51 protein-coding genes (1 of these 51 running past the window's edge) are annotated in these 57,671 nt (G+C 51.8%); 22 read left to right on the forward strand and 29 right to left on the reverse strand.

Annotated elements, in window-relative coordinates; all coding sequences use genetic code 11:
• The 4 genes from arsJ to ACFODX_RS04075 form a co-directional block, all read right to left on the reverse strand.
• Positions 1-1,034 carry the 5' portion of an organoarsenical effux MFS transporter ArsJ gene (gene arsJ, locus ACFODX_RS04060; RefSeq protein ID WP_378116958.1) on the reverse strand. It extends 169 nt beyond the left edge of the window, so the window shows 1,034 of its 1,203 coding nt (coding positions 1-1,034); it begins with the start codon at positions 1,032-1,034; the stop codon falls past the left edge of the window.
• A gap of 2 nt (positions 1,035-1,036) precedes the next feature.
• Positions 1,037-2,176 carry an acyltransferase family protein gene (locus tag ACFODX_RS04065; RefSeq protein ID WP_378116315.1) on the reverse strand — a complete coding sequence of 380 codons (1,140 nt, stop codon included), beginning with the start codon at positions 2,174-2,176 and terminating at the stop codon, positions 1,037-1,039.
• A 120-nt stretch (positions 2,177-2,296) separates the two neighbouring features.
• Entirely contained in the window at positions 2,297-3,304 is a 1,008-nt protein-coding gene (locus ACFODX_RS04070) for an ArsJ-associated glyceraldehyde-3-phosphate dehydrogenase (protein WP_378116317.1), read from the reverse strand.
• A gap of 39 nt (positions 3,305-3,343) precedes the next feature.
• Positions 3,344-3,688, reverse strand: a complete 345-nt coding sequence (locus ACFODX_RS04075) for a metalloregulator ArsR/SmtB family transcription factor (protein ID WP_378116319.1) — start codon at positions 3,686-3,688, stop codon at positions 3,344-3,346.
• Between the two features lie 98 nt (positions 3,689-3,786).
• Between ACFODX_RS04075 and ACFODX_RS04080 the strand changes: the two genes are divergently transcribed.
• The 3 genes from ACFODX_RS04080 to ACFODX_RS04090 all read left to right on the forward strand — a co-directional run bounded on the left by ACFODX_RS04080 (position 3,787) and on the right by ACFODX_RS04090 (position 6,759).
• Positions 3,787-4,872, forward strand: a complete 1,086-nt coding sequence (locus ACFODX_RS04080; protein ID WP_378116321.1) for an ArsO family NAD(P)H-dependent flavin-containing monooxygenase — start codon at positions 3,787-3,789, stop codon at positions 4,870-4,872.
• Between the two features lie 146 nt (positions 4,873-5,018).
• Positions 5,019-6,383, forward strand: coding sequence for a type II toxin-antitoxin system HipA family toxin (locus tag ACFODX_RS04085; protein WP_378116323.1), 1,365 nt, complete (start codon positions 5,019-5,021; stop codon positions 6,381-6,383).
• A gap of 31 nt (positions 6,384-6,414) precedes the next feature.
• Entirely contained in the window at positions 6,415-6,759 is a 345-nt protein-coding gene (locus ACFODX_RS04090; RefSeq protein ID WP_378116325.1) for a helix-turn-helix domain-containing protein, read from the forward strand.
• 7 nt (positions 6,760-6,766) lie between these two features.
• Here ACFODX_RS04090 and modC read toward each other — a convergent pair whose 3' ends face one another.
• Genes modC through modA form a run of 3 tightly spaced genes read right to left on the reverse strand, consistent with a single transcriptional unit; the run spans position 6,767 to position 9,303 of the window.
• Positions 6,767-7,837 carry a molybdenum ABC transporter ATP-binding protein gene (gene modC, locus ACFODX_RS04095; RefSeq protein WP_378116327.1) on the reverse strand — a complete coding sequence of 357 codons (1,071 nt, stop codon included), beginning with the start codon at positions 7,835-7,837 and terminating at the stop codon, positions 6,767-6,769.
• Position 7,838: 1 nt separating this feature from the next.
• On the reverse strand, positions 7,839-8,525 hold the full coding sequence (modB, locus tag ACFODX_RS04100) for a molybdate ABC transporter permease subunit (protein ID WP_378116329.1): 687 nt from the start codon (positions 8,523-8,525) through the stop codon (positions 7,839-7,841).
• Positions 8,509-9,303 (reverse strand): molybdate ABC transporter substrate-binding protein, encoded by a 795-nt coding sequence (gene modA, locus ACFODX_RS04105; RefSeq protein ID WP_378116332.1) that lies wholly within the window; start codon positions 9,301-9,303, stop codon positions 8,509-8,511. The genes modB and modA overlap by 17 nt, the downstream gene beginning before the upstream one ends.
• Before the next feature lie 123 nt (positions 9,304-9,426).
• Between modA and ACFODX_RS04110 the strand changes: the two genes are divergently transcribed.
• The 5 genes from ACFODX_RS04110 to ACFODX_RS04130 all read left to right on the forward strand — a co-directional run bounded on the left by ACFODX_RS04110 (position 9,427) and on the right by ACFODX_RS04130 (position 14,164).
• Positions 9,427-9,753, forward strand: coding sequence for a YnfA family protein (locus ACFODX_RS04110; RefSeq protein ID WP_378116334.1), 327 nt, complete (start codon positions 9,427-9,429; stop codon positions 9,751-9,753).
• Between the two features lie 29 nt (positions 9,754-9,782).
• Positions 9,783-11,120, forward strand: a complete 1,338-nt coding sequence (locus ACFODX_RS04115) for a hypothetical protein (protein WP_378116336.1) — start codon at positions 9,783-9,785, stop codon at positions 11,118-11,120.
• Between the two features lie 62 nt (positions 11,121-11,182).
• The gene (locus ACFODX_RS04120) at positions 11,183-12,349 is read left to right on the forward strand and encodes a helix-turn-helix domain-containing protein (protein ID WP_378116338.1); all 1,167 of its coding nucleotides are present in this window, start codon (positions 11,183-11,185) and stop codon (positions 12,347-12,349) included.
• A gap of 119 nt (positions 12,350-12,468) precedes the next feature.
• A complete protein-coding gene (lpxL, locus tag ACFODX_RS04125) occupies positions 12,469-13,425 on the forward strand; it encodes an LpxL/LpxP family Kdo(2)-lipid IV(A) lauroyl/palmitoleoyl acyltransferase (protein ID WP_378116340.1) in 957 nt (318 codons plus the stop codon).
• A 43-nt stretch (positions 13,426-13,468) separates the two neighbouring features.
• A complete protein-coding gene (locus tag ACFODX_RS04130; RefSeq protein WP_378116342.1) occupies positions 13,469-14,164 on the forward strand; it encodes an SDR family oxidoreductase in 696 nt (231 codons plus the stop codon).
• 12 nt (positions 14,165-14,176) lie between these two features.
• Here ACFODX_RS04130 and ACFODX_RS04135 read toward each other — a convergent pair whose 3' ends face one another.
• Both ACFODX_RS04135 and ACFODX_RS04140 read right to left on the reverse strand, forming a co-directional pair.
• Positions 14,177-15,232 (reverse strand): family 16 glycosylhydrolase, encoded by a 1,056-nt coding sequence (locus tag ACFODX_RS04135; RefSeq protein WP_378116344.1) that lies wholly within the window; start codon positions 15,230-15,232, stop codon positions 14,177-14,179.
• A 79-nt stretch (positions 15,233-15,311) separates the two neighbouring features.
• Complete coding sequence (locus tag ACFODX_RS04140) at positions 15,312-16,502, reverse strand: carbohydrate-binding protein (protein WP_378116346.1); 1,191 nt, start codon at positions 16,500-16,502, stop codon at positions 15,312-15,314.
• 310 nt (positions 16,503-16,812) lie between these two features.
• Here ACFODX_RS04140 and ACFODX_RS04145 point away from each other — a divergent pair, with 310 nt between their 5' ends.
• Complete coding sequence (locus ACFODX_RS04145; RefSeq protein ID WP_378116348.1) at positions 16,813-17,961, forward strand: PA0069 family radical SAM protein; 1,149 nt, start codon at positions 16,813-16,815, stop codon at positions 17,959-17,961.
• Positions 17,962-18,041: 80 nt separating this feature from the next.
• On the opposite strand, the gene ACFODX_RS04150 is transcribed toward ACFODX_RS04145, so the two are convergent.
• Positions 18,042-19,973 carry a choice-of-anchor I family protein gene (locus ACFODX_RS04150; protein ID WP_378116350.1) on the reverse strand — a complete coding sequence of 644 codons (1,932 nt, stop codon included), beginning with the start codon at positions 19,971-19,973 and terminating at the stop codon, positions 18,042-18,044.
• A 166-nt stretch (positions 19,974-20,139) separates the two neighbouring features.
• Between ACFODX_RS04150 and ACFODX_RS04155 the strand changes: the two genes are divergently transcribed.
• The gene (locus ACFODX_RS04155; RefSeq protein ID WP_378116352.1) at positions 20,140-21,132 is read left to right on the forward strand and encodes an NAD(P)-dependent alcohol dehydrogenase; all 993 of its coding nucleotides are present in this window, start codon (positions 20,140-20,142) and stop codon (positions 21,130-21,132) included.
• Here ACFODX_RS04155 and ACFODX_RS04160 read toward each other — a convergent pair.
• Entirely contained in the window at positions 21,129-22,022 is an 894-nt protein-coding gene (locus ACFODX_RS04160; protein WP_378116354.1) for a hypothetical protein, read from the reverse strand. The genes ACFODX_RS04155 and ACFODX_RS04160 overlap by 4 nt on opposite strands.
• Before the next feature lie 77 nt (positions 22,023-22,099).
• On the reverse strand, positions 22,100-23,566 hold the full coding sequence (locus tag ACFODX_RS04165; RefSeq protein WP_378116356.1) for a vanadium-dependent haloperoxidase: 1,467 nt from the start codon (positions 23,564-23,566) through the stop codon (positions 22,100-22,102).
• A gap of 179 nt (positions 23,567-23,745) precedes the next feature.
• Between ACFODX_RS04165 and ACFODX_RS04170 the strand changes: the two genes are divergently transcribed.
• A complete protein-coding gene (locus ACFODX_RS04170; protein ID WP_378116359.1) occupies positions 23,746-24,318 on the forward strand; it encodes a peroxiredoxin-like family protein in 573 nt (190 codons plus the stop codon).
• A 57-nt stretch (positions 24,319-24,375) separates the two neighbouring features.
• Here the strand turns inward: ACFODX_RS04170 and ACFODX_RS04175 are convergent, their stop codons facing one another.
• Positions 24,376-25,353 (reverse strand): hypothetical protein, encoded by a 978-nt coding sequence (locus tag ACFODX_RS04175; protein ID WP_378116361.1) that lies wholly within the window; start codon positions 25,351-25,353, stop codon positions 24,376-24,378.
• Between the two features lie 498 nt (positions 25,354-25,851).
• On the opposite strand from ACFODX_RS04175, the gene ACFODX_RS04180 reads away from it, so the two are divergent.
• Together ACFODX_RS04180 and ACFODX_RS04185 are read left to right on the forward strand one after the other, a co-directional pair.
• Positions 25,852-26,169: a 2Fe-2S iron-sulfur cluster-binding protein gene (locus ACFODX_RS04180; RefSeq protein WP_378116363.1), complete on the forward strand. Its 318-nt coding sequence runs from the start codon at positions 25,852-25,854 to the stop codon at positions 26,167-26,169.
• Between the two features lie 11 nt (positions 26,170-26,180).
• Positions 26,181-27,143: a LysR family transcriptional regulator gene (locus tag ACFODX_RS04185; protein ID WP_378116365.1), complete on the forward strand. Its 963-nt coding sequence runs from the start codon at positions 26,181-26,183 to the stop codon at positions 27,141-27,143.
• A gap of 54 nt (positions 27,144-27,197) precedes the next feature.
• On the opposite strand, the gene ACFODX_RS04190 is transcribed toward ACFODX_RS04185, so the two are convergent.
• Entirely contained in the window at positions 27,198-27,524 is a 327-nt protein-coding gene (locus tag ACFODX_RS04190; protein ID WP_378116368.1) for a Dabb family protein, read from the reverse strand.
• Positions 27,525-27,701: 177 nt separating this feature from the next.
• Between ACFODX_RS04190 and ACFODX_RS04195 the strand changes: the two genes are divergently transcribed.
• The 7 genes from ACFODX_RS04195 to ACFODX_RS04225 all read left to right on the forward strand — a co-directional run bounded on the left by ACFODX_RS04195 (position 27,702) and on the right by ACFODX_RS04225 (position 38,331).
• Positions 27,702-28,361, forward strand: coding sequence for a nitroreductase family protein (locus ACFODX_RS04195; RefSeq protein ID WP_378116370.1), 660 nt, complete (start codon positions 27,702-27,704; stop codon positions 28,359-28,361).
• 27 nt (positions 28,362-28,388) lie between these two features.
• Positions 28,389-29,768: an enoyl-CoA hydratase-related protein gene (locus tag ACFODX_RS04200; protein ID WP_378116372.1), complete on the forward strand. Its 1,380-nt coding sequence runs from the start codon at positions 28,389-28,391 to the stop codon at positions 29,766-29,768.
• A gap of 59 nt (positions 29,769-29,827) precedes the next feature.
• Positions 29,828-31,003: a Phenylacetic acid catabolic protein gene (locus tag ACFODX_RS04205; RefSeq protein ID WP_378116374.1), complete on the forward strand. Its 1,176-nt coding sequence runs from the start codon at positions 29,828-29,830 to the stop codon at positions 31,001-31,003.
• Positions 31,004-31,069: 66 nt separating this feature from the next.
• Entirely contained in the window at positions 31,070-32,656 is a 1,587-nt protein-coding gene (locus tag ACFODX_RS04210) for an NAD(P)/FAD-dependent oxidoreductase (protein WP_378116376.1), read from the forward strand.
• 23 nt (positions 32,657-32,679) lie between these two features.
• Positions 32,680-36,036, forward strand: coding sequence for an AMP-binding protein (locus tag ACFODX_RS04215; protein WP_378116378.1), 3,357 nt, complete (start codon positions 32,680-32,682; stop codon positions 36,034-36,036).
• Complete coding sequence (locus ACFODX_RS04220) at positions 36,033-37,082, forward strand: MBL fold metallo-hydrolase (protein ID WP_378116380.1); 1,050 nt, start codon at positions 36,033-36,035, stop codon at positions 37,080-37,082. Before ACFODX_RS04215 ends, ACFODX_RS04220 begins: the two co-directional genes overlap by 4 nt.
• Positions 37,083-37,122: 40 nt before the next feature.
• Complete coding sequence (locus ACFODX_RS04225) at positions 37,123-38,331, forward strand: cation:proton antiporter (RefSeq protein WP_378116382.1); 1,209 nt, start codon at positions 37,123-37,125, stop codon at positions 38,329-38,331.
• Between the two features lie 65 nt (positions 38,332-38,396).
• Here ACFODX_RS04225 and ACFODX_RS04230 read toward each other — a convergent pair whose 3' ends face one another.
• The 3 genes from ACFODX_RS04230 to ACFODX_RS04240 form a co-directional block, all read right to left on the reverse strand.
• Positions 38,397-38,693: a type II toxin-antitoxin system RelE/ParE family toxin gene (locus ACFODX_RS04230; RefSeq protein ID WP_378116384.1), complete on the reverse strand. Its 297-nt coding sequence runs from the start codon at positions 38,691-38,693 to the stop codon at positions 38,397-38,399.
• On the reverse strand, positions 38,690-38,965 hold the full coding sequence (locus ACFODX_RS04235; RefSeq protein WP_378116386.1) for a type II toxin-antitoxin system Phd/YefM family antitoxin: 276 nt from the start codon (positions 38,963-38,965) through the stop codon (positions 38,690-38,692). The genes ACFODX_RS04230 and ACFODX_RS04235 overlap by 4 nt, the downstream gene beginning before the upstream one ends.
• An 88-nt stretch (positions 38,966-39,053) precedes the next feature.
• A complete protein-coding gene (locus tag ACFODX_RS04240) occupies positions 39,054-39,476 on the reverse strand; it encodes a PACE efflux transporter (protein WP_378116388.1) in 423 nt (140 codons plus the stop codon).
• Positions 39,477-39,586: 110 nt separating this feature from the next.
• On the opposite strand from ACFODX_RS04240, the gene ACFODX_RS04245 reads away from it, so the two are divergent.
• Together ACFODX_RS04245 and ACFODX_RS04250 are read left to right on the forward strand one after the other, a co-directional pair.
• Positions 39,587-40,531 carry a LysR family transcriptional regulator gene (locus tag ACFODX_RS04245; RefSeq protein ID WP_378116390.1) on the forward strand — a complete coding sequence of 315 codons (945 nt, stop codon included), beginning with the start codon at positions 39,587-39,589 and terminating at the stop codon, positions 40,529-40,531.
• A gap of 129 nt (positions 40,532-40,660) precedes the next feature.
• A complete protein-coding gene (locus tag ACFODX_RS04250) occupies positions 40,661-41,914 on the forward strand; it encodes a multidrug effflux MFS transporter (RefSeq protein ID WP_378116392.1) in 1,254 nt (417 codons plus the stop codon).
• A 12-nt stretch (positions 41,915-41,926) separates the two neighbouring features.
• On the opposite strand, the gene chrA is transcribed toward ACFODX_RS04250, so the two are convergent.
• The 12 genes from chrA to atpD all read right to left on the reverse strand — a co-directional run bounded on the left by chrA (position 41,927) and on the right by atpD (position 57,636).
• On the reverse strand, positions 41,927-43,273 hold the full coding sequence (chrA, locus tag ACFODX_RS04255; RefSeq protein ID WP_378116394.1) for a chromate efflux transporter: 1,347 nt from the start codon (positions 43,271-43,273) through the stop codon (positions 41,927-41,929).
• 48 nt (positions 43,274-43,321) lie between these two features.
• On the reverse strand, positions 43,322-44,095 hold the full coding sequence (locus tag ACFODX_RS04260) for a TSUP family transporter (RefSeq protein WP_378116396.1): 774 nt from the start codon (positions 44,093-44,095) through the stop codon (positions 43,322-43,324).
• A 116-nt stretch (positions 44,096-44,211) separates the two neighbouring features.
• Entirely contained in the window at positions 44,212-46,197 is a 1,986-nt protein-coding gene (locus ACFODX_RS04265) for a glycoside hydrolase family 11 protein (protein ID WP_378116398.1), read from the reverse strand.
• 362 nt (positions 46,198-46,559) lie between these two features.
• Complete coding sequence (locus ACFODX_RS04270; RefSeq protein WP_378116400.1) at positions 46,560-47,408, reverse strand: GGDEF domain-containing protein; 849 nt, start codon at positions 47,406-47,408, stop codon at positions 46,560-46,562.
• An 82-nt stretch (positions 47,409-47,490) separates the two neighbouring features.
• Complete coding sequence (locus tag ACFODX_RS04275) at positions 47,491-48,690, reverse strand: ImmA/IrrE family metallo-endopeptidase (RefSeq protein WP_378116402.1); 1,200 nt, start codon at positions 48,688-48,690, stop codon at positions 47,491-47,493.
• 9 nt (positions 48,691-48,699) lie between these two features.
• Complete coding sequence (locus ACFODX_RS04280) at positions 48,700-48,984, reverse strand: type II toxin-antitoxin system HigB family toxin (protein WP_378116404.1); 285 nt, start codon at positions 48,982-48,984, stop codon at positions 48,700-48,702.
• Positions 48,985-49,055: 71 nt separating this feature from the next.
• A complete protein-coding gene (gene glmS, locus ACFODX_RS04285) occupies positions 49,056-50,888 on the reverse strand; it encodes a glutamine--fructose-6-phosphate transaminase (isomerizing) (RefSeq protein WP_378116406.1) in 1,833 nt (610 codons plus the stop codon).
• Positions 50,889-51,044: 156 nt separating this feature from the next.
• Positions 51,045-51,806: a DeoR/GlpR family DNA-binding transcription regulator gene (locus ACFODX_RS04290; RefSeq protein WP_378116408.1), complete on the reverse strand. Its 762-nt coding sequence runs from the start codon at positions 51,804-51,806 to the stop codon at positions 51,045-51,047.
• Positions 51,807-51,992: 186 nt separating this feature from the next.
• Positions 51,993-54,050, reverse strand: coding sequence for a glycoside hydrolase family 9 protein (locus ACFODX_RS04295; protein ID WP_378116410.1), 2,058 nt, complete (start codon positions 54,048-54,050; stop codon positions 51,993-51,995).
• A gap of 234 nt (positions 54,051-54,284) precedes the next feature.
• On the reverse strand, positions 54,285-55,643 hold the full coding sequence (gene glmU, locus ACFODX_RS04300; RefSeq protein ID WP_378116412.1) for a bifunctional UDP-N-acetylglucosamine diphosphorylase/glucosamine-1-phosphate N-acetyltransferase GlmU: 1,359 nt from the start codon (positions 55,641-55,643) through the stop codon (positions 54,285-54,287).
• Positions 55,644-55,751: 108 nt separating this feature from the next.
• On the reverse strand, positions 55,752-56,177 hold the full coding sequence (locus tag ACFODX_RS04305) for a F0F1 ATP synthase subunit epsilon (RefSeq protein ID WP_324257277.1): 426 nt from the start codon (positions 56,175-56,177) through the stop codon (positions 55,752-55,754).
• Between the two features lie 79 nt (positions 56,178-56,256).
• Positions 56,257-57,636: a F0F1 ATP synthase subunit beta gene (gene atpD / locus ACFODX_RS04310; RefSeq protein WP_378116415.1), complete on the reverse strand. Its 1,380-nt coding sequence runs from the start codon at positions 57,634-57,636 to the stop codon at positions 56,257-56,259.
• Positions 57,637-57,671 lie beyond the last annotated feature (35 nt).

Genomic DNA, 57,671 nt, shown 5'->3' on the forward strand with positions numbered 1-57,671 from the left:
AGCGATACACCATCACTCTTGGCGTAACGCACGATCAAATAAGAATGCACCGACGAATTAATCGCAAACACAATACCAAAAACAATCAAACCGCTGATTAATACCATTGTGGCAGGTAATTCAGTTGTTAATAAAAACGCTAAACTCGCAGTGACTAGCGTCAGCATTAACGCCCAGATAAAAGCGCTGTGACCCGTAGGTGGATTGCCGGTTTTAGTGCGCAGCAAAAAAGGCGCGGCAGATTGCACTATGCCGTAACCAATGACCCAACTTGCTAAAAAGCCACCGGTCTGCCAAAAATTCCACTGCAATTGGCTGCTTAAAAATACCGGCAGGGCGACAACAAACCAAATATCGCGCGCACCAAATAAAAATAAACGCGCGGCGGATAAATAATTAATCGCACGGCTTTTGGAAAAGAGTTCAGAAAATTTGGGTTTGTTTTTGGCTTTGCCTAAATCCTGCTGTAGCGCAAAGATACTGGCAAGCCATACCAGTGCCAATGCCGCTGCCATGGCCAGCACCGCCGCTTTAAAACCCATCAGTGCTAATAGCGCGCCACCCAGAAAAAAACCCACACCTTTAAGTGCATTTTTAGAACCGGTGAGTAGTGCCACCCATTTAAACAATCGCCCCTGTTGCTCGCCCGGCAACAATTGTTTGATGGCACTTTTTGCGCTCATTTTATTTAAATCTTTTGCGATGCCCGAGAGCGCCTGGGCTGCCATCACCAGCGGAATGGTTAACCACTGGCTTGGCACCGCCAGCATGGCCAGCGCAATCACCTGCAAACCCAAGCCGATATTCATGGTGCGGTTCAGGCCAATACGCGCCCCCAAATAACCGCCCAATAAATTCGTCACCACCCCAAAAATTTCATAAAACAAAAACAACGCCGCAATTTGCAGCGGGCTGTAACCCAATTTATGGAAATGCAATACCACCAACATGCGCAGCGCACCGTCAGTGAGCGTAAACGCCCAATAATTACCGGTAACTATGGCGTACTGGCGAATGGCAGTGGAAGCTGGCATTTTCATTTATAGTCGAGTACCCGGTTGTTATCTAAAAATTCTTGCTGGCTCGGTTCATTTACCACCTGCTGTTGCCGATTTCGCCCGCCGCTAAGCCAAGCAAAAAATTGCGGGAATATTGCCTCCAATGCGGCTGCCAATAAAAACAGTAGCGCCAAAGCCATACCCAAGCGGATATAAAAAATCCATACCAGACCAACACCCTGCTGATAGAGCCATTCCCACAGAATATTTTTTAGTGGGTAGTCATGTACCAGAAAAATAAAAAATGAGTAGCCCGCCAATCGCAAATAGGATTTTTTAAGACGAGTGCGACATAAACCCTGGGCACTGATGATTAACAAATACATACCAATCAAAATTATGGCTTTTTGTAACGGCAGCGAGTACCAGTGGCTCACCCGTTGATACCAAAGGCTCATCGAAGGCTCAAGGTAGATACGCGCAGCCGTGAGCAACGCGTAGATTAAAAGCAGCTGAATAATGGTGTGGCTGGTTGGGTTGAGCAAGGCTTTGATTCTCGTTTCATTACCGCACAAAGAAATCCACGCACCTATAATAAAAAACGTGAGCGTGTCATTGTTGAGGAAGTAGCGTCCTTCCCACATTGGGAATAATTGCCAATCCATACACCATGAAAATAACAATAACGCCGGGCCCAATACTCCCAACCGATAAACCAATAAATAGATATACGGCGTTAACAAAAACAATATCATCAAGTCGCGTACAAACCAGAACTGGCTGCCGCTGGGATAAAGCCACCAGACCACAAAAAATTGTTTCCAGCCGCCCGTGTACGGCTGATTAGCCACAATCAAGTTAGGAAATTGATCATAAAACCAAATCAGCAAAGTGATAAAAAGGGTGGGTAATAAAATCGTGTTAACCCGATTTTTTAACTTACTTACCAGCACTGATAAATTAAATGCCGGCCCCTGAAAAAATAACAAACCTGACATAAGGGAAAAAACAGGCACCGCAGCACGGCCAAGAATATTATGTATAAATTCCTGTACCAAATAATTCCCGGTATAGGTACCCGGAAAGGGTTGGCTGTGGTAATGGATAGCGACGATAAGCAGGATTGCTAACAAACTGGTGATACGTAGGGTCTCAGAAAGCTCTGTCCATATTTTCATGATTTATTCTATAGATTGGCTTGGTATTACCCAACAAAATATCCTTGTTGGCCCGATGTTAAATAACAAACGGGCACAATCACCTGGCTAGCATTCCTTACCAACCGGTGACCGCATTTTTTAATGCTGCGCACCGATAAGTTTGGCCAATTCCACCGTGCGATTGGCGTAACCCCATTCGTTATCGTACCAAGCATAAATTTTTACCTGGGTACCGTCTACCACCATAGTTGAGAGCGCATCCACAATTGATGACAAAGGGTTGCCACAAAAATCGCTGGATACCAGCGGGCGTGTTTCATAACCCAAAATATCTTTTAAATAAGTTTCGCTCGCGGTTTTTAATAGTGCATTTACTTCTTTCACACTGGTGGCGCGGTTCACTTCAAACACACAGTCAGTGAGTGAGCCGGTAGCGAGGGGAACACGTACCGCGTGGCCATTTAATTTGCCGCGCAATTCCGGAAATATTTCCGCAATCGCGGTGGCTGAACCCGTGCTGGTAGGAATTAAATTGGAGTGGGAGGCGCGGGCGCGGCGCAAATCTTTGTGGGGCTGATCCAGAATTGATTGGGTATTGGTTAAATCGTGAATGGTGGTGATGGCACCGTGTTTAATACCAAGATTTTCATGAATCACTTTTACCACCGGCGCCAAACAGTTAGTAGTACAGGAGGCAGCGGTAACAATGCGGTGTGTAGCCGCATCAAATAACTGATGGTTCACCCCCATCACCACATTTAATACACCCGGTTCTTTTACCGGCGCGCTGACAACAACACGTTTTACGCCCTGATCCAAATAAGCCTGCAGCAATTTCACTTCGCGCATTTTGCCGCTGGCTTCAATCACCAGATCGCAACCACTCCAGTCGGTTTCAGCGATGGTTTTGTTGCGCGTAAATTTTATCGATTTACCGTCAATAATAATCGCATTGTCATCTGCACTGGTTTCATGTGCCCATTGTCCTTGAACAGAATCGAACTTAAGCAAATGCGCAAAAGTAGCGGCATCACCCGCCGGGTCGTTGATCTGCACAAATTCAAATTCCGGCCAGTGCCAACTGGCACGCAGTGCGAGGCGACCAATGCGACCGAAACCATTAATACCGATTTTGATTTTTTTCATATTCTTTCTCACAACAATATTTATGTTGATGCTGATGGATTAACAACAGCGATTAGGCCGATCTTCCATGGCACACAAACGCTGATGATTTTCCGCAAGCCATTCCCGATTGGCCTCCAGCAGCGTGTGCAAGGTTTTGTTTACCCAGGCGGGCAATTCCGGGTGCAAGCGGTAATAGACCCACTGGCCTTTGCGGCGATCGGCGAGCAAACCCGATTCGCGCAAGAGCGCCAAATGGCGGGAAATTTTGGGCTGGCTCACTTCCAGTGCGCAGGTGAGTTCGCAGACGCAGAGTTCGGTTTCGCGCGCGACCAGGAGCGCAATGCGCGCGCGGGTTTCATCGGCGAGGGTTTTACACAGGCTGTCGGGTGTAAAGTCAGACATAGGCTAGACTGCATATTACATATGGTTTTTCGAATATATGTTTTCGCATATATATTGGCAAGCAGAATTTATTAGCCTTCACCCAGACGGAGCAGTGCATGGAATCAGCGGAAATACACCCATCGACCCACAATCTGATCGACATAGTGATTATCGGCGGCGGGCAGGCGGCTTTGTCGGTCGCTTATTATCTGCGTCGCAGTAACTATTCCTTTGTGATTCTGGATGCCGAAGCCAGCCCCGGCGGCGCCTGGTTGCATGGCTGGGACAGCCTGCGCTTGTTTTCACCATCGACCTGGAGTTCGCTCTCGGGCTGGCAAATGCCACCCACTGGCGAGACTTACCCCGGGCGCGATCAGGTAGTGAATTACCTGCGCGACTATGAAAACCGCTACGCCTTTCCCGTGCAGCGCCCGGTGTGGGTGTCGGCAGTTAACGATCTTGGCGACCGCTTGGAGGTAGTGAGCGACCAGCAGCGCTGGCAGGCGCGGGCGGTTATCAGTGCCACCGGCACCTGGCGCAACCCCTTTATCCCCGCTTACCCCGGCCGCGACCTGTTTCAAGGCGAACAACTTCATTCGGCGCACTACCAATCGCCCACCCGGTTTGCGGGGCAAAAGGTGCTGGTGGTGGGCGGTGGCAACTCGGGTGCGCAGATTCTCGCCGAGGTATCGCGCCTCGCCGACTGCACTTGGGTCACACCCAGTGAGCCGCTGTTTTTGCCCGACGATGTGGACGGGCGAGTGCTTTTCCAACGCGCCACGGATCGCTTCAAAGCGCATCTGGAAGGGCGTGAAATCGACCAACCCGTGGGCGGCTTGGGCGATGTGGTGATGGTGCCGCCGGTTAAAGAGGCTCGGGAGCGAGATGTACTTCACTCGGTGCGACCGTTTAGTCGTTTTACCGCGACCGGTGTTGTCTGGGCGGATGGCAGCGAATCGCCGGTAGATTCAGTGATTTGGTGCACCGGTTTTCGCGCAGCGCTGGGGCATTTGGCAGCGCTCAAGCTGGTCACGGCCGATGGCAAAGTGGACGTACAAGGCACCCGCGCGGTGCAGGAGCCGCGCCTGTGGTTAGTGGGTTATGGCGAGTGGACGGGCTTGGCCTCAGCCACCCTGATTGGCGTGGGGCGCAGCGCGCGCGCAACGGCGGAAGAGGTGATTGGGTATTTGGGCGGTGTTTGATACAAGTAATAGCAAAACTTCTGCTATCGATTAATGAGCAAAATATCACTCATTTAAATTGTTTTACTCAATAAAAGAGAAAAATATTGCTCAAATTTCAATTTTATAACTAATATTGAGCATTATATTACTCAAATTGGTTTTCCATGAAACTCACTCTGCAAACCTACTTAGGCGGCCAATGGCGCGATGCAGCCCAGCTGACGCTCACTAACCCCGAGCAAGGACATAGCGGGGAAAGCCTGTTGGGCTATCACCCGCAAGCCTATGCGCTGGAGCATCTGGGGCGCGATGACACGGCGGCCTGTAGCCTGCGCCTGCCGGTGGACTTGATGCAAACCTACAGGGCCAAACCCTGGTTCAGTTTTTTGGACGACATAATCCCTGCCGGCGCTAGCCGTCGATACTGGGTAAACCACCTGGGGATAGGGCATTTGTCACCCAACCAGCAGGATGCACAATTGCTCGCCCGCGGCACTATTGCACCGGTGGGTAACCTGCGCATCAAGGAAGCCCTGCCGGTAATGCCAGCAGGCAGTCAACTGGCACAACTGCGATTTGCTCTGGCCGATGTGGTGGAGCGCCAAAGCGATTTTCTGGAATACGCGCAAGCCATGGGTGCTGCCAGCGGCGGTGCCACAGGTGCTGGTGGCGAAGCGCCCAAATTGTTGGTGCGTGCATCGCTTTCTAATGAATCCCTGCCGCAAGAGATCTGGATCGACACCTGGCAGGAGGATACAAGCAATCAGGATCAGCATTATTTAGTGAAATTTCCGCGCGGCAAACGCAGCCAGGATGACTGCGATATTTTGCGCGCGGAATATCATTACTATCACGAACTACATTCGTTAGGCATGGATACTATCGACATTGCCGCCATGCGTTTGCTGGAAGGTGAACAATATCCCTCATTATGGTTGCCACGCTTTGATGTAAGTTTTCACACAGGTCAGTGCGAGCGCTACGGGCTGGAATCGGTTTACGCACTACTCGCCAAGGCGCCGGGCAGTTTTTTAAATCATTTTTCTGTGCTGCGCGATCTGGTTTTAATCTTGCAACAGCAGTATGCCGTGCAGGAAATGGGGAAAAAATTTGATCAGGCATCATTTGTATGTGAATGGGTTAAGCGCGATTTTCTAAATGTGGTTTACGGTAATTCCGATAATCATGGTCGCAATACTGCACTGATTAAACGCCCGCAGGGAATTTGGTTATCGCCTATTTATGATTTTGCGCCGATGAAAGCCGACCCCGAAGGCGTCACACGCTCCACTACTTGGGGTTCACCCTATGAAGAGGCGGGGCGTTTTGATTGGGTGGCGATTGCCCATGCGTTGGGTGACCTGGTGGAGCCCGAGCGAGTTATTAGCGAATTACGCCAACTTGCGGCGCAACTCGGCGACTTGCGCGAGCGCTTGGCAGCGCGCGGTGTGCCTGCCCAACTACTTGCGAAACCTACGTTTGGTTTCGATTTTCTCGCTGAGAAATTAACGCGCTGGCAATTAGTATGAGCCTGTCCATGAACACGCGGGAACACATTCTATGAACGAACTTAGCCCACTGGAGCGCGAAGCGTTTTTGCGTAATTGCCTGCAAGAATTGTTGCAGGGTGAGACGAGCGAGGGAAAAATTCTCACGCGGCTACGCAAAAAAATTCTCGGTATGAATCAGCATGATTACGCCGCACTAGTTGGTTTAAGTCGCCGCACTTTGTCGGATATCGAAAACGACACGGGCGACCAAAGCCTGAGTGTTATCAATGCGGCATTTAAACCTTTTGGTTTGCGGCTGGGTTTGTTGCCCACCCATCAACATTTGTTGATTGATTGTGTAAACAATCTGCCCGAGTTAACTGGTTCGCGCAAAATAAACAGCTTCCGTCGCTAAAAAATTATTACAACAACGCCACCGATTTCACCTGCACCCATAGCGCCTGGCCGGGTTGGATGGCGAGTTCGCTAAGGGCTTTGCGGGTGAGGCGGGCGATGACCTGGGTGCTGCCAATATTCACCCGTACCAGCGCCAGACCCGGGTGGCTATCGTCGCTTATGGCATCTAGCTGACCGGCGAGCTGGTTCTGGATACTGCTGGCGGTTGGCTGTTGCGCCAAACTGACATCGCGGGCGAGTACCCGCACCCGCACTGACTGGCCTAGCGTCAAACCCTGGTCTTTGGTCCAGAGGCTGCCGCCGGCAAAATCCACCCGCGCCAGGTGCCAGTGGCTGTCCACCGCCGCGACTTGCGCCTCGATAACCACACCCGCGTCCTCGCCCAAATCGATGGGCAGATCCAGCCGTGCCAGAGTGTCGCGCAGCGGGCCGCTGGCGATGGCGCGACCGTCTTGCATCACCACCAGATAATCCGCCAGGCGCATCAACTCTTCCGGCGAATGGGTGACGTAGAGCAGGGGGATCTGCAGCTCGCGGTGCAGCCGCTCCAGGTAGGGCAGGATTTCGCGCTTGCGCTGGAGGTCGAGGGCCGCAAGGGGTTCGTCCATTAACAACAGGCGCGGGCTGAGTGCCAAGGCGCGGGCGATGGCCACCCGCTGGCGTTCACCGCCGGAGAGCAGATCAGGTTTGCGCTGCAATAAATGGCCAATACCCAGCAGTTCGATGGCTTGTGTCAGCGCGGCCGATGACACCCCGCGAACACGGCGCAGGCCGTAGTGAAGGTTGTCTTGCACCGAGAGGTGGCCAAACAGGCTCGCCTCCTGAAACACATAACCGATTGGCCGCCGGTGGGTGGGCAACCATTGTGTGTCGCTTTGCCAGATATCGCCATCCACCAGCAACCGACCCTGTGGCGCTCGCTCCAGCCCGGCAATACAACGCAACAGGCTGGTTTTGCCGGAGCCGGATACACCAAACAGCGCGGTAATGCCCTGCCCCGGTAAAACCAGATCCACATCCAGCGTAAAACCGGGCCAGGTCAGTTGAAAGCGCGCTTGAATTGCCGGGTCACTCATCTCACAGGCCTCGCACCGGGCGGAAGCGGCGGCCCGCGTAAATCGCCAGCAACACCACAAAGGAAAACACCAGCAGCACCAATGCCAGCCGATGCGCCTGACTGTAATTCAGCGCTTCCACGTAATCATAAATCTGTACCGAGGCCACGCGGGTCACACCGGGAATATTGCCGCCGATCATCAATACCACCCCAAATTCACCAACGGTATGCGCAAAAGTGAGGATGGAGGCGGTGATAAAACCCGGCTTGGCGAGCGGCACTACCACGCTAAAAAAAGCATCCAGTGGCGATGCACGCAGTGTTGCCGCCACTTCCAGCGGGCGCTCACCTATCGCCTCAAACGCGCTTTGCAGCGGCTGCACCATAAACGGCAGGGAGTAAAACACCGAGGCAATCACCAACCCCCAAAAGGTGAAGGCAAGGGGCGCCAACTCCAGCGCATTAGTCAGCTGCCCCAGAGGGCCGTTTGGCCCCATGGCGAGCAGCATATAAAAGCCCAATACCGAGGGCGGCAATACCAGCGGCAGGGCGACCAAGGCGCCAATTGGCCCCTTCCACCAGCGCTTGGTGCGCGCCAGCCACCAGGCGATAGGTGTACCCACCAACAGCAGAATAAAAGTCACCACCGCCGCCAAGCGCAGGGTGAGCCAGAGCGCCTGCAGATCGCCGTCAGTGAGCATGGTCATCCTCTTGTGGGCCTGTGCCGGCGCCATCACCCGGCAATGCAAAACCATAACGCGTCATCACCGCGCGCGCGGCCTTGCTCTCTATATAGGTGGCAAATTTGCTCGCCAGCCCATTATTTTCCGCGCGTTTGGTGATGATAAAACCCTGCTCCAGCGGCGCATGTAATTCAGCGGGCACCAGCCAATAGCCGCCCTTGCTCGCCAGCTCCGGGCTGATTGCCAAGGCGAGCGCGATAATGCCGATCTGGGCATTGCCGGTTTGCACAAATTGCGCGGTCTGGGCGATGTTTTCGCCGTACACCAATTTGGGTTCCAGCTTGTCCCACAAGCCGCTCTGTTTCAGGGCTTCCACCGCACGTTTGCCGTAGGGCGCCACCCTGGGGTTGGCGATGGCGATACGTTTGATCGCGGGATCCGTCAGGTCAGCGAGGGTCATTTGACTGGCATCCCGCGTGGCACTCCATAACACCAGCCGCCCCAGAGCGTGGGGAGTCACTGCGGAACCTGCCAGCCCAAGGTTGGCCAGCTGCCGCGGATAATCGATATCCGCCGAGAAATACAAATCAAAGGGCGCACCCTGCTGGATTTGGGTGTAAAACTTACCCGAGGAACCGTAAATGACCTCTACTTCATCGGTGGCATGTTGCTGTTTGAAAGTGGCCACCAGTTCATCCATGGCAAATTTCAAATCCGCCGCGGCGGCGATGGTGATTTTTTCGGCTTGGACGAGCGGTGCCCAAATAAGTAGCAGGGCGAGGAGTAATCGCATTTGGAACATAAAGCGTTTCCCACTGAATGTATGCGCTGAGTTTATTAGCCCGCGCGCCGGCACAGCAACTTATTAAATTCGCCCAACTGCTTTACCATCCCACCCCCCAGCCTGCCACCAAGGCGTTTTGCCATGCTTAAAACTACCCTGTTATTTGTCGCCACTGCGCTCGCGGAAATTATCGGCTGCTTTTTGCCCTACTTATGGCTGCGCAAAGGCGGCTCGATTTTATTGTTAATCCCCGCTGCCGCGAGCCTCGCATTGTTTGTTTGGCTACTCACTTTGCATCCTGCTGCCAGCGGCCGCGTTTATGCCGCTTACGGCGGTGTTTATGTGGCCACCGCGCTGCTGTGGTTGCGCTACGTGGACGGCGTGAAACTCTCGGTTTACGACTGGGTCGGTGCCGGTGTGGCCTTGCTTGGTATGGCCATTATTGTGTGGGGTTGGCGCGGTAATTAGGTTATTAAAAAATCAAACAGGGAATCACCATGCTGGGTAGAGCCTTAAATATTTTTGCCAAATTGTTAATTGTTATTTTTTTGCTCTTGCTCGCCTATGTGGTGTTTGCGGTGCTGATAAACCTGCGCGATGAACCGCCCTCGGCGGCGGCGGTTGAATTTGAGCAGGCCTGGAATAATCGCGCGGCGGTTGCTGACATTGACAACGGTTATTTATTTTTATTGGGGTTTGATGTCGCCGAAGATGAAGACCCAAAAGCGATTGGACGCGAGCGGGTTAAATGGTCTAACGCTGTAATTGCAGCGCTAACTGAAGACAGCGTTGACTTTCCCCAACCCGGCTACTCGGTCGCTGAGCACTTGCCCGCACAGTTTGGCGAGCTGGTGCAGTTGTGCCGCGATATTACACACAGTTGCGTGATTGCAATCGCTGAACAGAGAGCGGCGATTAATGAATGGCAACAGAATAACCACTGGGTGAATGATCGCTACCGGCAATTAATTGCGCATAAAGGCTGGCTGGAATTATCGGCAGTGGATATACGTTTGCCGCTGCCAAAATATGCAGATGTTATGCAAGCCCAGCGCATCTTGTTTATGAGTGCTTTTGCCGCGAATCCACCCGTTATTAACCTGGAGTTTGGCCAGTTGTTGGATAGCGACCTGCAGTTTTGGCGCTTGGTTTTAAAAAATACTGACAGCCTGATTGGCAAAATGATTGCTGCATCGGCAATCAAAAATAATTTTTTATGGGCCAACCATTTCCTGCGCGGCGGTGGGCAGTTACTGCCAACAACCAGCCACTATCTGGCCTTTAGCAAAGATGAAATGTCCATGTACCGCTGCCTTGTTGGCGAATGGCAGTTTGCCTACCGGAGTTACCAGTCGCAGTTTGATAAACAGTTGACCAAAACCTCGGAAAAACTGGTTATGGGGTTGGTACATAAAAAGCAGGATACGATCAATCAAATGGCAGAGCGTTTGCAAACGCTGGAGCAGCAACTGGATGTTCCGTCCGACCACTTGGAAGCTGCGATCATCGCTTATGAGCAGACACAGCAACAAGAACTCGCCGGGCACACTACACTGGATTATCTAACAAGACCCTATAATCTGGTGGGACAAATACTGGTGAATATCGCCACGCCGGCCTACAGCAACTATTTTGCGCGCACGCAGAACCTGGAAGCCTTCCGGCGCGGATTACTGCTAAGTGCGGAAAAAATTCAGGGGCAATCAACTGCCGCCAGTGTGTTAGTCAGCCCTTACCCCGGCAAACCCTTTGTGCTGGATGAACAGCAGCGCAGTATCACCGTCAGGGGCTTGGGTAATGGCACGTCACAGCTAACACAGACTTATTTTTATTGATGGCACTTTTATATTAATAGCGCCGCACAGGCGCAGTTTTACCCACACAACCCGATGAGTTTATGAAAACACCCATTTTTAATATTCACGATTTAATCCTGGTGCTCACCCTGGCGGTGTGCGGCTTGCTGGGCATTTTCCAGTGGCTATTGTCCAAACAAAAGGCGCTTGCATCGCCCCTGTTGACCGGATTTTTTGTGTGCGTGGGCGCGAGTGCGCTGTGCAATTTGCTGTTGTGGAATAGCTATATTCACTCGACCAATGAGCCGGCAAAACTGCTGCTGGCGCTGGGGTTTGCGCTATCGGTGGTGGGCAAAAGTGTTTTTTTGTATCTGTACGTGGTGGCCATTACCCGCGCCAATTTTAATTTGCGCCCCAAAAACAGCTGGCATTTTTTGCATTTTGTAGTGGTGGGGCTTTGGGTAATTCTGGGCGGGCTGGATAGCGACCGCCTGCGTTTTGTGCCTAACAGCCACAGCGAATACTCTTGGCTGATTACCAATTATTTGTGGCACTACCTGAAATATTTACCAGTGATTTACAGCCTGGCGGCGGTGGTACAAATTTATCGCTACAAACAACAGCTGAAGGATTTTTATTCCAGCCTGAGTTTGCAGGGCCCTTACTGGCTGCTGTTATTAACCCTGGGCTTTGCGCTCAATTGGTCCTGGTCGCTGGTGGTGCATTTGCTCGGGCAAAGTGTGAGCTGGGCGGTGGCCGATGGTTTTGGCATTCTGGATAACTACATCACCTTCCTGCTGGTGAATGCGCTGTTTGTGTACAACCTGCGCTATGCCCACGAGCTGTTGCTCACGCGCGACACGCCCACCCCCAAAGAACCCGAGGTTAACAGCGCGCCCTCGCCGGAAACCGTGGCGCGCATCCGTGCGACTATGGAAAACCAGCAGCTGTATTTGACGCAGAATTTAACCATTGAGGATTTTGCCAAACAGGTCGGCATTCACTACCGCGAGGTGTCCAGTATCATCAACAGCGAATTCAACACCAACTTTTTTGAGTTTGTGAATGAGTACCGGGTGAAGCGCGCCAAACAGTTGTTGTTAGATCCGGCCATGGCGCAGATGACCATTTTGGATATTTTGCTGGAGTCGGGTTTTAACAGTAAGTCGTCCTTCCATCGCTTTTTTAAACGTTATACCGGCACCTCGGCCGCTGAGTTTCGCAAACAGGGCGGCGCACACACCGGCAACCCACCTGCGGCGGAATGACCGGGCAGCCCCCAGCCGGCCAAAGTGGAGCTGTTATAATCGCCGGCCGCGCCTTGAAGCGCGGCTTTTTATAGCCCCCTGGCTCATGTTTTCAGAAAAGTTTGCAGAGAAGATTGCTCTTGGATAAATCAAAATTACCGCCGTTTCATCGCCGCTTTTTGCTGCCGCGCTTTTGGCCGACCTGGTTGGCGCTGGCGTTTTTTTGGCTGATCGCCCAGTTGCCCGTGCGCGCCAATCAGGCGGTAGGCGGTGCGCTCGGGCGCTTGTTGTTGGTGCTCGCGCCGGCGCGCAAACGCTATGCAGAGATTAATATCGCCCTGTGTTTCCCCGAATTGGACGCGGCGGCGCAAGCGCAGATGGTGCGCAACTCGGTGATTGCCTGCGGCCTGAGCATCAGTGAAACCTCCATGGCGCTCTGGGGTAGCGAGAACAAAATGCGCAACCGCTACAGCATTACCGGCCTTGAGCACATTGAGAAAGCGCGCGCTGAGGGCAAGGGTATTTTGCTCTGCGGCAGCCACCTCACCACCATCGACATCAGCGGCTTGATGATGTCTTACCACATAGTCGCCGATGTGCTTTACCGCGCCGACCCCAACCCGCTGATGGCCTATGCCATCGCCCATGCGCGCGCGCGGGTGAATGACAACGCCATCGACCGCAACGATACCCGCCAGCTGATTAAAAACCTGCGCCAGGGGCATATTGTCTGGTACGCGCCGGATCAGGATTACGGCCGCAACCACAGCATTTTTGCGCCCTTTTTTGGCGTACAAGCGGCGACTGTAGTGGCGACAGCGCGGATTGCGCGTATGTCCCACTGCGTGGTGATTCCCTTCTTTTGTTTCCGCGAACCCAAAGGCCGCTACCGTTTGGAGATCCAACCCGCGCTGGATAACTTCCCCAGCGGCGACGATCTGGTGGATGCAACCCGCATCAACAAAATCATTGAAGACGCGGTTCGCCAGGCGCCCGACCAGTACCTGTGGGTGCATCGCCGCTTCAAAACCCGCCCCGAGGGCGAGGCCAGTTTTTATCCACCCAAGAAAAAGCGCGGTTCACGCCCCAAACTCTAACCGGGCGGCCACGCCCCTCTCATTAACGTTAAGGAATCAGACGATGTATATCAAAGACGCAGTAGTACTCATCACCGGCGCCAATCGCGGCATAGGTTTGGAATTTGCCCGCGCCGCGCTGGCCCGCGGTGCGCGCAAGGTCTACGCCACCGCGCGCGACCCGCAATCCATCCCACTGGATGGCGTAATCAAACTCAAACTGGATGTCACCAACCCCGAGGATGTCGCCCGCATCGCCCGCGACTGCGCCGATGTAACCCTGCTGATTAATAACGCCGGTGTTGCACGTTTTGGCAGTTTCCTCGCGCGCGACAGTGAGGCCAGCTGCGCCGAACACTTTGAAACCAACTTCTACGGGCCGCTGCGCCTGTGCAAAGCCTTTGCCCCCCTGCTTGCCGGTCATGGCGGCGGGGCGATCATTAATGTGCTGTCGCTGGTGAGCTGGTATGCACCGGTGGAGTTTTCGCCCTATTCGGCGAGTAAATCCGCCGCCTGGGCCTTAACTAACAGTGTGCGATTGGAATTGCGGGCGCAAAACACCCAGGTGATGGCGCTGCATATGGGTTATGTGGATACCGATATGACCGCCAAGATCGATGCACCCAAAACCCCGGCGGAGGTGATTGTGAAACGCACCTTTGATGGGCTGGAAGCGGGCGAGGAGGAGGTACTGGCCGACGATATGACCCTCACCCTGAAACGCAATATGAATGCGCCCCGCCCGGTGTATTTGGATTAAACCCTTAACTGACTAACACCCACGGCGGCGCACCAATACCAGCGCCGTCAGCATTAACAGCCACCAGGCTTGCACTGCGCCACCACCTGAGCCGCCGCTGTTGCCACCGGTAGCCGCGCGTGAACTGGCTGCGGCGGCAGTGGAAGAAGGGGCTACCGAACTCAGGGCTTCACTGCTGGCCGCTTGGCTGGTAGCGGCGGCGCTGCTGGCCGGCGTACTGCTGGCAACTGAACTGGCAGCCGTGGAGCTGGCAGGGGTTGAGCTAGTGGCCGCCGAGCTGCTGCTGGACACGTTATCCGCCGGCGGGGTGCCGGTAAAACCCAGCGCGTTTTCCGTGGTCATCGCCAGCACCAGAATGCCGTCCTTCACCACCACATTTTCCGGTGCAAAATCCACGCGATTGGTATCAAACGTCCAGTTGGCCTTGCCCCAGCGCGCGCTATTAAAGCTGTCAAAATCATCGCGCCAGCCGCCTTCAAAGGTTTTACTGGTGGCGTTGTAGGCTTTGTAATCGATGTAATTCACGAACTGGTACACCGGCAAGATGCTGGGGTCCCAGGGGCCGACCCACTCTGCCGATTCCGACGACCAGAGGTTAAAGCGCAGGCTCTGCGGGTTGGTCAGGCTGGTTACTGTGCTGGTGCCGGTAATGCGGCGCACTTCCACGCCGTCCACAAACCAGGCGACGTAATCCGGCGTCCACTCCAGCACATAGGTGTGATAACCATCGCCTAATGAGGAGGGCGCGGTATGAACCTGCTCGGTGTGCAGGGTGGGGCGAGTGCTGCCCAAAATAATATTGCTCTGCCACTCGGTGGCGTTGTTTTTGCCAAAAACTTCTATATCAATTTCTTCCCAGAAAGTATTGCCCACTTCCGACCCGTTTTTGTAAGTGAAAAAGGTGGACAGAATCCCGCTGCCTTTGGCGACCTGCATACGAATTTCAAAACGACCATAAAGTACAGATTCGTTGGAGTAGATTTCCGCACCCTTGTAGGTTTTGGCAGTGGCAGTATTTACCCCAGCCGCTGATACCAGCGCGAGTAACATCCAGAAGAAACGACGCATAACAAACCTCGATGATTTAAAAAGGGGGCTGGCCAAACATCAGCAGCGACCAACCCCTAGGGGACAACCAGTTGAACAATTAGATTTTGGTGAACCTCAGCCAATCGATATTAAAACCGCCGCTGTTGGCGTAAATCGCCAGGTTTTGCAGCCCGGCATTCAGGTAAATATTGTGCGAAATGGTCTGGTAGTTACCCCAGCCGCCGGTATTGGGCACACTGATGGTGCCCAGACCCACGCCGTTGCGATCCAGGGTAAATTGCGCCGTGGTGAGCGCCGATGCCACGCGGTATTCCACGCGGTAAGTACCGGTTTGCGGGATATTCACGTTGTTATATTTGAACCACTCGCCGGCATCGATATAACCCACAGTGCCGCCGGATACAGTCACGCTGCCGCCCACTTCGTTGAAATTCTCAGCCTGAATGGTGATTGATGCCGCCGGCGCGCTGCTACTGCTAGCACCACCGCCTGAACTGCCACCATCCGCCGGGGGCGTGCCGGTATAACCGGTTTGGCCTTCGCGGGTCAGCGCCAGCACCAGAATGCCGTTTTTCACCACCACATTGTTGGGCTCAAAGTCCGCCAGGTTCTCGCCAAAGGTCCAGTTGGCCTTGGCCCAGCGATTGGTATCGAAACTGTTGAAATCATCGCGCCAGCCAGTGCCAAAACTGTTGGTCGATGCGTTCCAGGGCTTGTATTCGATGTAATTAATAAACTGGTACACCGGCAGGATATTGGGGTCAAAGGCGCCCACCCACTCGGCGATATTGGCCGCCCAGAGGTTAAAACGCAGGTCCTGGGGGCTAGTCAGGCTGGTGACAAACTGGCCACCGTTAATACGGCGCACTTGGGTGCCATTCACAAACCAGGCGATGTAACTGGGCGTCCACTCCAGCACATAGGTGTTGTAACCATCGCCCAGTGAATAGGGCATGGTGTGTACCCCTTCGGTTTTGGTGGTGGGGCGATTGGTGCCGATAATCACATTGCTCTGCCACTGGGTGGCGTTGTTTTTGCCAAAGATCTCAATATCGATTTCTTCCCAAAACGTGCCCGGTTGCTCTGAGCCATTTTTGTAAGTGAAGAAAGTGGAGAGCACACCACTGCCCTTGGCGACCCGCATACGCATTTCATAGCGGCCATATTTGTAGGTTTGTTTGGAGTAGATCTCCGCAGCCTTATAGGGTTTGGCAACGGCGGGAAGCGCTAAGCCCACAATAGCGGCAAGCGTAACCAGCGCGCCGGTAACGCGACTGAACTTGAACATAGAAGCACCTTTATCGTTAGTTATTGGCGGTAATTTGCAAGTATTGGGGTGTTTAAACAGCGCAACACCCTGAGCAGCTCTGCCCGGTACCAGCAGGGTCGGGATTGCTACCGGCCTATACTGCGCAACACCAAAAGGCCAGTCGCACCACTTTGCGCGGCCAACCTAAAATGGTGACCAATAAACCGAAAGTGGTGCTTTTTTGATGGCAGTGCAGCGGCCGGAATGCCACCCGAATGCGAATAGTGGCTTGCCAAGGTGAGACGAGGAGCTGACAATACTGTTTTTATATACAGTATTTGAGGTGCCCATGAACGAGGATACAGAGTTCAGCCAACCCGAACCCTGGGTGGATGCACCGCTGCAGGCGATCAAAGGGCGCGGCGCGGTGACTAATCTGGCCGGGCGTTTTGAAACGCAACTGATCGAAACGGTGGATGATGGCTGGGCCAGCTACCGCGACGATACTTGTATCAACCCCGCGCTCACTACCAGCGTTACAGCCGAGCTGGCCAAGACCATTCTCAGCCGCAACCAATCCCCGGATTTACCCTTTAGTGTGTCGCTCAACCCCTATCGCGGCTGCGAACATGGCTGTGTCTACTGCTTTGCGCGCCCCAGCCACGCCTATTTGGGGCTGTCGCCGGGGTTGGATTTTGAAACCCGGCTCTACGCCAAAACCAACGCGCCGGAATTGCTGCGGCGCGAGCTGGCCCATCGCCTCTATCAGCCCAGCCCGATTGCGCTGGGCATTAATACCGATGCCTATCAACCGGTAGAGCGGGCCTTGTGCATCACCCGCCAATGCCTGGAAGTACTGCATGAATGCCGGCATCCAGTGGGGATAATCACCAAATCAGCCTTGATTGAGCGGGATCTGGATTTACTCAAACCCATGGCCGACAGCAACCTGCTGGCGGCGGCAATCACCATCACCACCCTTGATCACAGCATCGCGCGCAGCCTGGAACCGCGCGCCGCATCACCCACCCGGCGCCTGCAAACCATTGAAAAACTGGCGCAGGCAGGTATTCCGGTGCTGGTCAGCGTGGCGCCGGTGATTCCGTTTATCACCGAGCAGGAGTTGGAAAAGGTGATGCAAGCGGCAGCCAGTGCGGGCGCAACCGCCGCCGGCTACACCGTGCTGCGCCTGCCCTGGGAGGTAAACCCGCTGTTCCAGCAGTGGCTGCAAACCCACTTTCCTGACCGTTCTCAGCGCGTCATGAACCGCATTCGCGATATGCGCGGCGGCAAGGATTACGACGCCAACTTCGCCACCCGCATGCGCGGTGAAGGGCTGTGGGCCGACATGATCCGCCAGCGTTTTGGCAGGGCACTCAAACGCTATGGCCTGAATAAAAGCGGGCGTTTTGTGCAGCTGGATTGCAGTCAATTCCGCCGCCCGCAACAAATTCCCGCCACCCGCTCATCCACCGGACAACTGGATATTTTTGGTTGAGGCCAGCTCCGGCAGCAAATCAGGGAGATAAAAAAAGAGCCGCCTAAGCGACTCTTTCAGGGTGGCAACACCAGCCCGGATTATTGGGCAAAACGCGCTTCCACCTCATAGATACTGGTGGTGCCGCTGACTTCGTTGCCCACCATTAACAGTGCTTTGCCGTTGGGTGAGTCCTCGGCGCGGATAAACGTCAGGCCCTCTGGCCCCAGGTCGCCGGCGTTGGCCAGCACTGTGCCCGGGTCTTCGCTAGTCCAATCTTCGCGGGTATTGAGGTAGTCCACCCGCACCGGCGCCGCCGGATTGGTGATGTCGTACACCAAGATACCGCCCATGCGCTCCAGGCCGACAAACACATAGGTTTTGCCGTGCAACTGGCCAATGGTCAGGCCTTCCGGCTCCGGGCCTTTGGCATCGCTGCGTGAATCCAGCGCACTGCCTTCATCGTGGCCGCTGTTGAAGTAGTTGGCGCAGGGAATGTTGCGCGCGGCGCCCAGTTTGCAGTCCTCGCTGGCGATGAACTGCTCTATGGCATCGCCCGAATCCCAGACTTGTTCACCCTGGCTGTTCCAGATGGAGATGGAGCGGCCGCCGTAGCTGTAGAGCGCGTCGTACATCAAACGGTCGCCAGCGGCATCTTCCACACCACTGCTGTTGAACTTCACCGGCGCGCCATTTTCATGAGTGCGATAGCCCATAGTCCAGGTGATGTTAAGGCGACCCAGCACCTCGTCAGCGCGACAGTTGCCGGGGTTGCCCGCCACCGCACCGCAGTAGCCAAACACCTCGGGGTTGAGCAGGGCGCCAGCACCCAGTGCACGCAGTTGCGGCGGCAGGTCATCGCCGGCGCGACGGTCAAAGCCACCGGTGTGGGTCAGGTGTTTCACACGGAATTCTTCGACAAAACCTTTGCTGGCATCGCCTTCCCAGTAGGCCGCATTGTCCTCGCCCCAGGCGCGGGCATCGCCTTCGTTGGCGGTCACCAGATAGGTGCTGCTGTTGACGCTAAAGGCGTGGATGGCATCGGGCAGGTAGAGGCCGCGCACCCCGGCGTGGGTGGTGATATTGATCAGGCCGTCTTCGTCGTTGCTATCCATACCCTTGCCAGCGGCGCCGTGGTCTTTATAACCCAGGGCTTTGACGCTGGTGATGGTCGCGCTGGCGATATCCACCACCGCCAGGGCATTGTTTTCCTGCAGGGTCACCCAGGCAGTGCGGCTATCGGCAGACACGGCAATGTATTCCGGCTCCAGATCCTGCGCCTGACTGGCATTGGGGCCGTAGATGCGCACGCCCATAGCCTTGAGGTTTGCCTCCAGGGTAAAGGCGGCGGTCTGCACGCTCAGGTTTTGCAGGTCAGTGATATTGACGATACTCACCGAACCTTCGGGATCGACACTGTAATCATCGCTCGGCTCGCCCTCGTTGGCGCTGAGAATGCGCGTGCCGTCGGGGGTAAAGGTCAGCATATCCGGCTGGGCGCCCACGGCCACATGGCCAATGGCGCTCAAATTGCTGGCGCGGTAAAGGGCGACATAACCCGGGTCAGTTTTGGTCGCCGCCTCCACCGCCAGAGCCACCAGGCCATCGCGCACGGCCACACTGTTCACTACCGCGCCGGCGGCAATGCTGGTGGCATCCAGGCTGCCCAGTTTGATGGGGTTGGTTGGGTCGGTTAAATCCAGCACATCCACCGCACCGGCTTGGGCGTTCACGATAAAACCGCGCTTGCTGGCCGGGTCATACGCGGGGATTTCCGCCGCCGACACGCCAAACTGGCCACTGCTGTAGCGGCCCAAGTGTTTAAGTGTCACACCGGTAATGGCAGCCATGCTGCTGGAGGATGAACTGGCTGGTGCAGAAGAGCTAGCCGGCGTTGAAGCGAGCGAACTGGAAACCGACACGCTCGAATCAGACAGGCTGGCACTGGACGATGACGAACCATTGCCATCGCCACCACAGCCACCCAACAAACCAGCCAGCGCAAGGCCAGCAACAAGGGGATTAAATTTCATCGCAGTAAACTCCGCTAACCAATGTAGCGGGCAATAATGGGTGCCATAAGTTACAGGTTTATGACTGCCCAGCGCCTGCTGCACGCCAGGCGTAGGCTACAGATACTTACATTTTTGTCGTCTAGCGCTACCTATACTCGGCCAATCCCCTTGCATGGAATTCGCAATGAAAGCTGCCGTTTATTATCGCTATGGCCCAGCCGATGTGGTCACCGTCACTGAAATGCAACAACCCCAACCCAAGCCCCATCAACTGCTCATAAGGGTGCATGCAGCCTGCCTGAATTCGGCGGATGTGCGCCTGCGCCGCCTGCAGGTGCCCTTGGGGTTTGGCTTGCTCTCGCGCTTGGTGTTTGGCATCACCGCGCCGCGCCGCCCGATCCTTGGCGCTGATTTGGCCGGTAGGGTAGTAGCAATTGGCAGTCAGGTAAGCCACTTCCAGCCGGGCGATAAGGTCATCGCCCTCACCGGCATCACCATGGGCGCCCATGCCGAGTACATCTGTTTGGATGCCAAGGGTGCTATTGCGCCTATGCCGCGCGGGTTGGATTTCCACGAGGCGGCCGCGCTGGTGTTTGGCGGCACCACCGCGCTGGATTTTTTGCGCCGCGGCCGCCTAAGCGCCGGCGAGACAATTGCGATTAATGGGGCCGGCGGTGCGGTGGGTTGTGCGGCGATCCAACTGGCGCGCCATTGGGGCGCCAAGGTCACCGCCATCTGCAGCGCCAGCAAACGCGAGTTGGTGCGCCGCTTGGGTGCAGCTGAGGTGGTTGATTATCAACAGGAAGATTTCACCCGTGGCGATGAACGCTACGACCTGATTATGGATACCCAGGGCAATGCGCCCTGGGCCGAGAGCCGGCGCGCCCTGGCACCCGCCGGCCGGCTACTTGCGGTGTGCGCGACCCTGCCGCAAATGCTGCAGGCACTGGTGTTGCCGCTGTGGCAGCGCGAGCGAGTGATCGCCGGCCCCTGCGCCGAACGCGCGCAAGACCTGGCCGAACTTGCGCAACTGGCCGAAGCCGGGGTACTGCGGCCGGTTATCGACCGGGTTTACCCACTGGCGCAAATCGCCGAGGCTCACCGCTACGTGGAGCAGGGGCACAAACAGGGCAGTGTGGTGATCGACATGATGGCCACCAGCACTGACCGGTATTAGTTGCGCCCGCGCGGGAAGCTAAACATCAGCTGCGGCAGGGCAACAACGCCGGGGCCGCCCTCGTGGGGTGCCTTGAGCAGTTGTTCGGCCACAGTGCCGTAAACCCGCCCCTCGGGGTGCAGTACCAAGTGCAGGTTGAGCGGCTGGTACTGCTCGGCCTGCGACCAGCGCTGCGGGCAAAAGCCCATAGGCTGACTGGTTTTCAAACGCCCCAGGCGATCCGCCACCATCACATTGGCAGAGGCGCCGCCAAAGGCCAGATCCGGCTGCAAACCCCCGTTGCCGATTGGCGGCGGCGGGTTGACCTGATCGAAATAAAACAACCAAAGGGTGTAAAGCCCACCCGGCACCAAATGGCTGGCACTCAGCTCGTAATAACTTTGGTCGCCGTCACACACAAAACGAATCTTGCCTTCCGCCTTGATCCAATCCGCGAGGGTATAACCTGCGCTGAGCGAGCCGTTGCTGGCTTCATGCCAGGGCACCTGGGTGGTTGGCGGCAAGGGTTTGGCGGCGCCATCGCTGCGGTAGATCTGCGGGAAATCGGCGAGCGGAATATTCTGGTGCAGGGGGAAATCCGGCGTCACTGCGACATTAAATATCGCCTGATATATCAGCGGGTCGGCATGGGTGCAGAGCGGCGCCGCAAGCGGGGTATGGGCATCGATGGCGCGCGATTGCCCGGCACCACAGACACCGTTAATGGGGAAACTGGTTTTGCCGATGATGGGCAGATCCACCAGCGGTTCGCCCAAACGCTGGTTCCAGCCGGTAACCGCATGGCCCTCCATAGTGGTTTGAATACGTGTTTTTGCCGCTGCTGGCAGGGCGATCAGGCTGAGGGCAAGCATTGTTGCCAGCAGGGTTTTGCAGTGGTTAATCAACATCATGTGCCTCCTGTGTGGAGCGATTGGGTGACCGGAAAAAGAAAAGGGAGGCCAGGCCTCCCTTGTCAATCGCGCGGGGCTTACTCCGCTTTCACTGCCACACCATTGATATGGCTGGTGAGGAACTTGTAAGCCTTGGCGCCAACCCGATCACCGATGCTGTAACCGCCATCGATAGAGTCGCGGAAATGCACACCCGCATACAAACGGCTCATGCCGCACTTCTCGCGGAAGTCGCTCCAGGTGGGGAAGCTGAGCTGCAGATTTTGCTGGGGTGTTACACCCGGCTCATAGGTGGATGAACCGGCGGGGTAATCCACCGTCCAACCCAACTCGTCGGTTTTGAGGAAGCGCGACAGCACATAGGTGTGCGCTGCACAAAAGGCAGCCGAACCCGATGGGTATTCCGCGTGATCTGCCACCGGCAAATAGCTGGTCCACTGGTTGGCGGGAATATCGGTCACAGTGCCTTTACCCGGGCCACCCCAGGCTGTCACTTTTTGGCTGCCATACACATATTGGATAGCAGACCAGGGGCGCACTGCATCCCACTTCACTTTTTGGCGCCACACCGCAATCGCGGTATCAAATTCGGTCATGTTGCTGAGGAACGCCATTTGTACCGATTCGATATAGGGCAGGTTAAATTTTTTCGCCGCAAAAATTTCCGAGAAGCCCAGGCTACGCAATTTGTAATCAAACAATTCCGCAATTAATTTGTGCTCGTCGGTCAGGTTGGCTGAGTATTGCAGCACATCATCCACCTGCGCTTTGTAGGCAGAATAATTGGCCGGGTTACTTTTCCAGGGCGCGGGCAAATTAAATTGATTGGGGTTTTTAAACGAGTAGGCTTTGGTGTAACCCATTTGCGGGGTAACAAATTGCTGCACGTTAAATTTACCAAAACCATTGGTGCCCGGCGCCGGCTGCCAGCGACCTGGGTGCTTCAGTTGGTAGTAGGTATTAACCGGTTTGTAGCCGGTGTAATCCTTGTAGGGTTTGCGATTGTATTTAACGCCGCCTTCATCGCCCAATTGGTTCATGCCATCGTGCAAACGTGCATTCACCACACCAAAGCCTGCGATATTGCCAATACCAATCGGATTGGTTGGGTCCATGTTGTCATCGGTTGGATCAAGGCCAAGGTTCATCAACATGCCATCCCACTGCGCCTGACGGTGCGGCGCAATACTGCTCAGTACACGATAGGCGGCGTAAAGCACGGAAATATTTTTGTCGTGATTATTGGTTTCTGTGCGACGTTCAGAAATTTTTGAATAAATACCCACTTGGGTTGGGTGATAAGGCGCCACCGCATCAAACCAGGAATTGGACAACATAGCAGTATGGCGCAGCACCAAGGTGGCATCTGAACCACTTTTACTCACATCGGTAGACAACAACTGGAAGGCATTCGGAATAACTACTTCAGCAGGCGCATAACCGGTATTTAAATCAAACGCAAACACATTGGTAGAGGCCAATAACAAAGTGGCCTGGAGTGCGCGTTTAAGCGGATTTTTTTTCAACAGCGATAAATTTTTCATAGCAGATCCTTTAAATGAACAAAAAACAGTGAGTGACGCGATTGCGCATCTTATAGATCCGGCGCTAATAGTCAGCATCGAAAAATGGGACACTGTGTATTAAGAATTTACCTCTGTGGCTGATTACAATGCGGCTCGCGCCACGCGTGGCAGCAGTCTTTTTAACCAAGGGATGATTTATGAAACGTTTTCAGGTGGGTCAACAACTGCAGCAGTTACACTGGAAGGATATCAACGGCAACGCGGTAAATATTCCCGATGCCGGCCATTTTGTGCATTTACAATTCCGGCGTTTTTCCGGCTGCCCGATTTGCAATATTCATATGGGGCAACTCAAAGCGCGCGCGCAGGAATTGCGCAATAACAACATCAAGGAAGTCATAGTGTTTTATTCGGAGGATAAAAAAATCCAGCAAAATCTGGGCGATATTCCCTTCACACTTATTGCTGATCCGCAAAAAAAGTTATACGACTACTTTGGTGTGGAGCGCTCGCTGAAGTCGGTATTGGACCCGCGCGCTTGGCCCGCCGCTATGGGTGGTCTGCTCAAAAATATCAGCCGCGCACTGCGTATGTTGCCGCGCGATGATGAATCCATGTTTGGTCTGCCCGCTGAATTTCTGTTTGATCTGGACGGCAATATTATCGCCTGCAAATACGGTGAACACGCCTACGATCAATGGACTGTGGACGAGCTGTTGAATCAGCTGCATAGCCAGGTGCTCTCCTCCAGCAAGGATTCCATTGCTTAAATCACCTGAACTGCACAGCAGCGCGCCCGGCATAACCGGGCGCTATAGAATTAGAAATTAATCCACCGCTAACTTTAATTCCCGATCAGCCACCGGCAGCAGCAAGCTGCCACCCGGATTAAACAACAACACGGTTGCCGCCGCGATAATCGGCGCATGGCCAACCAATTCCTCCGGCCCCAGCACCACACCGGTGAGGGTAAACACCAATAAAATTAATAACTGTGAGAGCCGCGGCGCCAGGTTACACACCAACAATAAACCAAAACATAACTCGGCCATGCCAGCAGCAAATACAAAGTGAATATCGGTAAAGGCATGCATACCAAAATAATGCGGAAAATTAAACGCAGGGTACTGCTGTAAAAAAGCTATGCCATAACCCGGCGCTAAAAATTTATCGTGAAATGTCAGAATAATCAGTTGCAAGCCAAGGCCGAACTGTAAAATCAATAAACCCAGATGGGGACTGCTAATGGAATAGCTAGCCCCCAACCATTTCCATTGATAGACATGATCCAGGCGATGGCGATCCGTAAAAAATAACGCCAGTGCCAGCGCAATAAACTCAGGGGCGTAATCAATAGCGCTGCTGAGCGGAAACAACCAAAACAATAACAGCGAAAAAACCAACAGCGCCAGCGCAAACAAGCTGACATTAATAATCAACAATAAAATTAACAGCGCCTGTACCAGTGAATATTGCAACGCCGTTGCCTGGGATAATTCCGGCGCTACAAAATTAGGTGCAACAAAATGACCCTGTAATATATTGGCCAGCAACACAATGCCCACCGAGAACTTCAACAAGCTATTTACCCAGCTATTTACATTATGCCGGGGCGCCTGGAATAAACGCGGCAGTAACGGCGCTTCCAGCCAGGCCTTGAGCGGATCGCTGCAGCGCGCACGGCGCTCCAGTAAATGTGCAAATAACAGAAATAAAAGTGCACCAATAAAGATCACTAACATCAAACCATCAAACACAAAACGGGCTTGTAGATTTTGCTGATCCTCCTCGATAAACCATTTCACATGGGCTGTGGCTAGCGGTGTTAGTGTCAATAAAAATATAACTGCCAAATATCGTGCTAACGCTGTTTTAATCGCGCGGTGAATGAATTTTTTAATCAATGCAATTGTTAATGAGAACCTTTTCATTGTTGTCTTCCTTAGTATCCTCTTACCAAAAACCTAACTTTTGATTGGCAATTTCCCCTATTAAAATTGCCAAACCCATAACCGAAAATTACTGTTTATATCGGTTGTGCAAATTTTATTCTTGGCGAGGTTAATTACTGAGTAAAATTATCGGAACACAGAGTGCCAGTATTGAGGTGAATATTTCCTATAAAAGGTAATAGGACTGTGTTAAACATCTCACCGAAAATTCAGGCGACAAATTTAGGAAAATTTTTTGAAAATTTTATAAAATTGCCCGGTGCTACCAGGAACACCTAAACCTGTGTCGCCAAAAGCAACAAACGATATTCCCTAACTGTCATTAACAAGGAACCCACGAGGAGCAAGGAATTGAATTACATATCAGTGATTGATCATGAACAAAATGAAGTCAAGGTAGATGCGCCACCCGGCGATACCCTGATGGAAATACTGCGCGATAATTTATTTGACGTTGCTGCAACCTGCTCTGGTGCCGGAACCTGTGGCACCTGTCATTTGCATGTCGATGAAGCCTGGTTTGGCCTGCTGCCACAAAAGGATTGTTATGAGGAGGACACCTTGCGCGACTCCTTTCATTATTCAGCAACACAATCCCGTTTAGCCTGCCAAATTACCTTTGATGAATCCCTCAGTGGTATTCGTGTATCACTGGTTAACAGCAATTAGCAGAGGAATCCATGGCCACCAACATCAATTTAAATGATATTTATATTTTCCATTTTGTTTCCGAGCTGAAAAGCATTACCGCTGCCAGTAAAAAGCTCAATACCAGCAAACAAACCATCAGCCGCAAATTGGCACAACTGGAAGAGTCGCTCGGGGTGACGCTGATTGCACGCAATACCCGCAACTTTCAGCTAACCAATGCCGGGCAGGATTACTTTCAAAGCTGCGCCAAAATTATCGAACAGGTTGAACAGGCCAATGCCATGGTGCAACAGCACCAAACGGCGATGGAAGGGCGCATTAAAATCTGTTTGCCCCATGAATTTAATAACAAAAAAACCTGCAGCTATTTTATGAATTTTATGGACGCTAACCCCGCCATAAAATTGGATATTTCGCTCTGTGATCGCAACAGCTTTTCCATGGCCGATGGTTTTGATTTGGCAATTCGTTTGGGTGAGCTGGAGGATTCATCCATGGTGGCCCGCTCTTTGGGCGGCGTGAACTATGGCTTGGTGGCAAGCCCGGCTTACCTGAAACGTTTTGGTATGCCACAAAAATGTGAAGATTTATATCAACACACTTATATTATGGTGAGCAAAAGTTCGTCCGCCGTGGATAAGGATTCGCCGCTATTAAAATGCCGGCAACTGGTGGTCAATGAATTTATGTTAGGTAAACAATTTGCGAGCCAGGGTTTTGGATTGGTGCGTTTACCTTTATTTATGTGCACCGAAGAACTGGTGTCCGGCGAGCTGGTAATACTGCCCGTAGAACAATGTATGGAAACCCGCCCACTGAGTTTGATGTTCCTGAAAGATAAATATATGCCCGGTTATGTGCGTAAATTTATCGATTATGTGGTGGATATATGCCGCGATCAGGATATATGGACAGTTAACCCCGAACCTTATATTTATTTGCCACCAAAAGCGAAAACCACTGCAGCAGTCAATCAGGCAGTTTCTGCCTGATTGATAGCAGCGGGCATCGCCCTGGGTTAGTTCGTGCGCGCATTATTGCGCTAACTATGCGGCACTGTTAAAAACAATTCGCCGCTCTACAACGGGTTTAAAATTATCGCGTGCAATATCCAGGTGGAATTGGCCGCTGATAAACTCATTTAAGTAGTCTTCGCTTTCAAATTTCCACACGGTCATTACATCGGGGAACAGGACGTTCTCCACATGCTTACTCAACGCCTGCTCATTGGGCATAGCCTGGCACTGGCGTATTTCAAAACTTTTCAAACCGCGCGCTTGCTTTACCAGCAACTCCAATCCCTTATAAAAATTGGCGACCAGATTCACATCTGCATCTTTTTTAAAAATCACCAATACCCTGCGTTCAATCATTTTTTATTCCGCCATCCAACTTTTATTTCGACATCCAACAATTTCATCGCCATTTTATTCAGGATGGATGAATTGAATAGTTAAATAAATGGGACACTCTATCCAGTAAATTTCACTTTCTATTCACTGCTGCCACTGGCAACCTCAGCGCCAAGGAATGACAAAGGGCGGCAAGTAATGCTTGATTTTGATATTAACAAAAACCTGACAGCAGATAGTTGCATTAGCAAACAGGAATTGTCGGCACAATTTTTTCAGCTGCAACACTTGCTGCAACAGCGCCGTGCAATTAAATATTTTGATGCTGCGCAAGCCATGGATGATCGCGAACTGGATGCCATTTTAGCCAGCGCAAGTCAGGCACCCTCCGCATTTAATTTGCAGCATTGGCAAGTCGTACATATTAAAAGTGCGCAGCGTCGCGCCGAAATTTCGGCGCTGGCCTATCACCAGCCGCAAATTCAACAGGCCGCCGCGCTGTTAGCCATAGTCATGAAAAAAAACGTCTGGCAAACCGCTGCCCACATAGCGCAAGCCGGTGGCGAAAAAATTCAAATGCATCTGCAGCGGCTCTATGGTGATAAACCCCAGCTCGCCCGCGATGAAGCCATGCGCTCCTGCGCCATGTTTTCCATGTTGGTCATGCTCGCCGCCGAAGCAGCGGGTTATCGCAGCTGCCCAATGAGTGGGGCAGATTTTACTGCCATTGGTAAATGCCTTGGGCTGGATGCAACACAGGAAATTTGCATGCTGATTACCCTTGGGCGCGAAGCTTCCGATAACACCATCGCCCGACAACAACGCTTGCCGCTCTCACAATTTTTATACCGGATTTGACCCGCCGCATTACCCAAAGGAAATTTTATGGAAACCAATTTTATTCATGTGCAGGTTCACAACCAGGTCGCCATTCTTGAATTGGACGACCCCTCGGCCAATACCCTGACCTTTCATTTGTTGCAGGAATTGGAACAGCATTTTTTGCATTTGGAAGCTGACCCCGGCATTCGCGGTGTCATTTTAATTGGTAAGGGCGATAAGTTTTTTTCTGGCGGCGTCAACATCGGCATGTTGCTCACCGCGGGGCGGCAACACAATTCCCATTTCATTCTCTACGCCGCCGAAGTGTTGGATTACATTCAATCCTCACAGTTGCCAGTGGTCACTATTATTAACGGCAACATTACCGGCGGTGGTTTGGAGCTGGCGTTAATTGCGGATTACCGTATCGCCGTGGAAGGTGATTACAACATAGGTTTTCCCGAAGTGCGCCTGGGCGTAATTCCCGGTATGGGCGGCACCCAGCGCTTGGCGCGTTTGGTAGGTGCACAGCGCGCGCTGGAAATGATTACCCAGGGTGAATTTATCAGCCCGCAAAAATCCCACGCTATTGGTTTGGTGGATCAAGTATTGCCGAGTGATGCTTTCCGCCAACAAGCCATCAGCCAAGCCACTGACTACATTCATCAACACGCCAGTCAAACGCCACGCCGTGCGCAAGCCTTCAAACATTTTCCGCTGCTACTGGAAAAAAATTGGATTGAACTGAATATTGAAGCAGGCCTTGCCACCATTAGCTTGCACAGCGCATGCGAACAATACAGTGCGCTGGAAATTCTGCTCGCCATCAATGAATTAATTCTGGAATTGCGCACCGACGATGCCGTTTATGCGCTGTTGATTGATAACCGCTGTGCACAATTGGGCTGCGATGACTCAGGTGAGCAAGTGCAATTATTGCAGCGGCAGATTGCTTATATTTTTGGCCGCATCAGCGGTTACGCCCGCATCAGTGCGCTGGCCGTGCGCGCGCCCTTATCACCCCTTGCCTTTGAACTGGCGCTCTATTGCGATTATCGCCTCTGCCGCAGTGCGCTTGCGCAAAACGATGCGCTGCAAAAAATTAATGGTTTTTCGCCCGAGCTGGAGCGTTATCAGGATTTTATTCCCGCACACAACAGCAGCGAGCAGTGGGCAGTGCCAATTGCGCAATTAATTGCAAGCGGCTTTTTAAAACCGCAAGACCAACCCGCTGAGTGGCTGCAGCGGTTTATTCCACCCACCGGCGCTGGTCAGGCCATAGGTTACGCCAAACTCGCCATCACCCAGGGCCACACCCAGGCAGTTTCTGCGGCGCTGTTACTTGAGCGGCATTTGCAAGAGCAATTGTTTATGTCCTACGACAGCAAAGAGGGCATGAAAGCCTACGTGGAAAAACGCAAACCCTTTTTTACCGGCGCTTGATTTACGCAGATAAACACAGACAAGCGCAGAAAAACCCATTGTTATGGCAGGTATTTTTTATGGAAAGGATTATCGATCAGCAATTTACCATCGCGCCCAAATACCATCAGGCGCTGTTGGATTGGCAAGCAAAACATTTTCCCGATATGGCGCTGCTGGATAAATATTGGGACAAACATTTCCCCGGCGAAAAACCCTTTGTGCTCTGCGCCAAAACCAATCCGGTAAAAAATGATTTGATCATGCAGGGCAAGTATCGCGGTCGCGCCAAATTCCAACAGGCGCGCGATATGCGCGGCAGTATGTTGTATCAGGCACTGCGCATTATTAAAGCGCAATGCAGCACCGAGCTGGGCTCCATCCAACAGCATGTGGATACCGTAGATGCCTCCCACTCGGATTATGCGCGCTTTAGTGTGTTGCGCATCATGGCGGAAGAACTGCGCCACGCTTACCAAATGTTTTGGGTGTTATCCCACGACAGCAGCTGGGCGTCCACTGGCGATAAACGCATCGCCGATAATTTAATGGATGAACTGCTGGCGATGGATACCGGCAGCCATGTATTGGATGCCTTCAATATTAATTTTACCGACGCGCTGGATAACATTGCTTTTGCCTGTTTTATCGACCGCGTAGGTAAATTCCAGTTGAGCATGCAAGAAGAATTTGCCTACGCGCCTATGTCTGCCAGCATGCGCCCCATGTTGAAGGAAGAAGCCTTTCATTTAAAAACCGGCTGGGAAGTGCTGCGCGAAATTGCGGTGAATGCCAGCCTTGGCATAGGCCAATGGCAACTGGCCGATGTGCAGAAAAAAATAAACCTCTGGTATCCGCGCGCGCTGGAAATGTTTGGCAATTCCGAGGGCGGCGAATCCAATTTGCAATTCAGTTTTAAAACCATCTCCAACGCCGAAGCGATTCAGGGTTACATCAAAGAAGTGGAATCGCTGATGCAATCGCTCAACGCCAGCATTATTGCTGCGCAACACCCGGACTTATCGCGCAGCGCCATTAAAGAGCGCTTGTTAATTGATTCACCGCTGTATTTGCCCTCCACCCGTTTTTTGCGCATTCGCGCCGCGAGCGACACCACCAGTGCACAGCGAGTGTTTGATGTGAGAGGCAAAGAATTGGCACTGGTTGATTACAGCCGCTATTTGCAACAGGTGTTGCCAGAAAAATTCTTGCGCACTGATTTTGGCCGCCAGTACTTGGCGCAATTCGCCAGTTGATGACCCAGCGCGCCCAACCAGGCGGTATTTACTTTTTTATTTTTGCAATGAATGACAAGGAGACTAATGATGTTTGATGTAGCAATTATCGGCTCAGGTATGGGCGGCAGTGCCAGCGCTATTATGTTGGCAAAACTCGGTTATAAAGTGGTGCTGTTGGAAAAAGGCAAGTTGCCACGTTTTGTGATTGGCGAATCCACAACGCCACTGCTCAGCAAAAAAATTCGCTATTTGGGCAAAACCTACCAGATCCCCGAATTTGAACACATGGCCACCTACGACAGTATTGTCGCCAACAAACTGCCCTTCACCTGCGGCCCCAAGGAATTATTCCATTATTTCTGGCAAGAACCGGGACAAACCCACGCCGAGGTAAATGGTGTCGCGCGCGAAATTATTGTGCAAACCCCGGAAGTGGATACCCAATTACTGCGCGGTGAAAGCGATAAATATTTGGTTGATGTAGCGGTTAATTACGGTGTGGATTACCGCGATATGACCGATGTCACCGACATTGAATTTTTGCCGGAGCAGGTATTAATCAGCTGCGTTTCGCCCGCAGGTGAAGCCTATCAGCTGAGCGCAAAATTTATGATTGACTCCTCGGGTTTCAAATCGCTGATTTCACAAAAATTACAGCTGGCGCTACCGGAAGCAGAGCTGGATATTCCCCTGCGCAGCCGCTCCATTTTTACCCACTTTGAAAACATCAACGAGTTTGAAACTGTGGCCCACGCGAGCGAGGATTTTATCAACCGCAGCCCCGCCGGCCGCGAGCGCGCCACCCAACACCACTGTTTTGATGGCGGCTGGGTATGGATTATTCCGTTTGATAATGGTGTCACCAGCGTAGGTTTGAATTTGGATATGGATGTATTTGGCAATAACGATTTGCCGGCCGAGCAGGAGTTTTGGCAAATCATTGAGCGCTTTCCGATTATTCACCAAATGCTCGCCGGTAAAACCACCAAGTTTCCGTTTATTAAAACCGGGCGCATCCAACACCGCGTGCGCAACGCCGTGGGCGACCGCTGGGCAATGCTGCCCGGTGCTGCGGTGGGTGGCGATGCCTGGTTCAGCACCGGCCTCGCTTTCACCCTGATGTGCGCACACCGCATTGTGGATTTGCTGCACACCAAAATGCTGCCCAATAATCACTTTTGTAAAAACATTCTCGCTAACTACGAAACCGCGCTGTTTAAAGAGTGGAAAACCACCTGCACTATGGTGAATGGCATTTATAAAAGCCTGAAACATTTTGAAGTATTTAAACACTACTGCTTCTTCTGTTTTATGGGAGCAGAGTCATTTATTTATCGCCGTGGCATAGGCGCGCCCCACGATATGAATTTGCTGTTGCTCAATGCCGGCGATGAAGAATTTATGCAGAAGTTTGCGCATTTTTATGCGCTGGTATTGGAGCTGAATCAGGCCGATACCATCACCGCTGAACAAATTCAGTACATGCGCCACTTTGTGCAAACGGAAATGAAAACCTACAACTTCCGCGATTACGGCAACCCGATTTTTGACGGTGTGCATAAACGTATGCCTATGCCGGTGTGGGACGGTGTATCCAAACCGGATATGAGCCGCGCGCGCACCGACAGCCAAACGGCAAATGAAAAACCAAGCGCAATGGCACTTGCCTGATAAGGACATCACCGGGGTTAGTCATGAATACTATGGCGCTGCTCGCACCTGTTGCGTGCGAAACATTGGTCGTTGGTGCAGGTATAGCAGGTTGCTGGACTGCACTGAATTTGGTTGAGCGCGGCATTAATACCGCGCTGATTTATTACGATGATGCTGATCGCGGCGGGCGTATTGGTTCTACCGCTATTTCGGTGGGCGCCATTAATACCGCGCCGCTGGAGCGCGCGGATTATATTCCCTGGCTGGAGGAAATGGGGCGCGGGCAAATGCACACTTCGGTTGCGCCAGTCACCGTGAATAATTTGGCGACGCAATTGGAAAAATTGCGCGCATTCGATGCGCTAAAACCCATCGAACTGGGCCTTGCGCTGGCGTCAGGTTCTGGCAAAAAACTCATCGACCAATTGTTGGCCGTGCTCGCTGAAAAAGGAGTGACGCTAATAAAAAATGGTTGGGTGCAGCGTATTGATGCAAGCGAAACCGAATGTCGCGGGGTGCAATACCAACAGGGTGAACACTGCGGTTACATTGCCGCAGCGGCCTTGGTATTGGCACCGGGCGGCTACTCGGGTTTATTTCAGGGCGCGGTAAAAACCGGCACCTATGGCGCCGTTCACGGCCGCTTTTTATTGGCGGGCGGAAAACTCAGCAACCTGGAATTTGTATTCAAACACGGTTACGGCCAACCGGATTTGGGCAAACTCACACCCACCGAAGAATTGCCCGGTGTAGAAATTTACGATGCCAAAGGCCAGCATGTGAGCTGGTTGGAAGAAGAATTATTTTATGGGCGCGGCACCCATAATCATTTCCAGGCATTTATGACCTGGCGCAAAGATGAAGACACTCACTACTACGTGGATTTCCGCTTCCGCGATTTTCATCGCACCCTCAGCAGCTGGTTAAAACGCCCACAGGCTGAACGCAGTGAAAGTGAATTAATCCAGCAGCTCAGTGCATTTATTGATAGCACAGCGCAGCAGGCTTTTAACCAGTGGTTAATGCCCCTGTGTCGCGCTGAACGCGAATACAGCTTTAGCGAATTTTGCGCAGTAAAACCACTGCTGGCCGCCGCCTGCCCGGTGGATAAACACCGCATCCGTCAAATCGCCTATTTCTCCATGGGCGGCATTTTGCACCACAGTTTTCTCACCAATTTGCATCAGGTATTTGTCAATGGCGAAGCCATGCACGACTATGGCGCGCATCGTGTAGGCGGTTTGCCATGGGCGTTGTATTTATCCGCCGCACAAAAAATCGCGGAGGATATATCCCAATTAAAACAGCGCGGTCAACTTAACACAGCGCAACATGACGCGAATAACCAGCTGCCAGTAATCGCCAAAAGATCGCACTTTGATGGCAGTTTACTCGCGCAAATCCAGCAGCAATTATTTGAATTTCAAGAGCGCGGCCAACACGAAGCGGCACTCAGCCAATTAATTGACTGGCTGCGCGCGCAGCGCCAACAACTGACCTGCGCCGGACGCGAATTGGATGACGCCTTTGCTTACCTCGCGCTCGCCGAAGCGATTGTGGTTTCATCGGTGGTGCGGCGCGAAAGCCGTGGCTGTTTTTTCCGCAGCGATTACCACGACGAAAACTTTAACCTGCGCGCTATGCGCAGTGTGGCCTCCTTTGATCCTGACAGCGCAGAAGTCTGCGCCGCACTGGTGAATAAAACCCGCATTCTGGATTTGGTGGCCAATCGCGGTGCTGGCAAACTAAAAATGGAATTAGGCAGCGAAGCGCAGAATGCCGCCTATTTTTTGGTGAAAAAACACCTTGCTACCCAGCTCGCTAATCACACCGCGCTCCAGTTTGAAGGCCAATCCATTAGCTATGCCGAATTAAACCAGCGCATTGAACAATACGCGCATTTTTTATTTAGTCAGGAATTAACTCGCGGCGACAGAGTGGCACTGTTGCTGCGCGACAGCCCCGAGTGGATTGCGCTGTTTATCGCCTGTTTGCAATTGGGTTTAATTGCGGTGCCCTTGAATACCTTTGCCAAAGAAACGGATTTAATTTTTTATTTGCAAGATTCGCAAGCGCGCCTGTTAATCACTGAACAACCACTGCTCAGCAAATTGGATGTCAGCGCGATTTTTGCGCAGGTGCCCAGCCGCATTCTTACGCTGGAGGATTTATTGCCGCTGCCCGCAGCACAAATTCACCACTGTGTGGCGGTGGATGAACAGACACCCGGTTTTATTTTGTATACCTCCGGCAGTACCGGCAAACCCAAGGGCGCACTACACAAACACAGCAACCTCGCCGCCACCGCCAAACAATTTGCCGCACAGGTCTTGGCACCACAAAGCGGTGAGCGCTTTTACTCCAGCTCGCGCTTATTTTTTGCCTATGGCCTGGGCAATAGCCTGACCTTTCCGCTGTATTTTGGTTGCACCAGTGTATTGAGCGCCGAGCGTTTATCCGCCGCCGATACCCTGGCGCTGCTTGCACAACAGGAGATCACCCATTTCTTTTCGGTGCCGGCGATTTACACCGCGCTGACCCCGCTGCTAAAGCAACAGCCACTCGCTGCCAGTGTGCGCATTTGTGTCAGCGCCGGTGAACCCTTGTCGCCACTCTTAGCGCAGAGCTGGGTGCAGGAAACGGGTCGCACTATGGTGGATGGTTTGGGCAGCACAGAAGCCCTGCATATTTTCTGCTGCAGTTATTACTACCCCAGTGGCGAATTTACCCAAGGGCAAGCAGTGGCGGGTTATCAACTGCAACTCTTGGATGACAATAATTTTGTGATTCACAAAACCGGTGTCACCGGCAATTTGGCGCTGCGCGGTAATTCCATCGCCAGTGGTTATTGGCAGCAGCCGGAGGCCAGCAGTAAAACCTTTGTGCAGGATTTACTGCTCACCGGCGATCAATACCAATTAACTGCCGCGCAGGAATTTAGTTACATAGGCCGCAAGGGCGATATGTTTAAAGCCTCAGGTTTGTGGGTATCGGCCTATGAAATTGAATTGGCCATGCGCAGCCTGGATTATGTTGCCGATGCCGCGCTGGTTGTCTATCGCAATACCGCGGGCGAACAGACAACCGCCGCTTTTATTTGCCCGGCTACCAAGGCCGTAAGCCCTGCCGATTTGCACCAGTTTGAACGTTTTAGCCAGCAATTGAGCGAGCGTTTGTATGCCGATTTAACCGCGCGTTTGTCGCGCCATAAATTGCCGGGAGCGATTTATTTGCTCAGCGAAATGCCGCGCACGGCGACTGGAAAATTATCCAAACCGGCACTCAAGGAATTGGCACTGGCTAAAAATGAAGCAGCAGCACAATCGGCCTACAACATCAATAAAATTAACAACAAGAACAATGACAACAGAACAGAATCAACAACGGAGGTTGTATGACTAATAACGCGATTAGCGTAAGTGAAATTTTTACCGGCATTTACCAATTAAAAATGCCGCTGCCGTTTCGCTTGAACCACATTAATTTATATTTGCTGGAGGATGTGAATGGCTGGTATTTAATTGATACCGGTTTAAACACCCAGCTGTCGCAAGAGTTGTGGGCGGCATTTTTACAGTCCGGTTTTTTTACCAAGCCAATTAAAAAAATTATTCTGACTCATTTGCACCCGGATCATATTGGCATGTCTGCCTGGTTGAGTGAGCAGCTCGCAGTGCCGGTTGCTATTTCCGCATGCGACTGGGCCATGGCGACTTTTTTATGGAATAACGGCGATGCAGCGGGGGAAAAAATTTACCAACAGCATTGGACACATTTTGGTTTGCGCGGCAGCCAATTGAGTGAAATGGTGGAACTGCGTGGGCAGTATAAAAAGTTGGTTAAACAATTGCCCGCCGAGGTGGAAATTATCCACCCGCACGACCGTTTATTTAGCAGCTCCGGCACCTGGGAATTTTTGCCCGGTGCCGGTCACTCACCCGAGCATATGGCGCTGTGGAATAGCGAACAAAAACTGTTAATCAGTGGCGATCACCTGCTTCCCAGCATCACACCCAATATCAGTTTGCACCCTGTAGGGCTGCGCAACCCCTTGGAGTCTTATTTACAATCGCTGGAGGAATTTAGCCTGTTGGACTGCAAACATTATCTGCCAGCGCACGGTGCTATCTCCAGCGATTTTCGCGAGCGCATCAACCAAATTACCCTGCATCACCAACAAAAATTTGCCGACTTGATGAACCAATTGCCGACGCGTTTTACCGTGGTAGAAGCGCTGCCCTGTATTTTTAGCGCGGATTTGCCCGCGCACCAATTGTTGTTTGCCTACGGCGAAACGGCGGCGCATCTCATTTATTTGGCGGAGCGCGGTTTGCTGCAGCGCGATGACGACGACCCTTGGTTATTCATCAACCCCTTCCAAGTCAACAGCGCGAAATACACAGTGGATAGGCCGGCAACGCGCCTGCACACCTCGCCCTGTTAATCACTATTAAACATCCCTGTTCATAAAGGACTAGCAGACTATGCACGCCATCACCCAGACCGAAATATTTTTAATCGCCATGTTAATTATTTTTACGGTGCCGTTTTTATTCTGGCGCTATTTGCGCACGGATTTTTATGCACCGCTGGTGGTGGTGCAAATTATTATGGGCATAGTGTTGGGGCCGGGTGTATTGGGTGCGCATTTTCCTGAGTATTACGATTTTGTGTTTACCCCAACCACCATTCAAAATTTAAATGGCATCGCCTGGTGGGCGGTCATGCTGTTTGTTTTTATCGCCGGTATTGAATTGGATTTATCCAAAGCCTGGCAATACCGCCGTGAAAGCGGCATCACCGCCGGCCTCGCCTTGGGTACACCCTTGTTGTTTGGCTCACTCGCGGGTTTATTGCTACTCACCCAAACCGGCTGGATGGGCAGCGAAGCCAAAAGCTGGCAATTTGTGTTGGGCATTGGCATGTCCTGCGCGGTGACAGCACTACCGATTTTAATTTTGTTAATGGAAAAAATGGATCTGCTGCGCCAACCCATTGGCCAGCGCATTTTGCGTTACGCCAGCCTGGATGACATTGCTATTTGGGCAGTACTGGCATTGATTTTATTGGATTGGGAGCGCGTAGGGCGGCAGCTGATTTTTTTAGTGGGCTTTGGCTTGCTCGCCTTTTATTTTCGCAAAATCATGCAGCGCATGGCCGAAACCGATCGCTGGTATTGGTCGCTGATTTGGCTCGCTGCGATTGGTTTGGCGGCGGATTGGGCGGGTTTGCATTTTATGGTGGGCGCATTTTTAGCCGGCGCGATTATGGACAGCCATTGGTTTAATCAGGAAAAAATGGATTTGCTGCGCCATCACGTACTGCTGGTGATGATGCCGGTATTTTTTCTCAGCACCGGCCTGCGCACCGATTGGGCGCTGGGCGGCCAAATGGTATTTGTCGCCGCTGCTATTTTATTGGTTGCATCAATCGGCGGGAAATTAATCGGCGTACAAATCGCAGGGCGCATTTTGAATTGGGAAAAAGGCGAGGCCTCTATTATCGGCTGGTTCCTGCAAACCAAAGCGCTGATTATGATTATTTTTGCCAACGTACTGCTGGATAAAAAAATCATCACCGCCGACAGTTTTACCGCGCTGTTAATTATGGCCGTGGTCAGCACCATGCTCACCATCCCCATGGTCACACCGCGCTTATCGCGTTTGGCCGCGGTGATTTTTCGCACTAATTAAAAATGATCTTCTAGAACATTGTCTTGAACAAAAATTTCCCCGCGGCGTTTAGCCTCAGGGGAATTTTATAACCGCCGCTCATGCCTGCTGTGACGAATATGCAGCACCTCAACCTCAGCACCATTGATCCGATAAAGCACACGATAATGACCAGTCACCAAATGGCGAATGCCCAGTTGTAAGTCTGCATCTTCGGGAGCAACTGGGCAGCGCTCAGCCATCACACTCAAATTTTCGATAGCGGCAATTAATGTGAAATACCAGTGACTGGCATTTTGGGGGGAGTCCTCGGCGATTTGTTGGTAGCGCTCCACCAGATCCCTCTCCGCCGTTGGTTTGATAATTACCCGATATTCCTTCAAGGTTTAATTCCATGTTTGGTTTCAAATTCTTGCCTGAAATCCTGTAGGTCGCGACCTTGTTCGTCCACTGCTTGGCGGATCTTGAGCAGGCTATCGGCGTAATCCGCCAAAGCGGCCATTTTCTCGTAGCTTTCGGCATCCTGAATCACTACTGCGGCTCTGCCATTAACGGTCAGTATTTCCGGGCGCTTGCTCTCGTTGAGGCGTTTGATGTGCTCCGCCGGTTTGCGGCTGAAGTCGGTCACAGTGTAAATATCAGCGCTGGTAAACATAAGGCACTCCTCTTATCACAGAGAATAAACAGATTATTCTCTGTTTTACCCTTCCACTGAGCAGTTTGCAACCTTCAACATTTAGCACCTAGGCAGTCACCGCTGCCGGCAAGCCAAACAGCTCGTCAAACGCCCAATTAAAAACAAAGGTGTAGATAAGGAAAAAGGCGAGCAGTGCCAGATCCATTAGCAGTGCTTCCAGCAGGCTGACCTTGAGGATGAGGGCGATAAGTGGCACTAAAAAAATCACCAACCCGCCTTCAAAACCCAGCGCATGCAGCAGGCGAATGCCCAGGCTGCGGCCCTGCTGCTGGCGGTGTTTTTCCCACTGTTCAAAGCCGTAGTTAAAAATCAGGTTCCATACAATCGCCACCGCCGAGGCCACTACCGCAATAGCTGTCGAGTGGCCCGCGCCGGCGCCGGTTATCCATTTCAGCAACAAGGCCGACAGCAGAATCGCCACCAACTCATACAAACCGACGTAAACCACCCGCCGTTTCACCCCTTGCATAACACCCTCTTAATTCGCTTGATAATGACAATAGAGCCATCTTCCCCATTTGATGCTGATAGAAAAAGTTAGCTACTATCAGAAATACTGATAGATAGGGTAGCTAGACCATGAACAGGGCATTTAACTCAGAAACCATCAGCCTATTTTTGGCGGTGTTGGATAGTGGTTCTTTTTCGGCGGCGGCGCGCCAGTTGGGGCGGGTGCCCTCGGCGGTGAGTATGGCCATGGCGAATTTGGAGGCTGAACTGGCGCTGGAATTATTTGACCGGCGCGGGCGCGAGCCTAAACCCACGGCCGTGGCGCTGGCACTGGAGCCGCAGGCGCGTTTGTTGATCAGCCAGTTACAGCAGTTAAACACCCAGGCACTGGCGCTAAGCATGGGGCTGGAGGCGCGGCTGACGCTGGTGATAGCACCGGAGTTGCAAAGCACCGCCTGGGTCGCGCCACTGGGCATATTGGCGCAGGAATACCCGCAGCTGGAGGTAAAAATCATCACCGCCCCGCAAACGGATGCGCTGGCTTTATTGCACCAGGGGCAGGCGCAGCTGGCGCTGGTATTTGAGCGACCGGCGGCCGATGGGCGCGAGAATTTTCAGGAAGTGGGGCAGGAAACCCTGCTGGCGGTCATCGCGCCCCAACACCCGCTGATGAAACCCCTCGGCGATGATCCGGACAATCAGACCCGGCTGGATCACAGCCAGCTGCGGCCCGAGCGACAAATTCTGGTCAGCAGTCGCCACAGCAACGGCGCCAGCGAAGCGGAGCGGCACAACAATTTTCATCTGTTGTCCGATCACCAATGGCGCGTGGACAGCCCCGATTTAGCCCTGCAATTAGTGCTTGCGCAGCAGGGCTGGGCCTGGCTGCCACAAACCCTGGTGCAGCCCTACCTGAATGGCCGTTTGCTGCGCGAACTGCCTTTTGCCAACCTGAGCAACGGCGAAACCCTGTGGATAGATTTGGTCTGGTCGCGCGAGCGGCCGCTGGGTTTGGGCGCCCAGCGCTTTGTGCATTTGATGGCGCAGCAGTACAAACAGAGCCAGGGCCGCTAGGCTGGTTTATCAAGGCTCGCTGCGTTGAACGCACATTCGAACAGCCAACAAGGGTAAGATGTGCAGCCTGCATTCCCGTCATACTTTTCTGATTTATTACCCTCTTTACTTAAGCGATTGATTTACTCCATGAATTCCACCGAAGCTGCTACGCCTTCCCACACCAAAGCCACTAATGCACCCAAACCCACCGGTGAGTTTGTGGTGTTGGTTGCGCTGATGATGTCCATGACCGCGCTTGCGATTGATGCGGTCTTGCCCGCCTTCGATATGATCCGCGCCGACATTGCAATGGCGCACCCCAATCAGGCGCAGTTATTAATCAGTTTGTTGTTTGCGGGTTTAGCGCTGGGGCAATTGGTGAGCGGGCCGCTGTCCGATGCGCTGGGGCGCAAAAAAATTCTCTACACCGGGCTGATTTTATTTTTGCTGGGCACAGTGTTGTGCATTGTCGCGCAGGATTTAACCGCGCTACTGATTGGCCGCTTTGTGCAGGGCTTGGGCGTTTCCGGCCCCTATATTTGTGCGATTTCAATTGTGCGCGATAAATTTGCCGGGCGCCAAATGGCAAAAATTATGTCGGTAGTGATGATGATTTTTATCACCGTGCCCGCACTGGCGCCAAGCATTGGCCAGGGCATTATGCTGCTGGCCGACTGGCGCGCGATTTTTGTGTTCTACCTGATTTTTGCCGCGGCGGTTATCGCATTAATTTTTTTCCGCCTGGAAGAAACCCTGCCTAAAGAAAAACGCATTGCCTTTAGTGTGAAAGGTATTAGCGATGGTTTTAAAATCGTTATCCGCAATCGCCTCACTGCCGGTTACACCCTGGCGATGGGTTTATTTTTTGGCTGCTTTTTAGGTTATATCAATTCATCGCAGCAAATTCTGCAGGAGCTGTACGGCACGGGTAAATTATTTACCCTGTATTTTGGCGGCTTGGCGCTGGTGCTGGGGTTTGCGTCCTTTTTTAATTCGCGTTTTGTGGAGCGCCTCGGTATGCACTTTATTAGCCGCCGCGCGATCTATGTGATTATCGCCAGCTCAGTAGTATTTTTAGGCCTGCAATTATTCGTCGCACCCACACTCTGGATGTTTTTGATTTACGCGAGCATTTTATTTTTTAGTTTTGGTTTGGTGTTTGGCAATTTAAATGCAATTGCTATGGAACCCATGGGGCATGTGGCTGGCATAGCAGCGGCTGTGATTGGCGCAAGCTCGTCGCTTATTTCCATGGGCTTGGGCACTTATATTGGTCAGGCTTACAACCACTCGGTGATGCCAGTGACGCTCGGTTTTATTATTGTGCCGACACTGGGTTTATTCGCCACCCTCTGGGCCGATGGTGGCAGTAAAAAATATTCCGCTAACAACGCAGACTAGTCACACCCTGATTTATAACATCAGGGTGTGTACTAACAGACCTATCAGCGCGCAGGCGCCAATCACTTTCATCACACTGATATTAAACCGAAACAGCGCCACCGCCGCGAGCAGTGCAATCGCGGCGGATAGCCAATCCAACTCGCCGCTAAAACCCTCCGGCCAAATAATGTGGTAGGCAAAAAATAGCGCGAGGTTAACAATCACACCAACAACGGCGGCGGTAATCGCCGTGAGCGGTGCGGTGAATTTTATATTTTGGTGCGTGGTTTCAATTAAGGGCGCGCCGGCAAAAATAAAAATAAACGACGGCAAAAAGGTAAACCAGGTAACAATAACGGCCGCCGCTGCACCCGCGACAAATTGCAACTCGGCACCCAGTGCTTGCTGCACATAAGCGCCCACAAATGCGACAAAGGCCACCACCATAATTAACGGCCCGGGCGTGGTTTCACCCAGCGCTAAACCATCAATCATTTGCGTGGGTGTAAGCCAGGAATAATGGGTCACCGCGCCTTGGTACACATAAGGCAGCACCGCATAGGCACCACCAAAGGTGAGCAGCGCCGCCTTGGTAAAAAACCAGGCCATCTGCGTGAATTGATGTTGCCAACCGTAAACCCACCAGAGCAGCGCCATCGGAATTAACCAGAGCGCTGCACCCACAAGCACAATGCCGGTTAAACGCGACCAGCGAAATAAGGCGTGCGCAGGCGTGGGCGTATGGTCATCAATCAGGGCAGGGCCGTAATTTTTTTGTGCCGCATTGTGACCGGCGGATTGAAATAAATTCGGGCGCCAGCGCCCACCGATATAACCCAAAACTCCGGCGCCGATCACTATGTAGGGGAAAGGAATTTTCAACACAAAAATGGCGATAAACGCCAGCGCCGCAATCGCCCACAACCACTGATTGTTTAATACCCGTTTGCCAATGCGATAGGCCGCCTGAAACACAATCGCGGTCACTGCCGGTTTGATGCCGTAAAAAATCCCTGCCACCCAAGCCACATCGCCATATGCGATATACACCCAGGACAACAAAATCAGTAACAGCAGCGAGGGCAAAATAAATAACAGGCCAGCGACAATACCGCCCCAGGTGCGGTGCATTAACCAGCCCAAATAAGTCGCCAACTGCTGCGCCTCGGGGCCGGGCAGTAACATGCAGTAATTGAGCGCATGCAAAAAACGTTTTTCGCTGATCCAACGGCGCTGCTCCACCAACTCCTGATGCATGATGGCAATTTGCCCCGCCGGCCCACCAAAACTGATAAATCCCAGTTTTAACCAAAACCAAAATGCCGACCAAAAACTGATCGGGGCAGGTAAGCTATTTTTTTCACTCGAATCAGTCATGTTTAATAAACACCGAAAAAATGTTGAAGGAGTTTTATAACCCGAATCTTACCAATAAACCGATACCAAACCCGCACCACTGACTAACAGCAAGGCCGTACCAATCACACGATAAAAAATAACTGGATCGGCACTCACCAATCGCTGGTGAAATTTCAAACCAAAATAATGGCCAATCGCCGTGGCTGGCAATAACCAAAGGTGCGCTTGCAACTGCAAATCCACTTTGGCAATCACAAAAGCCACCATTTTTATACTCACTAAAATAAACCAGAGCACAAACAAGGTGTCGCGCAATTTTTCCCGCGCTACATGCACCATGTACACCGTCATAATCAGCGGCGCACCAATCAATGAAGTGCCACTAATGTAGGCGCCGAGTGAAAGGAAAATGCCATCACTCAGCGGGTGCGAACTTTTAAAAGGTTTATTCAAAATATAAGTGATGGAATAAACCGAAATGATGACAAAAATAATCGCACTCATGATCTGCGCCGGAATGGTTAACAACCCGGCCACCCCAATCAGTTTGGGAATAATCATGATCTTCAGCGATTTTTTCAGATAAACCCAATCCACCGTGGACGGTTTTTTCTCCTCCGCCAAGGCGCGCTTGCGATTGTTCTGCCACACAGTCAGCGTAGAAAAAATCAGTAGGTGCACCGCAATAATCGGCAGATACACCAATGGCCGGTTATCCACCAGGAGCAGCAACGGCAGCGACATCATCGCCCCACCAAAGCCCAACCCGGTGCGCACAAAACCGCTCCACACAAAAATCAGCAGCACCAGAATCAGTTGGGTTTGGGAGAGGTCGGTCATGGAAGGGTGCCCAATGTAGATCGTAAAGTCGGGCATGATAAAGGAGATGTGTCGCTCATAGAAAAAAGGGGCAGAAATTCTGCCCCTATTAACCATTATCGACACGGATTTTTGGTCTAGTTACACACCACTCCACCGCCGCCAACACCCTGACTATTACAAGTGCTGGTGGTGATGCAGCTGCGGTTATTTTCCCAGCCCCAACCGCTGGCGGTGTTGGTGCACAGCGGGTAGCGCGTGCCCCACCAGTTGCACTGGCAGGCGCCGGTGGCAGCGCTGCTGCTGGAAACCACTGGTGTGCTGCTGCGGCTACTGCTGCTGGCCGCAGCGGGAGCACTGCTCGCAGGTGCGGCGGCTGGCGCTACAGCGCGACCGGTTGCCGGGTTAATGCGGCCCGGGCACAAGCCTTTGGCGCGCAGGTTGGCGGCGATCTGGGCGATGGCGGCATTGGTATTGTTGTAGCTGGCATCGTGCATGAGGATCACCTGACCGTTTTGCAGTTGGTTGGCAGCGTTGGCAATCGCCGCCGCGCTGGCGCCGTTCCAATCCTGTGAGTCCACATCCCAGGTGATCACCCGCAAGCCAAGCGCCTGCGCCGCCTGGTTGATGTTGCTATTTACGCCGCCATAGGGCGGACGGAAGAGTGTAGGTTTGGGCGCGCCCGCATTTTGGATCGCCTGATTGGTGCGATTCAGCTCGTCATAAATTTGCTGATAACCCAGGTTGGTCAGTTGTGGATGGGTATAGCTGTGGTTCTGCACTTCACCCACACTCAATAATTGCGCCATCAGCTGGGGGTTGGCCGCCACATAATTGCCCTGCACAAACCAGGTGACGGGTGTGAGGTTGTTTTGTTTGAGCAGGTTGACCAGGGTTGCGGTATTGCTGCCGGGGCCGTCGTCAAAAGTAATTCCTACGTAACCGGCGCAACTGGCGGTGCTGCCCGCGCTGCTGGCGACACTGCTGTTAGTGCCCCCGCCGGTGCTGCCACCGCTGCAGTTGCCGCTGAAACAGTCGTAGGTGAAACCAAAACCAATCGCGCCGTTGCAGTGCATCAACTCGGAATTGCCACCACCGCCGCAGGAGCCGTTGGTATAAAAACCGGTGTTGTAGCTCATATCTTCCGCCTGACGGGTTTCGCCGTTGACGCGGATGTAATCCACCACCACATCGCGGCTGCCGCCGTCATTGTCGAACTGCACCTGTATATCGCCCGCGGCGGTGCCGGAGTAAACCAGATCCTGGAAGCTGGTAGTGAGGTTCCAGCTCGCCACGGTGGTGCCGCCAATGCGCAAATTAATATGCTCACCACCGGCAACACCGCGTGCGCGCACCAGCACACCGCCAGAGTTGGCGACACTGGAACTGCTGCCCGTGGCTGGCGGCGTACTGCTGGCCGCACTGCTGGTATTGCCCGCGGTGCCTTCACTCACGGTGATATCGGAACTGCCGCGACTTTGATAACCCTCGGTCGCGAGTACCATGTAATCGTGATTGCCCAGATTCAGGCCCTTGCTCGCCCAAAAATTAAAATGGTTGGCCGTGGTGATAGTGCCGGAGATTTGCCCAAAGCCTTTTTTGGGGCTGCGCACACTGAAATATTGATAAAAGGTTTGTGTGCCTTCTATGGATGGCTGCTGCACCCGCTGGCAACGGCGCACGTTGTAAGTCGCACCATCACTTTGGAAACTGCCGTAATCGGTGCCGCCGGAACAACTCGCCGGGTTGTAGGAGCCGTAACTTTCAATCACGTAATATTCGATCAGTGGGCTGCGCGTCCAACCGTAGAGTGCCAAATAAGAATTTTGCGAATTATCCACGTTGTAACTACCCGAGTAGTTAACCACTTTGGGGCCACCCGGATTCCAACCTTTACCGCCCACCCAATTATTAGTGCCATTTGTCCACTGCGAGGTATAGCGGCCACCCGCTTGTAAACCCATAGAGGCATCGCCGGAATCCTTCCAAAAGGTGTAATAAAAACCGTTGTGCGTGCCCGTTGCATTGTTGGTCAGGGTTTGTGCCTGGGCAGTGTTTACACCCAATAGTGCGCTGCAGAAAAGCGCCGTCAGGCTGCTTTTACCGATGAGGGGAAATTTCATTATTAAACTCCAGAATAATGCCGCTCAACCAGTACCACTAAAAAAGATCGAGGGCGTTGAGGACCGATCCTGCCAATGTGCGCGCAGGGATTATTTCGGCCGTCATACTGCCTTTTTGTTATTGTTTAGATTGACGAGGTGATTCCGAAGTGAATTTTTATACGACCGCCAGAGGTTATTGTCAAATAAACCTTATGTGAAATGTCGATGTAACGCGATTCAAATTTGTTGCTTGCGAAGCAGGCCTTAAAACAATATTTTTTATTATTTTTTTATCTGCCGATATAAAAAGATATTTATCTATAAAACGTATAACCATAGAAATTAACCCTTACCGGCAGGCTATAAATAGCGCAAAAAACTCAAGCAATATATTCATGCGCAAAACCATTGCGTCCATTAGCCTTAACTTCGTACATCAGCTTATCTGCTTGCTCAATGGTCTTTAAAAAATCAGCCGGCGTGATGCGGTAAGTGACAATTCCCATGCTGAAGGTTGTCTGCCACTGATGCTGCTGCATTTTTTCAATTAATTTTTCTTTCAGGTTAGTAGCGTAAGCCTGCGCTTGTTCCTTATCGACATTTAACAGAATCAAACAAAATTCATCGCCACCCATGCGGCCTAAAACATCGTTTTTCCTGAGGTGCTGGTTCATCACTTGTGCGGCTTCAAATAAAAGGTTATCGCCTACTTTGTGCCCGTAGTTATCATTGATGGATTTAAAACTATCAACATCGATAAAAATAATAGTGATTGGCAACTGCTGACGATGGCCAGTTGAAAACGCAACTTCACCGCTTTCGTAGAATGATCTTCTATTCGGGATTTTAGTTAGGCTGTCTTCCCGCGCTAACTGTGACTCCCTGATCAACAAATGGCGGATATATCGCAGCAGGTAAGTTATATAAGCGAGGATTAACGCATGAATTGTCGAGTTAAATAAAAATGGCAGTGGGTCAATATGACTACCAGCGAGTAAATAGTCGCTCAGAGTCCAGGAGAAAATAGTTAAACAGAAAACAAAACAGCAGAAGAAAACTCCGGTAAACCAGGAGGCAAGGATAATCGGAAGGAGAAAAAACAAATGGAACTCAAACGAAGGGCCGACGATGAAATGCAAATAACCAATAAAAACGATGCTTAACAAAATCAGCGCTTTAATTGAAACGACCACTTTCAAGCTTGGTTTGGATAAAACCCAATTACTCATGTTCACGCACTGGTCACTCCTACAGAGTTAGTTCTTGTACGGTTGAATCTTTGGGCTATTTTTAAGAGTTTTCTCCAAAACTCTATACTATTAATTGCTTAACTTTATCTCGAAATAGGCTACCAAATAACTTATGGTTTCCACTTTCAAAACGGATGCGTCCGGCGATAATGCATGGCGATATGCTAAGTTGTTTTGCGAGTGCTTTAATATCCTTGGGATCTTGTGATTTTAAAGAGTTAAAATCTGCAATGGATATTAATGCTTGCTGCGCTAAAGCATCTGCTTCTTGCTCAATTTTTTCCGCACTATTGAAGTCTAAATCATCAATAAACCAAACGTTTGAGCCATCCATATGCAATGCAATATGTGCTAGTTCATGCATCAAGGTAAACCAAAAGTTGTCTAGCTTGTCATGGCGCAAGGTAAGCGCAATAACTGGATTGCCACCTGCGGTTAAACAAACAGCACCATCAAGATATGTTTTTGGTAGATGCTCCTCAAACACCAGATGAATGCCACTACGGTTCAAATACTCTTTTGCTAGTAGCGGGCCTTTTTCAGACCAAGATAGCTGAACAAGTTTTTTCATCCATGCCAGGTTTACAGTATTTTTCTCGTATCTGACAGGTAACTGCTCCAAATGAGCTTTTTGTAGAATGCGTACTTGCCAAGCCCATATTGCATAAGAGTCTGTTTCTTTTTCATTACTACGCAAGTGTGCACTGGTGCGTAACAATGCTGGACGCAATGAAAAACCTGAACTTACAGATGACAGAAATGCACTGAGATGTTCCGCAGCATACTCCTTTAATTCTTGAAGGCTACCATTGAATCCGTCGAAGTATCCGCGTTCGCGCATTTTGGCAAGAGGAAAAGCGAGCCAATCAATTTCAGGATTTTCAATCGATTTTTGCTGAGACTCACGAATAAGTACCTGAGCTGATATGCCCAAACTTTCGCTCAGTCTACGAATCATATTTAAGCTCAGTGGTCGCTTACCATTAAGCACTTCTGTGACTTTAGAGGCAGAACCTATGTACGGAATTAAGTCTTTGTTCCGTAAACCTTGCTGCTCCATGCGAAACTTGATGGCTTCGATGGGATCAGGCGGGTCTATCGGGTAACGTTCCTCTTCATAACGCTCTATTAGTAATGCCAATACATCAAGCTCATCAGCCTCTGCGCTCCCTTTTACGATTTCCTTATCCATTAATGACATCAAATAAGCCAAAGCCTGTTCATGTTCTTGATCTGTTTTTATAATTTTGATGTGATTCATATATGCCTCCTAAAAACGCTTCTTATCGTACTCTGCATGAGTACCAACCCATTCAACAACTACAAGGCCGTGCTCATATCTAACTTTAATAACGAGCCGATAATTGTTCCCCTTTATATTGAAAATTGCGCGGTTATCCGGTCGAAAATCCACACTGTTGTAACGGTTTTTAATGTCTTGTGGCGTTTTCCAATCCGCATTTTTCGTTTCATCAAACCATGTATCCAGAGCTTTCTTGGAATCCGCATGCTTAATGCTGAAATCTTCTAATTTATCTCTTCCTAAGACCCGCATGAACACCCCTATACCTTTTTGGGAAGTATATATACACTTCCCAAAAAGGGAACAATCTTTACACTTCTAGGTTATTCCACAGTCACCGACTTCGCCAAATTGCGTGGCTGATCCACATCCGTGCCCTTAATAATCGCGACGTAATAACTCAGCAACTGCAGCGGCAGGGTGTAGAGGATGGGTGCTAACCAGGGGTGGATATGCGGCACGTTAATGACACGCATGGTAGCGTCGGATTCAAATTTCGCATCTTCATCGGCAAATACATACAAGATGCCGCCGCGCGCGCGTACTTCTTCCACGTTGGATTTTAATTTCTCCAACAAATCGTTATTGGGCGCTACTACGATGATCGGCATATGCGCGTCGATCAATGCCAGCGGGCCGTGTTTTAATTCGCCCGCCGCGTAGGCCTCTGCATGAATGTAAGAAATTTCTTTCAGCTTCAGCGCACCTTCCATGGCGATGGGGTATTGATCGCCGCGACCTAAAAAGAGTGCGTGATGTTTATCGGCAAACTCTTCGGCCAGTGCTTCAATTTTTGGTGCGAGTGCGAGTGACTCTTCCAATTTCGCCGGCAGATTTTTTAACGCCGCGACCATTTCTTTTTGTTGTTCTGTTGAAAGGCCGTTGTATTTACCAATCGCCAAAACCAACATCGCCAAACCCACCAATTGGGTGGTGAAGGCTTTGGTGGAGGCCACACCAATTTCCGCACCGGCGCGCGTCATAAACGCGAGATCAGACTCGCGCACCAGCGATGAACCCGCCACGTTGCAAATACTCAAGCTGCCCAAATAGCCGAGTTCTTTTGCCAAGCGCAGTGCGGCAAGTGTATCGGCAGTTTCACCGGACTGGCTGATGGTGACAACCATACTGTTGGGTTGCACAAAGGATTTGCGATAGCGGAACTCACTGGCAATTTCCACGTTACAGGAAATTCCGGCGAGGGATTCCAACCAATAGCGCGCTACCATCGCCGAGTGATAACTGGTGCCGCAAGCGACGATTTGAATGTGTTTTACTTTTTTAAATAATTCTGCAGCGCCGTTGCCGAAGGTTTCATCCATTACCGATTCATTACTCAAACGACCTTCGAGTGTATTCATCACTGCGTTAGGCTGTTCGTAAATTTCCTTGAGCATAAAGTGACGGTATTGACCTTTATCGCCGGCGTCGTAACTGGCGGTAGATTCATGAATTTGGCGTTCAACGGCATTGCCATCTTTATCAAAAATCTTGATGCTGGTGCGGGTGATTTCCGCTACATCGCCTTCTTCCAAGAAGATAAAACGGCGAGTAACTGGCAAAAGTGCAAGTTGGTCAGACGCGATAAAATTTTCACCTATGCCCAAACCAATCACCAAAGGTGAACCTGAACGAGCAACCACTAAACGCGATGCATCGTTTTTATCCATCAACACAGTGCCGTAAGCACCGTGCAATTGTTTAACGGTTTTTTGCACCGCCGCTAATAAACTCTCGGCATTGTTTAATTCTTTTTGTACCAAGTGGGCGATCACTTCGGTATCGGTATCCGAGGTAAATACATAACCTTCTTCTTGCAGCAGACTGCGCAGTGAAGCGTGGTTTTCAATAATTCCGTTATGCACTACCGCGATATGTTCTTTGGAAACGTGTGGATGCGCATTGCGCTCACTCGGCTCGCCGTGGGTTGCCCAGCGGGTATGAGCAATACCAGTGCCACCCGGTGTTGGGCTGGCGTGTACGGCATCGGATAATTCTTTGACTTTGCCCAAGCGGCGCACGCGTTGTAATTCGCCGCTGCTATTCACCACTGCCACACCAGCTGAGTCGTATCCGCGATATTCAAGGCGGCGCAATCCTTCCACCAGAATATCCACCACATCGCGTTGCGCTACGGCGCCAACAATTCCACACATAATTTTCTCCTTAGATTCTTTAGCTGTAGTAAAAAGTTTGTAGTCGTAAAAATAATTTTTTACCCCCTCCCTATCCCTCCCGGCTGCGCGCCCCGCTTAAAAGAGGAGGGAATAAAAACTCCTCCCCCCTTACCAAGGGGGAGGTTGGGAGGGGGTCTAACCAATAATCACTTGCACACCTTGTTGTTCGATTTTTTGTTTGTCTTTTGCATCAATGCCATCATCAGTGACGAGGACTTTGATCGCTGACCAGGGCAATTCCAGGTTGTGGATTTTGCGCCCGATTTTGTCCGACTCCGCCATTACAATCACTTCGCGCGCGACTTCGGCCATCACCCGGCTCAAGCTGTAAAGTTCGTTGAATGTTGTCGTGCCGCGCTCCAAATCCAAACCATCGGCACCGATAAAAAATTGGTCGAAGTTGTAGGAACGTAAAATCTGTTCGGCGAGTTGGCCCTGAAAGCCTTCGGATTTTGGGTCCCAGGTGCCGCCGGTCATCAGAATGGTGGGTTCGTTTTCCAGCTCGCGCAGGGCGTTGGCGATGCTGAGGGAGTTGGTCATGACCACCAAGCCTTGCTTGTGCGATAACTCGGGCAATAACGCTGAGGTAGTGGAACTGCCGCTATCTAGGATGATGCGGTTGTGGTCGCGGATCAGCTGCGCGGCGGCTTTGGCAATAGCCTGCTTACGAACCGAAACTTTTTCCACCGGATCACTCATCAACTCCTGCGGCACCGGAACCGCACCACCGTAACGGCGCAGCAGTAACCCATTGGATTCCAGAGCGGCCAGATCCTTACGAATAGTCACTTCCGAGGTAGAAAACTGCTCGGCCAGCGCTTCAACACTGACTTCGCCACTGCTGTTAAGCAGGTCGATAATCGCCCGACGGCGCTGCTGGGTGTTGCGTTTTGTCATCTTACGCTGCCAAAAAAGTTTCGATTTGAAAGATATTTTAGTCTTTCGAAACTTTTAAGCAAGTTTTTGTTTGCTTTTTATCCACAATCCACCCGTTCACGCCAATAAAAAAGCAGCTATCCGCTGGATAGCTGCTTTTTTGGAAAGGCGCCTCTATAAAATAGACGCTTCTGTTTACAGCGCGGGCTAAGGCGCAGGTACAAACTTGGACAACAGACGAATATAAGCGACCTGATAGTCGTTGTGGTTTTCGGTGATCTGCCAGGAATTGAGCGGCCAGCTGGTGTTGAAGTCCAGGTAGGCTTTCATTGCCGGTTGGCCTTTAGGTGGGTTGGGCGCAGCTGATCCGCAACCGGCATTCGGGCTGCCAGAGGTGCAGTTGCCATCCCAATCGTAAGACGGGTTGGGGCCGCCCACTAAAAAGCCGGGCGCTGGACCGTAGGTTGAGCGGCCAACCCTGTCCCAGAGTGGACTGTCATCCGTAAACCAGGAGTGGTAGAACTCGTTGACCGAGCTGTGCACACCCAGGCTGTACATATTGGACAGGTAGACCATCGCCTGTGGGTTAACGCCGTGGATGTAATTCAGGTAGCCCACCGCCGCGTTGCGCACCTCGGTTTGATCGATACCACTGATGTTGTAGTCGATCAGATTGTGGAAGGTTAGCCCCTTGCGGGAAATGGTGCGGTTACTGCCCCAGGTGAAATTGCTGGTGCCTATGTAGGCGCGATAGGGGTCATCGCCGTTTCGCACCGCCGGCCAGTTATTGTTGGCGTTGAACGCGGATTGGTATTGATTTTTCAGGCTGGTAGCGACGGCACCGGTCGCATCGGGCAAGCTGGCGTAATAGAGCCAGGCGGTAACTTCAGGTTCGTTCCATACATCCACCCAACTGGTGGCGTTAGTCGCATTGGCATCCACATGGCTGCGATAAGTAGCGGAACCGGTCGCGGCAAACAGGTAAATCGCGGCGGTGGTTTTCTTGGTGGCGCGGCCGGCGTCATCCACCTCTTGTTGACCAGCGCCCAAACCGGCCGATACACCCTCGTTATTGCGGAAGGTTACATTGGGGTTGGCGACCGCCCAAGCCCAGGCATTTTCTGCGCGGGTTTTCAGGTCGGCAGCGTAGGTATTCAACTCGGGGTTATCCAACCCAGCCAGAATTTTACTGCCGAGAGCAAATGCACCGGCACTGGTGAGGGTTGCCGAAGTGCTCGCTGGGCCGTAATAGCTGGGGCCGGTGGCGCTTGAAGGTGGGCTGGCGTGTTGGTTGGGCGCTTTTTCGTGGGATAACCCAAGAATCGATAGCACCGAGCCATCGCTGTTCTGCATTTTCTTCAGCCAGTCAAAACCCCATTTGATCTCGTCGATGATGTCAGGCACACCGTTGCCGGACTCGGGGATGTTGTAATCGTCCGTCCAGATAGTTGGGTTTTCCGCGTAGGCGTGGAGCAGGGCGACCAGATAATAGGCGTGCCAGTTGGTGTATTTGTTGTAATCGCCGGCGTCATACCAGCCGCCGGATAGGTCTTTTTCGGTCGCGGTGTTATTTTTGTCGCTGAAGAGGCGTGCGTTTTTATCTTGCCCAGCACCTATGTGGCTGGCGCCATCGGTCCAGCCCAACTCTGCAAAGGGTAATTCCTTGGGGAAACCGGCACGTTGGTAAAAGAAACTGCGCATGGCGTGTTTGAGTACGGGTTTGTACACATCCGCACCAATATTGAACCCGGGCGAGCGCACATTCTTTTCCACATCCACCACCGCATAGCGGCCCGGTGTGGTGACGCTGGAGAAATCGAACCACCAGGCTCTATCGCCGGCGGCATCAAAAGTCGCGCCGGATTTCCAACTCACCGCGCTGCCGCTAAACACCACCGCATTGGTATCGAGATTCATCAGCTGGTAAGTCGCACCGGGAGTAAAACTCAACGCAGCGTCATAGCCGGTTTGCGGATCGCGAATCACCGCGACCTTTTTGGCATGGGGCAAGTAACCGAATTGGTCGACCACAATAAAGCTGCTGATAGTCACCGCACCCTGACTTGCTGCACTGGAAGCGGCTAGCGATGAAGCTGCTGCGGATGAAGGCGCTATGGACGAAGCGGCAACCGATGCGGGCGCAACACTGCTGGCGGGTGCAATAGAAGAAGCTGGCTTGGGCGCACTCGAACCGCCACCTCCACCGCCACAGGCAGTTAGAGATCCACTCAAAAGCAGGCCAAGTAAAAGTTTGGACGTTTTCATATATCGCTCACAGTTATTATTGATTTGGAGCGATATTAATCACTTAACCGGTTACATGCATTTGCATATTGAGTAATTTCCAAAACTTTACGCTAGATACTGACAGGGATTCATAGTCGGCTTTGCGAGCAGGTTTTTTCGAATCACACGCGACGCGTTTACAGAAGGTGGAAAAGAAAAAACCGTCATCCCAAAAGAGATGACGGCTTGCGTAGTCAATCGCGCGGGAGATAATTACTTCTTGGTAGGACGCTCCCAACCCTGGATATTGCGCTGTTTACTGCGCGCAATCGCCAGTTCGGCGGCTTCCACATCTTTAGTAATAATTGAGCCAGCGCCTACGGTTGCACCAGCACCGATTTTTACGGGTGCAACCAAAGCCGAGTTGGAACCGATAAACGCGTTATCACCAATCTCGGTTTTAAATTTATTCACACCATCGTAATTACAAGTAATTGTGCCTGCGCCCACATTCACTTTAGTGCCGACTTTAGCATCGCCGATATAACTCAAGTGATTCACTTTACTGCCTTTGGCGATGACCGCTTTTTTGGTCTCAACAAAGTTGCCGATTTTCACGTCGTCGGCCAAATCAGTGCCCGGGCGCAAACGGGCGTAGGGGCCAATATCACAATTGGCTGCCATGACTGCTTCTTCAATATGGCTGAAGGCTTTGATGTGGGTTCCTGCTCCAATCTTGCTATTGATAATCACACAGTTGGGTTCAATAACCACACCATCACCCAACACAACATCGCCTTCAAATACACAGTTCACATCAATCACTACATCGCGACCGGCGGTTAGATTACCGCGAATATCAAAGCGCGATGGATCGAGAAGCGTCACGCCCGCTACCATCAATTCATTGGCTTTTTGTTGTTGATAAAAACGTTCCAGTGCAGCCTGCTGTTGGCGATTATTAATACCTTCCACTTCTTCAACGGCTTTCGGCTGTTCAACATGGATAGCAATACCGTCGGCTTTGGCCATGGCAATAATATCGGTGAGGTAATACTCACCCTGTGCGTTGTTGTTTTTTAATTGCGGTAACCATTTCTGCAGATGCGCGGCTTTCACCGCCATGATGCCGGTATTAATTTCAGCAATTTTTTTCTGCTCATCACTGGCATCCTTGTGTTCAACAATGGCAATGACTGCACCTGAGGCGTCGCGAACGATTCGGCCATAGCCGGTTGGATCTTGCATATTGACGGTGAGCAAACCCATTTGTTTTTCATTCACACCGGCAATCAGTTTTTGCAGGGTTTCTGCGCGGGTCAGCGGCACATCGCCGTAGAGAATTAATACAGTTGCATCATTACGCAGTTGGGGCAGGGCTTGTTGTACTGCGTGACCAGTGCCGAGTTGCTCTGCTTGCAATACAAATTTGACATCCGGCGCCGCCATTTTTTGTTCAACTTTTTCTGCGCCATGCCCGACGATAATCAGGATCTGTTCGCCACCCACTTGGCGCGCCGTGTCCACAACATGTTGTACCAGTGCTTTACCACCAATCGGATGCAACACCTTGGGCAGATCAGAGCGCATACGGGTGCCTTTACCGGCAGCCAGAACCAGAATATCGAGCATAGTGGAATCCTTTTTCTAAATTTACGGTTAGCAGCGCACTAGCGCGGGAAAATTGTAATAAAAAAGGCGACTCGAAAGTCGCCTTTTTTGGGTAAATCCAATCGTCGTTTACTTGCCTGCTTTTCGCTTGATCGCCTGCAAGGTGCGCAACTGAGCAGCAGCTTCTGCCAATTGGGCGGCGGCACGTTGGAAGTCTATCTCTTTTGCTTGCTCAGACAGTTGATGCTGAGCCAGCTGCTGCGCTTCCAGTGCGGCAGCTTCATCCATATCATCGGCACGCAGTGCGGTATCTGCCAGCACGGTCACGTGATAGGGCTGAACCTCAAGGTAGCCACCAGAAACAAAGAACACTTCCTCGGCACCACCTGGTTTGATAAGACGCACGGGGCCTGGATTGATACCAGTCAACAAGGGTGCGTGGCCATAGGCAATACCTATGTCACCCAATGTACCTGTGGCAATTACCATCTCCACAATACCGGAGAAAATTTCACGCTCAGCACTGACGATATCGCATTGAATAGTCATGGCCATACTTGTGTCTCTTCACTTGAATAAAACTGTACTGCAACAGCACAGCAAACAAACCCCGCACACAAGGCGGGGTCAGGATTTATTTAAGTTTGCCGGCTTTTTCTACAGCTTCGTCAATCGAACCAACCATGTAGAAAGCTTGTTCTGGCAGATGGTCATACTCACCTGCTAACAAACCTTTAAAACCACGAATGGTTTCTTTGAGTGGAACATACTTACCTGGTGAACCAGTAAATACTTCAGCAACATGGAAAGGTTGTGACAAGAAGCGCTCGATTTTACGCGCGCGGGATACGGTTTGTTTGTCTTCTTCAGACAATTCGTCCATACCCAAAATCGCGATAATATCTTTCAGCTCTTTGTAACGTTGCAATACGGTTTGTACACCGCGCGCTACGGCGTAGTGATCCTGACCGATGATCATTGGGTCCAACTGACGTGAGGTTGAATCCAGTGGATCGATCGCCGGGTAAATACCTTTTGCAGCAATATCACGGCTCAGTACTACGGTTGAGTCCAAGTGCGCGAAAGTGGTAGCTGGAGACGGGTCAGTCAAGTCGTCCGCTGGTACGTATACCGCTTGTACAGAGGTAATCGAACCGATTTTGGTAGAGGTAATACGCTCTTGCAGAACGCCCATCTCTTCCGCCAGCGTTGGTTGGTAACCTACCGCTGAAGGCATACGACCGAGCAGTGCAGATACTTCGGTACCGGCCAGGGTGTAACGGTAAATGTTGTCAACGAACAACAGAACGTCTTTGCCTTCATCACGGAATTTTTCTGCCATGGTCAAACCGGTCAAGGCTACACGCAGACGGTTGCCTGGCGGCTCGTTCATCTGGCCGTACACCATCGCAACTTTATCGACAACGTTAGAATCTTTCATCTCGTGGTAGAAGTCGTTACCTTCACGAGTACGCTCACCTACACCGGCAAACACTGACAAACCGCTGTGTTCTTTTGCGATGTTGTTGATGAGTTCCATCATGTTTACGGTTTTGCCTACACCGGCGCCACCGAACAGGCCCACTTTACCGCCTTTGGCAAAAGGACAAACCAGGTCGATAACTTTAATACCGGTTTCCAACAGCTCTTCTGAGGCTGCCAGCTCTTCGTATTTCGGCGCAGCGCGGTGAATTTGCATACGCTCTTTTTCACCGATAGGGCCCGCTTCATCAATCGGGTTACCCAATACGTCCATAATACGACCGAGGGTTTCGGTACCTACGGGCACTTTGATTGGCTCGTTGGTATTGGTAACGGTTAAACCGCGACGCAAACCTTCGGAGGAACCAAGAGCAATAGTGCGCACTACGCCGTCGCCTAATTGCTGTTGCACTTCGAGGGTAAGGTTGCCTTCGCTGATAACCAGTGCATCATAAACTTTAGGCACTGCATCGCGTGGGAATTCCACATCGATAACGGCGCCGATAATCTGAACGATACGTCCGCTACTCATTTCCGGTTCCTCTTTGTTCCAGAAATTCCAGATCC

It is taken from the genome of Cellvibrio fontiphilus, from assembly GCF_042646205.1.
GTDB classification, from domain to species: domain Bacteria; phylum Pseudomonadota; class Gammaproteobacteria; order Pseudomonadales; family Cellvibrionaceae; genus Cellvibrio; species Cellvibrio fontiphilus_A.

Bases quoted from the DNA above. Each gene is read 5' to 3' on its own strand.
- ACFODX_RS04065 (WP_378116315.1), bottom strand. From the start codon at position 2,176: ATGAAAATATGGACAGAGCTTTCTGAGACCCTACGTATCACCAGTTTG.
- ACFODX_RS04070 (WP_378116317.1), bottom strand. From the start codon at position 3,304: ATGAAAAAAATCAAAATCGGTATTAATGGTTTCGGTCGCATTGGTCGC.
- ACFODX_RS04075 (WP_378116319.1), bottom strand. From the start codon at position 3,688: ATGTCTGACTTTACACCCGACAGCCTGTGTAAAACCCTCGCCGATGAA.
- ACFODX_RS04080 (WP_378116321.1), top strand. From the start codon at position 3,787: ATGGAATCAGCGGAAATACACCCATCGACCCACAATCTGATCGACATA.
- ACFODX_RS04085 (WP_378116323.1), top strand. From the start codon at position 5,019: ATGAAACTCACTCTGCAAACCTACTTAGGCGGCCAATGGCGCGATGCA.
- ACFODX_RS04090 (WP_378116325.1), top strand. From the start codon at position 6,415: ATGAACGAACTTAGCCCACTGGAGCGCGAAGCGTTTTTGCGTAATTGC.
- modC (WP_378116327.1), bottom strand. From the start codon at position 7,837: ATGAGTGACCCGGCAATTCAAGCGCGCTTTCAACTGACCTGGCCCGGT.
- modB (WP_378116329.1), bottom strand. From the start codon at position 8,525: ATGACCATGCTCACTGACGGCGATCTGCAGGCGCTCTGGCTCACCCTG.
- modA (WP_378116332.1), bottom strand. From the start codon at position 9,303: ATGTTCCAAATGCGATTACTCCTCGCCCTGCTACTTATTTGGGCACCG.
- ACFODX_RS04110 (WP_378116334.1), top strand. From the start codon at position 9,427: ATGCTTAAAACTACCCTGTTATTTGTCGCCACTGCGCTCGCGGAAATT.
- ACFODX_RS04115 (WP_378116336.1), top strand. From the start codon at position 9,783: ATGCTGGGTAGAGCCTTAAATATTTTTGCCAAATTGTTAATTGTTATT.
- ACFODX_RS04120 (WP_378116338.1), top strand. From the start codon at position 11,183: ATGAAAACACCCATTTTTAATATTCACGATTTAATCCTGGTGCTCACC.
- ACFODX_RS04130 (WP_378116342.1), top strand. From the start codon at position 13,469: ATGTATATCAAAGACGCAGTAGTACTCATCACCGGCGCCAATCGCGGC.
- ACFODX_RS04135 (WP_378116344.1), bottom strand. From the start codon at position 15,232: ATGCGTCGTTTCTTCTGGATGTTACTCGCGCTGGTATCAGCGGCTGGG.
- ACFODX_RS04140 (WP_378116346.1), bottom strand. From the start codon at position 16,502: ATGTTCAAGTTCAGTCGCGTTACCGGCGCGCTGGTTACGCTTGCCGCT.
- ACFODX_RS04145 (WP_378116348.1), top strand. From the start codon at position 16,813: ATGAACGAGGATACAGAGTTCAGCCAACCCGAACCCTGGGTGGATGCA.
- ACFODX_RS04150 (WP_378116350.1), bottom strand. From the start codon at position 19,973: ATGAAATTTAATCCCCTTGTTGCTGGCCTTGCGCTGGCTGGTTTGTTG.
- ACFODX_RS04155 (WP_378116352.1), top strand. From the start codon at position 20,140: ATGAAAGCTGCCGTTTATTATCGCTATGGCCCAGCCGATGTGGTCACC.
- ACFODX_RS04160 (WP_378116354.1), bottom strand. From the start codon at position 22,022: ATGATGTTGATTAACCACTGCAAAACCCTGCTGGCAACAATGCTTGCC.
- ACFODX_RS04165 (WP_378116356.1), bottom strand. From the start codon at position 23,566: ATGAAAAATTTATCGCTGTTGAAAAAAAATCCGCTTAAACGCGCACTC.
- ACFODX_RS04170 (WP_378116359.1), top strand. From the start codon at position 23,746: ATGAAACGTTTTCAGGTGGGTCAACAACTGCAGCAGTTACACTGGAAG.
- ACFODX_RS04185 (WP_378116365.1), top strand. From the start codon at position 26,181: ATGGCCACCAACATCAATTTAAATGATATTTATATTTTCCATTTTGTT.
- ACFODX_RS04190 (WP_378116368.1), bottom strand. From the start codon at position 27,524: ATGATTGAACGCAGGGTATTGGTGATTTTTAAAAAAGATGCAGATGTG.
- ACFODX_RS04195 (WP_378116370.1), top strand. From the start codon at position 27,702: ATGCTTGATTTTGATATTAACAAAAACCTGACAGCAGATAGTTGCATT.
- ACFODX_RS04200 (WP_378116372.1), top strand. From the start codon at position 28,389: ATGGAAACCAATTTTATTCATGTGCAGGTTCACAACCAGGTCGCCATT.
- ACFODX_RS04205 (WP_378116374.1), top strand. From the start codon at position 29,828: ATGGAAAGGATTATCGATCAGCAATTTACCATCGCGCCCAAATACCAT.
- ACFODX_RS04210 (WP_378116376.1), top strand. From the start codon at position 31,070: ATGATGTTTGATGTAGCAATTATCGGCTCAGGTATGGGCGGCAGTGCC.
- ACFODX_RS04215 (WP_378116378.1), top strand. From the start codon at position 32,680: ATGAATACTATGGCGCTGCTCGCACCTGTTGCGTGCGAAACATTGGTC.
- ACFODX_RS04220 (WP_378116380.1), top strand. From the start codon at position 36,033: ATGACTAATAACGCGATTAGCGTAAGTGAAATTTTTACCGGCATTTAC.
- ACFODX_RS04225 (WP_378116382.1), top strand. From the start codon at position 37,123: ATGCACGCCATCACCCAGACCGAAATATTTTTAATCGCCATGTTAATT.
- ACFODX_RS04235 (WP_378116386.1), bottom strand. From the start codon at position 38,965: ATGTTTACCAGCGCTGATATTTACACTGTGACCGACTTCAGCCGCAAA.
- ACFODX_RS04240 (WP_378116388.1), bottom strand. From the start codon at position 39,476: ATGCAAGGGGTGAAACGGCGGGTGGTTTACGTCGGTTTGTATGAGTTG.
- ACFODX_RS04245 (WP_378116390.1), top strand. From the start codon at position 39,587: ATGAACAGGGCATTTAACTCAGAAACCATCAGCCTATTTTTGGCGGTG.
- ACFODX_RS04250 (WP_378116392.1), top strand. From the start codon at position 40,661: ATGAATTCCACCGAAGCTGCTACGCCTTCCCACACCAAAGCCACTAAT.
- chrA (WP_378116394.1), bottom strand. From the start codon at position 43,273: ATGACTGATTCGAGTGAAAAAAATAGCTTACCTGCCCCGATCAGTTTT.
- ACFODX_RS04260 (WP_378116396.1), bottom strand. From the start codon at position 44,095: ATGACCGACCTCTCCCAAACCCAACTGATTCTGGTGCTGCTGATTTTT.
- ACFODX_RS04265 (WP_378116398.1), bottom strand. From the start codon at position 46,197: ATGAAATTTCCCCTCATCGGTAAAAGCAGCCTGACGGCGCTTTTCTGC.
- ACFODX_RS04270 (WP_378116400.1), bottom strand. From the start codon at position 47,408: ATGAGTAATTGGGTTTTATCCAAACCAAGCTTGAAAGTGGTCGTTTCA.
- ACFODX_RS04275 (WP_378116402.1), bottom strand. From the start codon at position 48,690: ATGAATCACATCAAAATTATAAAAACAGATCAAGAACATGAACAGGCT.
- ACFODX_RS04280 (WP_378116404.1), bottom strand. From the start codon at position 48,984: ATGCGGGTCTTAGGAAGAGATAAATTAGAAGATTTCAGCATTAAGCAT.
- glmS (WP_378116406.1), bottom strand. From the start codon at position 50,888: ATGTGTGGAATTGTTGGCGCCGTAGCGCAACGCGATGTGGTGGATATT.
- ACFODX_RS04290 (WP_378116408.1), bottom strand. From the start codon at position 51,806: ATGACAAAACGCAACACCCAGCAGCGCCGTCGGGCGATTATCGACCTG.
- ACFODX_RS04295 (WP_378116410.1), bottom strand. From the start codon at position 54,050: ATGAAAACGTCCAAACTTTTACTTGGCCTGCTTTTGAGTGGATCTCTA.
- glmU (WP_378116412.1), bottom strand. From the start codon at position 55,643: ATGCTCGATATTCTGGTTCTGGCTGCCGGTAAAGGCACCCGTATGCGC.
- ACFODX_RS04305 (WP_324257277.1), bottom strand. From the start codon at position 56,177: ATGGCCATGACTATTCAATGCGATATCGTCAGTGCTGAGCGTGAAATT.
- atpD (WP_378116415.1), bottom strand. From the start codon at position 57,636: ATGAGTAGCGGACGTATCGTTCAGATTATCGGCGCCGTTATCGATGTG.